Annotated in this window: 47 protein-coding genes and 4 tRNA genes; 28 read left to right on the top strand and 23 right to left on the bottom strand. The window is 72.4% G+C overall.

What is annotated here, in order from left to right; genetic code table 11:
* Positions 1 to 227: 227 nt before the first annotated feature.
* Positions 228 to 650, bottom strand: coding sequence for a hypothetical protein (locus ACWDYJ_RS25025; protein WP_451567825.1), 423 nt, complete (start codon positions 648 to 650; stop codon positions 228 to 230).
* Positions 651 to 810: 160 nt separating this feature from the next.
* Between ACWDYJ_RS25025 and ACWDYJ_RS25020 the strand changes: the two genes are divergently transcribed.
* On the top strand, positions 811 to 1,410 hold the full coding sequence (locus tag ACWDYJ_RS25020; protein ID WP_451567824.1) for a superoxide dismutase family protein: 600 nt from the start codon (positions 811 to 813) through the stop codon (positions 1,408 to 1,410).
* Here ACWDYJ_RS25020 and ACWDYJ_RS25015 read toward each other — a convergent pair.
* Entirely contained in the window at positions 1,377 to 2,969 is a 1,593-nt protein-coding gene (locus tag ACWDYJ_RS25015) for a beta-N-acetylhexosaminidase (RefSeq protein WP_451567823.1), read from the bottom strand. The two genes, ACWDYJ_RS25020 and ACWDYJ_RS25015, sit on opposite strands and share 34 nt — an antisense overlap.
* Before the next feature lie 53 nt (positions 2,970 to 3,022).
* Between ACWDYJ_RS25015 and ACWDYJ_RS25010 the strand changes: the two genes are divergently transcribed.
* The 3 genes from ACWDYJ_RS25010 (at position 3,023) to glmS (ending at position 6,150) form a co-directional block, all read left to right on the top strand.
* On the top strand, positions 3,023 to 3,895 hold the full coding sequence (locus ACWDYJ_RS25010) for a DUF4429 domain-containing protein (protein WP_451567822.1): 873 nt from the start codon (positions 3,023 to 3,025) through the stop codon (positions 3,893 to 3,895).
* Positions 3,896 to 4,002: 107 nt separating this feature from the next.
* Positions 4,003 to 4,278 (top strand): hypothetical protein, encoded by a 276-nt coding sequence (locus ACWDYJ_RS25005; RefSeq protein WP_329101771.1) that lies wholly within the window; start codon positions 4,003 to 4,005, stop codon positions 4,276 to 4,278.
* A 54-nt stretch (positions 4,279 to 4,332) separates the two neighbouring features.
* The gene (glmS, locus tag ACWDYJ_RS25000) at positions 4,333 to 6,150 is read left to right on the top strand and encodes a glutamine--fructose-6-phosphate transaminase (isomerizing) (protein ID WP_451567821.1); all 1,818 of its coding nucleotides are present in this window, start codon (positions 4,333 to 4,335) and stop codon (positions 6,148 to 6,150) included.
* A gap of 75 nt (positions 6,151 to 6,225) precedes the next feature.
* On the opposite strand, the gene ACWDYJ_RS24995 is transcribed toward glmS, so the two are convergent.
* Positions 6,226 to 6,795: a GPR1/FUN34/YaaH family transporter gene (locus ACWDYJ_RS24995; protein WP_451567820.1), complete on the bottom strand. Its 570-nt coding sequence runs from the start codon at positions 6,793 to 6,795 to the stop codon at positions 6,226 to 6,228.
* Positions 6,796 to 6,894: 99 nt separating this feature from the next.
* Complete coding sequence (locus ACWDYJ_RS24990; protein WP_451567819.1) at positions 6,895 to 7,425, bottom strand: universal stress protein; 531 nt, start codon at positions 7,423 to 7,425, stop codon at positions 6,895 to 6,897.
* A gap of 533 nt (positions 7,426 to 7,958) precedes the next feature.
* Between ACWDYJ_RS24990 and ACWDYJ_RS24985 the strand changes: the two genes are divergently transcribed.
* The 4 genes from ACWDYJ_RS24985 to ACWDYJ_RS24970 all read left to right on the top strand — a co-directional run bounded on the left by ACWDYJ_RS24985 (position 7,959) and on the right by ACWDYJ_RS24970 (position 10,651).
* Positions 7,959 to 8,234: a hypothetical protein gene (locus ACWDYJ_RS24985; RefSeq protein WP_451567818.1), complete on the top strand. Its 276-nt coding sequence runs from the start codon at positions 7,959 to 7,961 to the stop codon at positions 8,232 to 8,234.
* Between the two features lie 376 nt (positions 8,235 to 8,610).
* Complete coding sequence (locus tag ACWDYJ_RS24980; protein WP_451567817.1) at positions 8,611 to 9,783, top strand: helix-turn-helix domain-containing protein; 1,173 nt, start codon at positions 8,611 to 8,613, stop codon at positions 9,781 to 9,783.
* Positions 9,784 to 9,867: 84 nt separating this feature from the next.
* Positions 9,868 to 10,470 (top strand): oligoribonuclease, encoded by a 603-nt coding sequence (orn, locus tag ACWDYJ_RS24975; protein WP_451567816.1) that lies wholly within the window; start codon positions 9,868 to 9,870, stop codon positions 10,468 to 10,470.
* A gap of 108 nt (positions 10,471 to 10,578) precedes the next feature.
* Positions 10,579 to 10,651: transfer RNA gene (locus ACWDYJ_RS24970), tRNA-His, on the top strand.
* Positions 10,652 to 10,718: 67 nt separating this feature from the next.
* On the opposite strand, the gene ACWDYJ_RS24965 is transcribed toward ACWDYJ_RS24970, so the two are convergent.
* Complete coding sequence (locus tag ACWDYJ_RS24965) at positions 10,719 to 11,747, bottom strand: LacI family DNA-binding transcriptional regulator (RefSeq protein WP_451567815.1); 1,029 nt, start codon at positions 11,745 to 11,747, stop codon at positions 10,719 to 10,721.
* A gap of 102 nt (positions 11,748 to 11,849) precedes the next feature.
* On the opposite strand from ACWDYJ_RS24965, the gene ACWDYJ_RS24960 reads away from it, so the two are divergent.
* Genes ACWDYJ_RS24960 through ACWDYJ_RS24940 form a run of 5 tightly spaced genes read left to right on the top strand, consistent with a single transcriptional unit; the run spans position 11,850 to position 17,348 of the window.
* Positions 11,850 to 13,181 carry an ABC transporter substrate-binding protein gene (locus ACWDYJ_RS24960; protein WP_451567814.1) on the top strand — a complete coding sequence of 444 codons (1,332 nt, stop codon included), beginning with the start codon at positions 11,850 to 11,852 and terminating at the stop codon, positions 13,179 to 13,181.
* Positions 13,182 to 13,236: 55 nt separating this feature from the next.
* A complete protein-coding gene (locus ACWDYJ_RS24955) occupies positions 13,237 to 14,196 on the top strand; it encodes a carbohydrate ABC transporter permease (protein ID WP_451567827.1) in 960 nt (319 codons plus the stop codon).
* Positions 14,193 to 15,017: a carbohydrate ABC transporter permease gene (locus tag ACWDYJ_RS24950; RefSeq protein WP_451567813.1), complete on the top strand. Its 825-nt coding sequence runs from the start codon at positions 14,193 to 14,195 to the stop codon at positions 15,015 to 15,017. The genes ACWDYJ_RS24955 and ACWDYJ_RS24950 overlap by 4 nt, the downstream gene beginning before the upstream one ends.
* On the top strand, positions 15,014 to 16,420 hold the full coding sequence (locus ACWDYJ_RS24945) for a GH1 family beta-glucosidase (RefSeq protein WP_451567812.1): 1,407 nt from the start codon (positions 15,014 to 15,016) through the stop codon (positions 16,418 to 16,420). The genes ACWDYJ_RS24950 and ACWDYJ_RS24945 overlap by 4 nt, the downstream gene beginning before the upstream one ends.
* A 31-nt stretch (positions 16,421 to 16,451) precedes the next feature.
* Positions 16,452 to 17,348, top strand: coding sequence for a hypothetical protein (locus ACWDYJ_RS24940; RefSeq protein WP_451567811.1), 897 nt, complete (start codon positions 16,452 to 16,454; stop codon positions 17,346 to 17,348).
* Here the strand turns inward: ACWDYJ_RS24940 and ACWDYJ_RS24935 are convergent.
* Positions 17,335 to 18,174 (bottom strand): NAD(P)H-binding protein, encoded by an 840-nt coding sequence (locus ACWDYJ_RS24935; protein WP_451567810.1) that lies wholly within the window; start codon positions 18,172 to 18,174, stop codon positions 17,335 to 17,337. The genes ACWDYJ_RS24940 and ACWDYJ_RS24935 overlap by 14 nt on opposite strands.
* A 115-nt stretch (positions 18,175 to 18,289) precedes the next feature.
* Here ACWDYJ_RS24935 and ACWDYJ_RS24930 point away from each other — a divergent pair, with 115 nt between their 5' ends.
* Both ACWDYJ_RS24930 and ACWDYJ_RS24925 read left to right on the top strand, forming a co-directional pair.
* Entirely contained in the window at positions 18,290 to 18,799 is a 510-nt protein-coding gene (locus ACWDYJ_RS24930; protein WP_451567809.1) for a MarR family winged helix-turn-helix transcriptional regulator, read from the top strand.
* Positions 18,800 to 18,916: 117 nt separating this feature from the next.
* Entirely contained in the window at positions 18,917 to 20,218 is a 1,302-nt protein-coding gene (locus ACWDYJ_RS24925; protein ID WP_451567808.1) for an MFS transporter, read from the top strand.
* Here ACWDYJ_RS24925 and ACWDYJ_RS24920 read toward each other — a convergent pair.
* The 5 genes from ACWDYJ_RS24920 to ACWDYJ_RS24900 all read right to left on the bottom strand — a co-directional run bounded on the left by ACWDYJ_RS24920 (position 20,166) and on the right by ACWDYJ_RS24900 (position 23,573).
* The gene (locus ACWDYJ_RS24920) at positions 20,166 to 20,462 is read right to left on the bottom strand and encodes a hypothetical protein (protein WP_451567807.1); all 297 of its coding nucleotides are present in this window, start codon (positions 20,460 to 20,462) and stop codon (positions 20,166 to 20,168) included. The genes ACWDYJ_RS24925 and ACWDYJ_RS24920 overlap by 53 nt on opposite strands.
* Before the next feature lie 88 nt (positions 20,463 to 20,550).
* The gene (locus ACWDYJ_RS24915; RefSeq protein WP_451567806.1) at positions 20,551 to 21,192 is read right to left on the bottom strand and encodes a disulfide bond formation protein B; all 642 of its coding nucleotides are present in this window, start codon (positions 21,190 to 21,192) and stop codon (positions 20,551 to 20,553) included.
* A 13-nt stretch (positions 21,193 to 21,205) separates the two neighbouring features.
* On the bottom strand, positions 21,206 to 21,370 hold the full coding sequence (locus ACWDYJ_RS24910) for a DUF5993 family protein (protein WP_451567805.1): 165 nt from the start codon (positions 21,368 to 21,370) through the stop codon (positions 21,206 to 21,208).
* 119 nt (positions 21,371 to 21,489) lie between these two features.
* Positions 21,490 to 22,890, bottom strand: coding sequence for a sensor histidine kinase (locus tag ACWDYJ_RS24905; RefSeq protein WP_451567804.1), 1,401 nt, complete (start codon positions 22,888 to 22,890; stop codon positions 21,490 to 21,492).
* Positions 22,887 to 23,573, bottom strand: a complete 687-nt coding sequence (locus tag ACWDYJ_RS24900) for a response regulator transcription factor (protein WP_451567803.1) — start codon at positions 23,571 to 23,573, stop codon at positions 22,887 to 22,889. Before ACWDYJ_RS24900 ends, ACWDYJ_RS24905 begins: the two co-directional genes overlap by 4 nt.
* 78 nt (positions 23,574 to 23,651) lie before the next feature.
* On the opposite strand from ACWDYJ_RS24900, the gene ACWDYJ_RS24895 reads away from it, so the two are divergent.
* Positions 23,652 to 24,197 (top strand): hypothetical protein, encoded by a 546-nt coding sequence (locus ACWDYJ_RS24895; RefSeq protein ID WP_451567802.1) that lies wholly within the window; start codon positions 23,652 to 23,654, stop codon positions 24,195 to 24,197.
* A gap of 41 nt (positions 24,198 to 24,238) precedes the next feature.
* Here the strand turns inward: ACWDYJ_RS24895 and ACWDYJ_RS24890 are convergent, their stop codons facing one another.
* Entirely contained in the window at positions 24,239 to 25,126 is an 888-nt protein-coding gene (locus tag ACWDYJ_RS24890; RefSeq protein ID WP_451567801.1) for a spermidine synthase, read from the bottom strand.
* A 25-nt stretch (positions 25,127 to 25,151) separates the two neighbouring features.
* On the bottom strand, positions 25,152 to 25,556 hold the full coding sequence (locus ACWDYJ_RS24885; RefSeq protein WP_451567800.1) for a hypothetical protein: 405 nt from the start codon (positions 25,554 to 25,556) through the stop codon (positions 25,152 to 25,154).
* 604 nt (positions 25,557 to 26,160) lie between these two features.
* On the opposite strand from ACWDYJ_RS24885, the gene iscB reads away from it, so the two are divergent.
* Together iscB and ACWDYJ_RS24875 are read left to right on the top strand one after the other, a co-directional pair.
* A complete protein-coding gene (gene iscB, locus ACWDYJ_RS24880; protein ID WP_451567799.1) occupies positions 26,161 to 26,940 on the top strand; it encodes an RNA-guided endonuclease IscB in 780 nt (259 codons plus the stop codon).
* A gap of 26 nt (positions 26,941 to 26,966) precedes the next feature.
* Positions 26,967 to 28,289, top strand: a complete 1,323-nt coding sequence (locus tag ACWDYJ_RS24875) for a tetratricopeptide repeat protein (RefSeq protein ID WP_451567798.1) — start codon at positions 26,967 to 26,969, stop codon at positions 28,287 to 28,289.
* Between the two features lie 68 nt (positions 28,290 to 28,357).
* Here ACWDYJ_RS24875 and ACWDYJ_RS24870 read toward each other — a convergent pair whose 3' ends face one another.
* The gene (locus ACWDYJ_RS24870; protein WP_451567797.1) at positions 28,358 to 28,954 is read right to left on the bottom strand and encodes a histidine phosphatase family protein; all 597 of its coding nucleotides are present in this window, start codon (positions 28,952 to 28,954) and stop codon (positions 28,358 to 28,360) included.
* Positions 28,955 to 29,151: 197 nt separating this feature from the next.
* On the opposite strand from ACWDYJ_RS24870, the gene ACWDYJ_RS24865 reads away from it, so the two are divergent.
* From ACWDYJ_RS24865 to ACWDYJ_RS24855, 3 genes are read left to right on the top strand one after another with little or no spacing between them, the layout of a single operon-like run.
* Complete coding sequence (locus ACWDYJ_RS24865; RefSeq protein WP_451567796.1) at positions 29,152 to 30,348, top strand: hypothetical protein; 1,197 nt, start codon at positions 29,152 to 29,154, stop codon at positions 30,346 to 30,348.
* Positions 30,336 to 31,910 carry a hypothetical protein gene (locus ACWDYJ_RS24860; protein WP_451567795.1) on the top strand — a complete coding sequence of 525 codons (1,575 nt, stop codon included), beginning with the start codon at positions 30,336 to 30,338 and terminating at the stop codon, positions 31,908 to 31,910. The genes ACWDYJ_RS24865 and ACWDYJ_RS24860 overlap by 13 nt, the downstream gene beginning before the upstream one ends.
* Positions 31,907 to 33,238, top strand: a complete 1,332-nt coding sequence (locus ACWDYJ_RS24855) for an AAA domain-containing protein (protein ID WP_451567794.1) — start codon at positions 31,907 to 31,909, stop codon at positions 33,236 to 33,238. The genes ACWDYJ_RS24860 and ACWDYJ_RS24855 overlap by 4 nt, the downstream gene beginning before the upstream one ends.
* A 125-nt stretch (positions 33,239 to 33,363) precedes the next feature.
* On the opposite strand, the gene ACWDYJ_RS24850 is transcribed toward ACWDYJ_RS24855, so the two are convergent.
* Positions 33,364 to 33,846 (bottom strand): MarR family winged helix-turn-helix transcriptional regulator, encoded by a 483-nt coding sequence (locus ACWDYJ_RS24850; protein ID WP_451567793.1) that lies wholly within the window; start codon positions 33,844 to 33,846, stop codon positions 33,364 to 33,366.
* Positions 33,847 to 33,977: 131 nt separating this feature from the next.
* Between ACWDYJ_RS24850 and ACWDYJ_RS24845 the strand changes: the two genes are divergently transcribed.
* From ACWDYJ_RS24845 to ACWDYJ_RS24830, 4 genes are all read left to right on the top strand, one after another.
* On the top strand, positions 33,978 to 34,535 hold the full coding sequence (locus ACWDYJ_RS24845) for an NADPH-dependent FMN reductase (RefSeq protein ID WP_451567792.1): 558 nt from the start codon (positions 33,978 to 33,980) through the stop codon (positions 34,533 to 34,535).
* A 77-nt stretch (positions 34,536 to 34,612) separates the two neighbouring features.
* On the top strand, positions 34,613 to 34,960 hold the full coding sequence (locus tag ACWDYJ_RS24840) for a hypothetical protein (RefSeq protein ID WP_451567791.1): 348 nt from the start codon (positions 34,613 to 34,615) through the stop codon (positions 34,958 to 34,960).
* Positions 34,961 to 35,140: 180 nt separating this feature from the next.
* Positions 35,141 to 35,734: a bifunctional DNA primase/polymerase gene (locus ACWDYJ_RS24835; protein WP_451567790.1), complete on the top strand. Its 594-nt coding sequence runs from the start codon at positions 35,141 to 35,143 to the stop codon at positions 35,732 to 35,734.
* Positions 35,725 to 35,798, top strand: a tRNA-Lys gene (locus tag ACWDYJ_RS24830). Before ACWDYJ_RS24835 ends, ACWDYJ_RS24830 begins: the two co-directional genes overlap by 10 nt.
* A 56-nt stretch (positions 35,799 to 35,854) precedes the next feature.
* Here the strand turns inward: ACWDYJ_RS24830 and ACWDYJ_RS24825 are convergent.
* A complete protein-coding gene (locus tag ACWDYJ_RS24825) occupies positions 35,855 to 37,048 on the bottom strand; it encodes a M6 family metalloprotease domain-containing protein (RefSeq protein WP_451567789.1) in 1,194 nt (397 codons plus the stop codon).
* A 409-nt stretch (positions 37,049 to 37,457) separates the two neighbouring features.
* Between ACWDYJ_RS24825 and ACWDYJ_RS24820 the strand changes: the two genes are divergently transcribed.
* Entirely contained in the window at positions 37,458 to 39,320 is a 1,863-nt protein-coding gene (locus tag ACWDYJ_RS24820; protein WP_451567788.1) for a putative bifunctional diguanylate cyclase/phosphodiesterase, read from the top strand.
* A 68-nt stretch (positions 39,321 to 39,388) separates the two neighbouring features.
* On the opposite strand, the gene ACWDYJ_RS24815 is transcribed toward ACWDYJ_RS24820, so the two are convergent.
* Together ACWDYJ_RS24815 and ACWDYJ_RS24810 are read right to left on the bottom strand one after the other, a co-directional pair.
* Entirely contained in the window at positions 39,389 to 41,071 is a 1,683-nt protein-coding gene (locus ACWDYJ_RS24815; RefSeq protein WP_451567787.1) for a glycosyl hydrolase family 18 protein, read from the bottom strand.
* 253 nt (positions 41,072 to 41,324) lie between these two features.
* The gene (locus ACWDYJ_RS24810) at positions 41,325 to 42,452 is read right to left on the bottom strand and encodes an LLM class flavin-dependent oxidoreductase (RefSeq protein ID WP_451567786.1); all 1,128 of its coding nucleotides are present in this window, start codon (positions 42,450 to 42,452) and stop codon (positions 41,325 to 41,327) included.
* 236 nt (positions 42,453 to 42,688) lie between these two features.
* On the opposite strand from ACWDYJ_RS24810, the gene ACWDYJ_RS24805 reads away from it, so the two are divergent.
* Positions 42,689 to 43,447 (top strand): IclR family transcriptional regulator, encoded by a 759-nt coding sequence (locus ACWDYJ_RS24805; RefSeq protein WP_451567785.1) that lies wholly within the window; start codon positions 42,689 to 42,691, stop codon positions 43,445 to 43,447.
* 88 nt (positions 43,448 to 43,535) lie between these two features.
* Here ACWDYJ_RS24805 and ACWDYJ_RS24800 read toward each other — a convergent pair.
* From ACWDYJ_RS24800 to ACWDYJ_RS24780, 5 genes are all read right to left on the bottom strand, one after another.
* A tRNA-Lys gene (locus tag ACWDYJ_RS24800) sits at positions 43,536 to 43,609 on the bottom strand.
* A gap of 73 nt (positions 43,610 to 43,682) precedes the next feature.
* Positions 43,683 to 45,362, bottom strand: coding sequence for an AMP-binding protein (locus ACWDYJ_RS24795; protein ID WP_451567784.1), 1,680 nt, complete (start codon positions 45,360 to 45,362; stop codon positions 43,683 to 43,685).
* Between the two features lie 26 nt (positions 45,363 to 45,388).
* On the bottom strand, positions 45,389 to 46,027 hold the full coding sequence (locus ACWDYJ_RS24790) for a lytic polysaccharide monooxygenase auxiliary activity family 9 protein (RefSeq protein WP_451567783.1): 639 nt from the start codon (positions 46,025 to 46,027) through the stop codon (positions 45,389 to 45,391).
* Between the two features lie 179 nt (positions 46,028 to 46,206).
* Positions 46,207 to 48,048, bottom strand: coding sequence for an SPFH domain-containing protein (locus ACWDYJ_RS24785; RefSeq protein WP_451567782.1), 1,842 nt, complete (start codon positions 48,046 to 48,048; stop codon positions 46,207 to 46,209).
* A gap of 11 nt (positions 48,049 to 48,059) precedes the next feature.
* Positions 48,060 to 49,535 (bottom strand): peptidoglycan-binding protein, encoded by a 1,476-nt coding sequence (locus ACWDYJ_RS24780; RefSeq protein ID WP_451567826.1) that lies wholly within the window; start codon positions 49,533 to 49,535, stop codon positions 48,060 to 48,062.
* A 228-nt stretch (positions 49,536 to 49,763) separates the two neighbouring features.
* Between ACWDYJ_RS24780 and ACWDYJ_RS24775 the strand changes: the two genes are divergently transcribed.
* A tRNA-Lys gene (locus tag ACWDYJ_RS24775) sits at positions 49,764 to 49,837 on the top strand.
* Positions 49,838 to 49,860 lie beyond the last annotated feature (23 nt).

Below are 49,860 nucleotides of genomic sequence, written 5' to 3'. Positions count from 1 at the left end.
CACCAACTGCCGGATCAACGTCCCCAGATCAGTACTCGAATTCCTCGACCCCGACATCAGGTTCGTCAGAACCGTCGTCCCCATGTCGAACTTCACGCCACTCCCCCGCCCACTCTTCCAACGATCGTAAGTATGACTGTTTCTATCAACTTACGTCGCGCCTGCAACCAGCAACCAGCGCACTGTGACAAGGGCCTGACAAACCGCCAGCCTCCTTCACGCACCCTTCAGATGCCGCACCAGCCCTGACTTGGCCGAACGTGGCCGGAATCTTCGCATGCGAGAAGGCTGGAATCTAACTGTCCCGCCGGCTGCGTCAGCTCGAGTTCCCGCTCGGCCAGCCCGTAGACGAACTGCTGATTGAACCCCCTGCCCGCAGTCTCCCCGGACGGTGTGCTGTGTCGGCGCACGCCGTCCGGCTCGCGGGTGAGGATGGCGAGCAGCGCCGGGTCTGCGTAGATCTCAGCGCTGTGCCGCCACTGCGTGAGCAGGAGCGCGATCGGGGCGAGGTTGTCCAGGGCTACCGCGCCCCGCGCCGTGTCCACCAGCTCGGACAACAGGGTGTCGATGTCCTCTGCGGGCAGAAACGTGGTCCACGGCAGGGCCTCGGGTAGCGCCTGGCGCAGCGCGGCGACGTTCTCGGTCCGCACCAGCCCGGCCAGTCAATGTCGGATGCGGCCGCCTGCGACCTGGCTCACCGACACGGTTGGGCTGTACGGGTGCGTTCCGTGTGCGAGGGGCGGGCCCTCGGGCCAGGGTGGTTCCGTACCGGGCCCGACGGGAGGGCCGGGCAATCACAGGAAATGGCACATGATGTCAGTCGCAGACGTACTGGCCGGGGCCGCGGCTCTGGCAATGCTGACGGCGGGACCGTTCACGGACACGGGCCGGGGCAGCGGACCCGCAACCGTCACCGGAGGCCGAGTGGCCGATGAGAGCCTGTTGGTCAGGGCGAACGGGCGGTTCTCGCCGCCCACCGCCCTCGTCCCCTCGGCTGCGGTCACCTACGACCTGACGCTCGTCCCGGCCGGGGCGCGGATCGAGATCGTGCAGAAGTCGGACCGCTCGGGCACCAGCGTGCGGACGCGGCTGACCGGTCTGAAGCCGGGGTTCGCGTACGGCATGCACGTACACACCCTGCCCTGCGGCGCCGATCCGAAGGCTGCCGGCCCGCACTACCAGCACGTTCCCGCTCCCACCGCGGATCCGGTCAACGAGGTCTGGCTCGACTTCGTGGCCGACCCGCGCGGTCGGGCCACCGCCGAGACCACGCACACCTGGGGCTTCCGGCGCGGCGCCGCGAACTCGGTGGTGCTGCACGGGGAGCAGGGCGGCGCGGGCGACCGGATCGCCTGCTTCACCGTGCCGTTCGGCGGCTACGGCCCCCAGGGGACGTCCGGTGCGCGGTAGAAGTTGACGTCCTGGGAGTCCAGCCGCGGGCCCTGCGCCGCCAGTCGCTCCCGGTACGACGCCCAGTCCAGGGACGAGGCCGGGGACCAGCCCAGTTCCGCCAGGCCCAGGAGCCGGGGAAAGGCCATCAGCTCCCAGTCCCCGCGCGTCGCGATCGTCTCCGTCCACAGCGGGGCCTCCACCCCCAGGACGGAGGCTTCCGGGACACCCGCCAGGTAGCTCCCCGGATCCCAGGAGTACGCCCGCCGCACGGGGACGAAGCCGGCCCACGTCAGCCCGGGTTTCGTCGTCACGTCGTACTTCATGTCCAGGTACGCCCGGTCCGCCGGCGACAGGATCACCGGGTGTCCCGCCTTCGCCGCCGCCACCACGGCCGCCTTCTCGGCGGCGGCCGTCCTGTCGTGGCCCCAGTACTGGAGCACCGCGCCCGGCGCCGGGCGCGCCGTCGCGAGCTGGTGCCAGGCCACGACCGTCTTGCCGTGGCGGGCCACCACCGCCTGGGCTCGGTCCATGAAGGCCGCGTAGTCCGCCGCCGGCGTCGAGTGCGCCTCGTCTCCCCCGATGTGCAGGTACTTGCCCGGGGTCAGCTCCGCGAGTTCCTCCAGCACGTCGTCGATGAACTCGTACGTACGCTCCTTGCCGACGCACAGCGAGCTGAAGCCGACCTTGGTCCCGGTGTAGCGCTCGCGCGCCTTCCCGTCGCAGTTCAGCTCCGCGTACGAGGCCTGCGCCGCGTTGACGTGCCCCGGCATGTCGATCTCCGGGACCACGTCCACGTACCGCTCGGCGGCGTACGCGACCAGTTCCCGGTACTCGTCCTTCGTCCAGTACCCGCCCGGGCCGCCGCCGACCTCGCTGCCGCCCCCGTACTCCGCGAGCCGTGGCCAGGAGGCGATCTCCAGCCGCCAGCCCTGGTCGTCGGTCAGATGCACGTGCAGCGTATTGATCTTGTACTGGGCGAGCTGGTCGACGTACCGCTTGGCCTGCTCCACCGGGAAGAAGTGCCGGGCGATGTCGATCATCGCGCCCCGGTACGCGAAGCGCGGCGCGTCCGTGACCGTCCCGCCGGGCACGGTCCCCGTCCCGCGCACCGGCACCAGCTGCCGCAGCGTCTGCCCCGCGTGGAACAGCCCCGCCGGGGTCCGGGCGGTCAGCGTGACCCCGGACGCGGTGGTGCGCAGCCGGTAGCCCTCCGCCCCCAGCTCTTCGGCCCCGGCGTCGAGCAGCAGCCGGATACCGTCCCCCTCCTCCCCGTCGACCACCGGCAGCGGCAGCCCGCTCGGCCCGCGCAGCTGCTGCGCGAGGAGTTCCCCGATCCTGCGGACCTCGTCCGGGGATCCGGGGGCGGTACGGATGACCGTGCCCGCCCCGAGGAGGTACCCGGCGCCTTCGGCCCGGGCGGAAGCGGGTGCCGGCACGAGCCGCTCGTAGGGCGCCAAGGCGGCGGGGCGCTCCGCCCCCGGCTTCACGTCGGCCCCGTGGGCGGTGGTGCAGGAGACGGCCGCGCCGAGGACGAGGAGGGTGCTGAGGGATCCGAGGGTGCGTCGCAGGACTCTCATCCGCCCAGGTATAGGCCAGCCGGGCCCGCTCGCGGCGATGGAAGAATCGCGGGATGGCGGAAATCATCCAGAAGGACGGCACGTGGACCTTCGACGGGGACACGGTGCGCATCGTGCCGGGCCGCGACAAGGGCGTGGGGCTGCTGCGGCAGCATCTCGGCGAGGTGGCCGTACCCCTGCACGCGATAGCCGGGGTCAGTCACGAACCGGGGCGCAAGGCGGGCCGGCTGCGACTGCGGCTGCGTGACGGCGCGGACCCGCTGCTCCAGGTGACGGGCGGGCGGCTGCCGGAGGCCTCGGACCCGTACCGGCTGACGGTGGAGCCGGACCGGACGGGCGTCGCGGAGTACTTCGTCGACGAGGTCCGGCGCGCGCTGCTGCTGGACCAGGTGGACTCGGGTCCGTCGGACACGTACCTGCTGCCCGGGCCCGCCGTGCCGATCTCGGTGGGCGCGGGGGACGGGACGGCGGCCTTCGACGGGGACCAGGTCTCTCTGAACTGGAGCTGGACGGCGGAGGAGGCGAAAACCTCCGGCGGGCCGCGCGTCTTCCGGGTGGCGGACCTGCGGACGGTGGAGTGGTTCCCGGCGCGGGGGCTGGAGAACGGCTGGCTCCGTTTCTCCCTGGCGAGCGCGCCGCAGGCGGGCCCGCCCAAGTACGACCCCTACACGGTGGAGCTCTTCGGCCTGAAGAAGGACCCGCTCATGGCCCTGGTCGCGGCGGCCGTGGCCGTACGGATGCCTCACCCGGCGGCGGCCACGCCCCCGCCGGCTCTCACGGTCGCCGCTTCTGCCCCGGCGGGCGGGGCCGCGGACCACGACGCCCTGCTGCGGCGGCTGCGCGAGCTGGGCGAACTGCAGCAGGCGGGCATTGTCACCGCCGAGGAGTTCACGACGGCAAAAGCGGCCATTCTGGGTCGTTTCTGACCATCCCTGACCGGAATAACCCATTCCTCTGGTCCAGACCAGCGAGATCCTGCCCGAATCCGGGCAGGATCTTTGCGTTCCGCCCCGCTGCCCGTCAGTATCTACGAGTGCTCGACCGCCGCCCGTCGCATGACGACCTCGTCGACCACCTGGTGCGCAGCACCGCGCTCCAGCGCGGTGAGGCAGCCCGGGTGGTGCTCGACGTACTCGCCTACTTCGACGAGACGACCGAGGAGTTCGTCCGCCGCCGCCACCGTGAACTGCAGTCCGGTGGCGCGGTCAACACGGAGATCTTCGAGCGGATCGCGGCCGAACTGCCGCACCGCGCCGTGGCGCCCCCGGAGCTCTCGCTCCGGCAGCTGCGCCGCATCGTCTACGGCTGATCGCCGACAGCGGCTTCGAGCACTCGTACCGGACTTCAGGAGGGGCACTACCGTATGTGCGGAATCGTGGGTTACATCGGCAAGCGTGACGTGGCACCGCTGCTGCTGGAGGGTCTCCAGCGGCTCGAGTACCGCGGCTACGACTCGGCGGGCATCGTGGTCAACAGCCCGAAGTCCACGGCCCTGAAGGTCGTCAAGGCCAAGGGCCGGGTCCGCGAGCTGGAGGCCCGCGTCCCCAAGCGCTTCGCCGGCACCACCGGCATCGCCCACACCCGCTGGGCCACCCACGGCGCCCCGAGCGACCTCAACTCCCACCCGCACCTCGACGCCGAGAACAAGGTGGCGGTCGTCCACAACGGCATCGTCGACAACGCCTCCGAGCTGCGCGCCAAGCTGGAGGCCGACGGCGTGGTCTTCGTGTCCGAGACCGACACCGAGGTGCTCGTCCACCTGATCGCCCGCTCCCAGGCCACCACCCTGGAGGAGAAGGTCCGCGAGGCGCTCAAGGTCGTCGAGGGCACGTACGGCATCGCCGTCATGCACGCCGACTTCGCCGACCGCATCGTCGTCGCCCGCAACGGCTCCCCGGTCGTCCTCGGCATCGGCGAGAAGGAGATGTTCGTCGCCTCGGACGTCGCCGCGCTCGTCGCCCACACCCGTCAGGTCGTCACCCTCGGCGACGGCGAGATGGCCACCCTCAAGGCCGACGACTTCCGCACCTATACGACGAGCGGTACGAAGACCACCGCCACGCCCGAGACCGTGGAGTGGGAGGCCGCCTCCTACGACATGGGCGGCCACGACACGTACATGCACAAGGAGATCTCCGAGCAGCCCGACGCGGTCGACCGCGTGCTGCGCGGCCGGATCGACGACCGCTTCTCCACCGTGCACCTGGGCGGCCTGAACCTGGACCCGCGCGACGCGCGCGGCATCCGTCGCGTCAAGATCCTCGGCTGCGGCACCTCGTACCACGCGGGTCTCATCGGCGCGGGCCTGATCGAGGGCCTGGCCCGGATCCCCGCCGACGCCGAGCCGGCCTCCGAGTTCCGCTACCGCAACCCGGTCGTCGACCCCGACACCCTCTACATCGCCGTCTCCCAGTCCGGTGAGACGTACGACGTCCTCGCGGCCGTCCAGGAACTCAAGCGCAAGGGCGCCCGCGTCCTCGGCGTGGTCAACGTGGTCGGTTCCGCCATCGCCCGCGAGGCCGACGGCGGCGTGTACGTGCACGCCGGCCCCGAGGTCTGCGTCGTGTCCACCAAGTGCTTCACCAACACGGTCGTCGCCTTCGCGCTGCTCGCCGTGCACCTGGGCCGGATCCGGGACCTGTCGGTCACCGACGGCAAGCGGATCATCGAGGGCCTGCGCAAGCTGCCCGCGCAGATCCAGGAGATCCTCGAAGGCGAAGAGGACATCAAGACGCTGGCGGCCGAGTACGCCGAGGCCAAGTCGATGATGTTCATCGGCCGGGTCCGCGGGTACCCGGTGGCGCTGGAGGCCTCCCTCAAGCTGAAGGAGATCTCCTACATCCACGCCGAGGCCTACCCGGCCTCCGAGCTCAAGCACGGCCCGCTCGCGCTCATCGAGCCGGCGATGCCGACGGTCGCGATCGTCCCGGACGACTCCCTGCTGGAGAAGAACCGCGCGGCGCTGGAGGAGATCAAGGCCCGCAGCGGCCGCATCCTCGCCGTCGCGCACCGCGAGCAGGAGAAGGCCGACCACACCATCCTCGTCCCCAAGAACGAGGACGAGCTGGACCCGATCCTCATGGGCATCCCGCTCCAGCTCCTGGCGTACCACACCGCGCTGGCCCTGGGCCGCGACATCGACAAGCCCCGCAACCTGGCGAAGTCGGTCACCGTCGAGTAGCCACGACGGCGCGGCAGGCGAACGACATGGCGAACGGCCCCCGGATTTCCCGGGGGCCGTTCGCCATGTACGCGATCAGCTCGCGGCGACCGCGCCGCCGCGCGAGGCCTTGCCCAGCGCCATCGGCCAGTGGGCCAGGGCCGCGGTGGCCCCGTACCAGGCCAGCAGGCCCGAGACCGCCGCCACCCAGCCGCCGGCCTTGGCCAGCCCGCCGCTGTCGGCGAACGAGGCCACGGCCAGGAGGAGCAGGGACAGGGTCAGCAGGGCGTACACGCCCTGGCTGAACAGACCGCTCGCGGCGGCGACCGTGAGGGTCAGCGCGAGCAGCGCGAAGAGGACCAGAAACGTTCCGGCGGCTTCGCCGGAGACCGTGGCTCCGGCGCCCTTCGCCCAGGTGAACCAGAAGATGCCGAGGCCCGCGAACGCGGTGCCGTTGAATCCGTTGCCGCCGCGGTACTCGAGGAGCCCGAGGAGGAAGAGGGCGGCGCCGCCGACGTACATGGCGAGCGACACGGAGTCGGCGGCGGTCACGCCGGAGACGATCCCGGTGTGGCCGATTCCGAACGCGAGAAGGGTGAGCCCCAGGGCGATGTTCCCCAGGGTCGAAGTCGAGGCCGTGCTTCCCGCAGAGACACCATTGTCCACGGCGGGCTCCCTTCGTGCTGCAGTTGTTTGCTGCGTCCCAGCAGCATTTATCTACCCTTTATGTAGGGGTGCACAACCGCACAATCGAAGTACAGCGGGTTACGGAATGACAACAACCGGTCGCTGCGCCCGCTTCGCCAGGCGGCCGGCGACCGAGCCGAAGATCCGGCCGACGATCCCGTGAGTGGAACCGACCACGATGGCGTCCGCCGAGTACTCCCGGCCGACCTCCTCCAGCTCGTGGCAGATGTCCCCGCCCCGCTCGACCAGGATCCACGGCACCTCGGCCAGGTAGTCCGCGCAGGCCAGCTCCAGTCCCAGCACCTCGGTGCGGTGGTCCGGCACGTCCACGAAGACGGGCGGCTCGCAGCCGGCCCACACGGTGGTGGGCAGCCGGTTGGCCACATGGACGATGATCAGACCGGAGCCGGAGCGCCGGGCCATCCCGATGGCGTACGCGAGGGCGCGCTCACTGGAAGTGGAGCCGTCGAAGCCCACGACCACCCCGTGCCGGAAGGCCGGATCGCAAGGAAGGCGTGTCTGTTCCACCGCGCGCAGGTCGGCCGACGCGGAGTCGGCGAGGGGTTTGCGCTTGCGGTCCGCGGGTTCGGAGAATTCGTGACCGGCCATGGATGTCTCGGCGAAGGGTCCTCGGGGGAAGCGACAGGGGCATATCGGCGACGCAGTGTGACGGAGCTCTGTCCGGGAAGCATCTTCCCAAGCCCATACCCTCCAGGGTACGGCGACACTCCTGTACTGCACAGGGCATGCCGCCCTTGGAGAGCGTCCCAGGGAGCATGCCGGAGGGACGGCGCCTTGGCAATGGCCGCTGGTCCCTACAGCCAGTGACGAGAGACCCTGGTGCCACCCGTGCGCGCAGTGACCGAGCCCGGCCGCCGGACGTTGGACAGGAGTCCGACCGTCCAGGAAGAGCCCGCAGGGAGTACGCCGTGCCCGGCCATCCGGTTCACCCCGTCCCGCCCGTCCAGCCCGCTCCGCCGACGCAGTCCGCCCAGCGCTCCCCGTCCTCCTCGCACCGCCTGTCCCCTCACCACCCGTCCCCTCACCCCATGTCGCCTCACCACGCGTCCCCTCACCGCCCGCCGCTTCACCCGTCCGTGCGGCCCGCCGGACGTCCTCATGACGACCCCGCGGGTGACGTGGTGCGCTGGGCCGCGTTCAGCTGCCTCCTCGTGCCCGTGGTGCTGGTCGTCTACGGGACCTCGTACGGGGGCGCGGCCGTCGCGACCCTGGGGCTGGCCGCCGTCACCGCCGCCTGCCGGGTGCTGCTGCGGCAATCCGAGAAGGCGCAGCGGGCCGCCGTCCGGGTGCTCGCGGAGGATGCGCCCGCGTCCGGTCATCGCGGCCGGCACTCGCGCACCGGGGGTGGTTCTCACCGGGGTTGTCATGGTTCCGGCGCCATGTCCCCGCAGGACTGACCGATTCGCACGTACACACCCGCTTGTTTTCAGCCAACTTCCGGAGTGGGTACCCTCCTTGCCGGAATGTCGCCCCAACCCCCCTACCACCAGCGACGACAGACCCCGGGGGGCGTCGTCACCGTATGGGTACTGGCCATGGCCGGACAGCGAGCTTCCCACTCGGGTAGCGGAGTGGAACGCTTGCTGATCGAATGCTTTTCGCCAAGTTGCCAAGTCGACATAGCGCTGCGTGCTGAACTTGTCACGCCGACACCACGGGACGCAGTAGATTCGATCATGTATTTACGGCGGGGGATCCACGTGCAAGGCCGAGGGGAAACGTGCAGGTGCGACCAGACCAAGGAGTCGCGACACCCAAGGGGGGCTTAGCGCCATGAGCCAGGATTCCACCGCCGTCGTCGCGGACGCGGGCCGGAAACTCGCGGGGCGTCGCCGCAGGGAGATCGTCGCGGTGCTGCTGTTCAGCGGCGGGCCGATCTTCGAGAGTTCCATTCCACTTTCCGTGTTCGGCATCGACCGGCAGGACGCGGGAGTTCCACGCTATCGATTGCTCGTGTGCGCCGGGGAGGACGGTCCCCTGCGGACCACCGGCGGACTCGAACTGACCGCGCCGTACGGGTTGGAGGCGATCGCCCGGGCAGGCACGGTCGTCGTTCCCGCCTGGCGCTCCATCACCTCACCGCCGCCGCCGGAGGCGCTCGACGCACTGCGTCTGGCGCACGAGGAGGGGGCCCGAATCGTCGGCCTGTGCACGGGAGCCTTCGTGCTCGCCGCCGCCGGCCTGCTGGACGGGCGGCCCGCGACGACGCACTGGATGTACGCGCCGACGCTGGCCAAGCGCTACCCGTCCGTCCACGTCGATCCGCGCGAGCTGTTCGTCGACGACGGCGACGTGCTCACGTCCGCGGGCACCGCCGCCGGAATCGACCTGTGCCTGCACATCGTGCGTACGGACCACGGCAGTGAGGCGGCCGGGGCACTCGCCCGCCGGCTCGTCGTCCCACCGCGCCGCACGGGCGGCCAGGAGCGCTACCTCGACCGGTCACTGCCCGAGGAGATCGGCGCCGACCCGCTCGCCGAGGTCGTCGCCTGGGCACTGGAGCACCTCCACGAGCAGTTCGACGTGGAGACGCTCGCCGCCCGCGCCTACATGAGCAGGCGGACCTTCGACCGGCGGTTCCGCTCGCTCACCGGCAGTGCGCCGCTCCAGTGGCTGATCACCCAGCGGGTGCTCCAGGCACAGCGGCTGCTGGAGACCTCCGACTACTCGGTCGACGAGGTCGCCGGGCGCTGCGGGTTCCGTTCCCCCGTCGCGCTGCGCGGTCACTTCCGACGGCAGCTGGGGTCCTCCCCCGCCGCCTACCGCTCCGCCTACCGGGCACGCAGGCCGCAGGCCGACGTGTCCCCGGTGTCCCAGCTCTCGGAGGCACCGGTTCCGCACCAGCGCACTCCGCAGCCCCATCGGGCGGCGGCGGCCCTGGCCGCCTCAGGTCCGAGCGTGACGGAGCTGTACGCCCCGGGCCGGGTGCTGCGCGAGCACGCGTAGCGATCAGTACCGGCATCGCCTGACCAAGGTCCCCCACATCGGCCGATCACCAATGTGGGGGACCTTCGGCATAAGGTGGGGCGCATGAACGATCGCATGGTGTGGATCGACTGCGAGATGACCGGGCTCTCGTTGACGGACGACGCACTTATCGAGGTGGCCGCACTGGTCACCGACTCGGAGCTCAACGTGCTCGGCGAAGGCGTGGACATCGTCATCCGCCCGCCGGACGCGGCACTGGAAACCATGCCGGACGTGGTGCGCGAGATGCACACCGCCTCCGGACTGCTCGACGAACTCGCCGCCGGCACCACCCTGGCGGACGCCGAGGCGCAGGTCCTGGCGTACGTGCGCAAGCACGTCAAGGAACCGCGCAAGGCGCCGCTGTGCGGCAATTCGGTCGGCACCGACCGCGGCTTCCTGCTGCGCGACATGTCCGCGCTGGAGAGCTACCTCCACTACCGGATCGTGGACGTGTCCTCGATCAAGGAGCTGGCGCGCCGCTGGTACCCGCGGGCCTACTTCAACAGTCCGCCGAAGAACGGCAACCACAGGGCGCTCGCGGACATCAAGGAGTCCATCGCCGAGCTGCGCTACTACCGCGAGGCGGTCTTCGTCCCGCAGCCCGGGCCCGACTCGGAGACGGCCCGCACCATCGCCGCCAAGTACACGGTGGCCGACGTGTAGCTCCCGGCCCGGCACCTTCCGGGGGCGGGGCACGGGATAAGCGGGGAGCGAGCACCCTCCCGGACCCTGTACCCTTTTCTTCGGCCGGTCGTTCAGCGACCGGGCATGGTGGGTGTAGCTCAGTTGGTAGAGCACCTGGTTGTGGTCCAGGTGGCCGCGGGTTCAAGTCCCGTCACTCACCCTGTGGGAAGGCCCCGGTACGCGAAAGCGGACCGGGGCCTTCTGCGTACCGCCCGCCCGCCCGCTTCCTACGAGGACTCCCGGACGATCAGCTCCGTCGGCAGGACCACCGCCCGCTCCCCGGGCTCCTCGCCCGCGATCGTGGCCAGCAGGACCTGCGCCATGGTCCGGCCCATCTCCTCGATCGGCTGCCGCACGCTGGTCAGCGGCGGGTCCATGTGGCGGGCCACGACGGAGTCGTCGAAGCCGACCAGGGCCACGTCCTGCGGTATCCGGCGGCCGGCCGCGCGCAGCTCCCGCCGGGCGCCCGCCGCCATCACGTCGGAGGCGGCGAAGACCGCGTCCAGTGCGGGGCAGCGCTCCAGCAGCTCGCGCATGGCCCGGCGGCCGCCGTCCTCGGTGAAGTCCCCGGCCGCGATCAGCAGCTCGTCGACGGGGTGGCCGGCTTCGGCCAGGGCCTGCCGGTAGCCGTCGAGGCGACACTGGGCCCCGTACACGTCGAGCGGCCCGGTGATCGTGGCGATGCTGCGCCGGCCGCGCCCGAGGAGGTGGCGTACGGCCTCGGCCGCGCCCCCGAGGTTGTCGGAGTCCACGCTCGGCAGCGGCTCGTCCGCCGAGCGGCGGCCGCTGATCACGGCCGGGATGCCCAGCTCGGCCAGCAGCTCCGGCAGCGGGTCCCCGGCGTGCACCGACACCAGCAGCACCCCGTCGACCCGGTGCCCGGACAGGTACTGGGCGAGGCGGCGGCGTTCCCGGTCGCTGCCCGCCAGGGTGAGCACCAGCTGTACGTCGGTCTCGGAGAGGGTGGCGCCGACTCCGCGCACCACGTCGGAGAAGTAGGGCTCGGAGAAGAAGCGCGACTCCGGCTCGGGGATGACGAGGGCGATGGCGTCGGTGCGGTTGGCGGCGAGGGCGCGGGCGGCGCGGTTCGGCACGTACCCGAGTTCGGCGACGGCGGCCTCGACGGCCGCCCGGGTGCTGTCGCTGACCTTGGACGATCCGTTGATGACCCGGGAGGCGGTGCCCCGCCCGACCCCGGCCCGGACCGCGACCTCTTCCAAGGTCGGCCGTCCCCCACTGCGCCCGTGCCCGTTCATGGCTTCCTCCCGGTTGTGAATCTACCCCTTGACGGCGGTGGGAGCGCTCCCACAGTGTGGCACACGACACTCGGCACGTCCCGTCCTTCAGGGAGGACCCAGATGCGAGCCCGAAGAAACCTTGTCACCGCGGTCGGTGTGATCGGCGCGACCGCCCTGCTTCTCGCAGGGTGCGCGTCGGACCCGGAGCAGAGCCCCAAGGGTGGCGGCGCCACGTCCGCGGCCGGCGCGGGCAAGACGACCCTCACCGTCGGAGTCTTCGGGGCCTTCGGGCTCAAGGAGGCCGGCCTCTACGACGAGTACATGGCGCAGAATCCCGGCATCCGGATCGAGCAGACCTCGATCGAGCGCAACGAGAACTACTACCCGCAGCTCCTCACCCACCTCGGCACCGGCAGCGGGCTCGCCGACATCCAGGCGGTCGAGGTCAACAACATCGCGGAGATCACCGCGACCCAGGCCGACAAGCTCGTCGACCTCGGCAAGACCGCGGGCGTGGACAAGGCCGCGTACCTGCCGTGGAAGTGGGCGCAGGGCACGGCGAGCGCGGCCAAGGGCGGCGCCACCGTCGGCCTCGGCACCGACATAGGTCCGCAGGGCATCTGCTACCGCAAGGACCTCTTCGAGGCGGCCGGGCTGCCCACCGACCGGGCAGCGGTCGGCGCGATGTGGGCGGGCGACTGGAACAAGTACCTGGAGGCGGGCAAGACCTACCAGGCGAAGGCCGGCGACGGGAAGGCCTTCGTGGACTCGGCGTCGGGCGTGATGGCGGCGGTCACCGGGAGCAGCGGCCAGCGGTTCTACGACGAACAGGGCAAGGTCGTCTACAAGACCAACCCGGCGGTGCGCGGCGCCTTCGACCTGGCGGCGCGGTTCGCGACCGAGGGACTGAGCGCCAAACTCCAGCAGTTCACCCCGACGTGGGACCAGGGCTTCTCCAACGGGTCCTTCGCCACCATCTCCTGCCCGGCCTGGATGCTCGGCTACATCCAGGACAAGGCGGGACCGGCGGCCAAGGACAAGTGGGACGTGGCGGCGGCGCCGAAGGCCGGCAACTGGGGCGGCTCCTTCCTCGTCGTGCCGAAGGCGGGCAAGCACGCCGAGGAGGCGGCCAAGCTGGCCGCGTGGCTGACGGCTCCGGCGCAGCAGGTCCGGCTGTTCGAGAAGCGGGGCAGTTTCCCGAGCGCGAGCGCCACGTACAAGCTGCCGGCGGTGTCGGGCGCGCAGCACCCGTACTTCGGCGGAGCCCCGATCGGTGAGATCTTCTCGCAGGCGGCGGAGGGCGTGCCGGTGACGGTGCTCGGCCCGAAGGACCTGGTCATCGCGCAGAACCTGGCGGACATCGGGATGCTCCAGGTCGACCAGAAGGGCCGCAGCGCGCAGGAGGGCTGGGAAGCCGCGGTGAAGGCCATCGACAACGCCCTGGACCAGTGAGGTTCCTGTGACGGACAAGTCTGCCGTCGCCCTGTCCCCCTCCTCCTCCCGCCCCGTGCGGAAGGGGGAGGGGGCCGGGGCCGGGGGCACAGGCTCCGGGCGGGGCCAGGTGTGGCGCTCACGCCGCTACCGGTGGGACCTGCGCGGGAGCCCGTACGCCTTCGTGGCGCCCTTCTTCCTCTTCTTCGCCGCCTTCGGGCTCTTCCCGCTCCTGTACACGGGGTGGGCGGCGCTGCACCAGGTGGAGCTGACCGATCCGGACAGCATGACGTGGGTGGGGCTGAAGAACTTCACCCGGCTGTGGGGCGACGAGTTCTTCTGGAACGCGCTGCGCAACACCGTCACCATCGGGCTGCTGTCCACGGTGCCGCAGCTGCTGATCGCGCTGGGGCTCGCGCACCTGCTCAACTACAAGATGCGCGCCTCGGCCTTCTTCCGGGTGGCGGTGCTCACCCCGTACGCGACCTCCGTGGCCGCGGCCACGCTCGTCTTCGTGCTGCTCTTCGGCCGGGACTACGGGATGGTCAACTGGGCGCTGTCGGCCGTCGGCTTCCACCCGGTGGACTGGCAGAACGGCACCTTCGCCTCCCAGCTGGCGGTCTCCACGATCGTGGTGTGGCGGTGGACCGGCTACAACGCGCTGATCTACCTGGCGGCCATGCAGGCCATACCGGGCGAGCTGTACGAGTCCGCCGCGCTGGACGGGGCCTCGCGGTGGCAGCAGTTCGTCCATGTGACGGTGCCCTCGCTGAAGCCGACGATCTTCTTCACCTGTGTCGTGTCGACCATCGGGGCCACCCAGCTGTTCGGCGAGCCGCTGCTGTTCAACGGAGGGGCGGGCGCCACGGGCGGCTCGGACCACCAGTTCCAGACCCTGGGGCTGTACCTGTACGAGCAGGGCTGGGTGAATCTGCACCTCGGGCGGGCCTCGGCCATCGCCTGGGCGATGTTCCTGATCCTGCTGCTGATCGCGGGCGCCGCCCGGCTGCTGCGCGGACGGGGGGCTTCACGATGAAATCCCTGCGCGCGGGCCGGCTGACGTACGTCGTCCTCGGCATCTTCACCGTCGGATCCCTCTTCCCGCTGGTGTGGACGGCGATCGCGGCCTCCCGGAGCAATACCCGGCTGGCGCAGACCCCGCCGCCGTTCTGGTTCGGCGGGAACCTGGGCCGCAACCTGTCGGCCGCCTGGACCGACGCCAACATGGGCACGGCCCTGCTGAACACGGTCGTGGTCGCCGGTACGGTCGCCGCCGGCACGGTGGTGTTCTCCACGCTGGCGGGCTTCGCCTTCGCCAAGCTGCGCTTCCGGGGACGGGGCGTGCTGCTGTCGCTGGTCATCGGGACGATGCTGATCCCGCCGCAGCTGAGCGTGGTCCCGCTGTACATGCTGATCGCGGAGCTGTCCTGGACCGACCGGCTCCAGGCCGTGATCCTGCCGTCCCTGGTCTCCGCCTTCGGGGTCTTCTTCATGCGGCAGTACCTGGAGCAGGCGCTGCCGATGGAGCTGGTGGAGGCGGCCCGGACGGACGGGGCGAGTTCGCTGCGGATCGTCTGGCACGTGGTCTTCCCGGTGGCCCGCCCGGCGATGGCGGTGCTCGGGATGCTGACCTTCGTGATGGCGTGGAACGACTTCTTCTGGCCGATCGTCGCGCTGACCCAGAACGGCAGCCCGACGGTGCAGGTGGCCCTGACGGGGCTGGGCCGGGGCTACATCCCCGACCAGTCCGTGATCATGGCGGGCGCGCTGCTGGGCACGCTCCCGCTGCTGCTGGTTTTCGTCATCTTCGGCCGCCAGATCGTGGGCGGCATCATGCAGGGCGCGGTGAAGGGATGAGGGACGTGACGAGTTCGGCCAATGCAACCCGTACCACCCATGCGACGAGCACGACGAGCGCGGCGAGCACGACGACGGACGGCACGCGCTTCCCCGAGGGCTTCCTCTGGGGCGCGGCCACGGCCGCCTTCCAGATCGAGGGCGGGGCGGAGCTGCGGGAGCCGTCGATCTGGGACACCTTCTGCCGTACGCCGGGCAAGGTGCACGGCGGTGACACGGGCGACGTGGCCGTGGACCACCTGCGGCTGTGGCGGGAGGACGTCCGGCTGATGGCGGAACTCGGGCTCGGGGCCTACCGGTTCTCGGTGTCCTGGCCCCGGGTGCTGTCCGGCGGGATCGGCTTCTACGACGCGCTCGTGGACGAGCTGCTCGCGCACGGGATCCAGCCCTGCGCGACCCTCTACCACTGGGACCTGCCGCAGAAGCTGGAGACCGCCGGAGGCTGGCCCGAGCGGGAGACGGCGTACGCCTTCGCCGACTACACCTCGCGGGTCGCCGACACCCTGGGCGACCGGGTGGGGCTCTGGACCACGCTCAACGAGCCGTGGTGCAGCGCCTTCCTCGGCTACGGCTCCGGGGTCCATGCCCCCGGCCGCACCTCCCCGGCCGACTCCCTGCGCGCCGCCCACCACCTGAACCTGGCCCACGGCCTGGCGGCGGCGGCCCTGCCCTCCTCGGCCAAGGTCGGCATCGCGCTCAACCCGAGCGCGGTTCGGCCACTGACCGACTCGGCGGCCGACCTGGACGCCCAGCGCCGTGTCGACGCCCTGGCGAACCGGGTCTTCACCGGCCCTCTGCTGCACGGCGCCTATCCCGAAGACCTCCTCTCGGACACCGCGTCCCTCACCGACTGGTCCTTCGTCCGCCCGGGTGACGAGGCACTGATCCACCAGCCGCTCGGCTACCTGGGGGTGAACTACTACACCCCGGCGCTCGTCTCGGTCTCCCCCGGCGGCCCCCGTGCCGACGGGCACGGTTCCTCCGGCCACTCCCCCTGGCCGGCGGCGGACGACATCGCCTTCCACCAGCCGCCGGGCGAACGGACCGACATGGACTGGTCGATCGACCCGACCGGCCTCTACGACCTGCTGACCCGCTTCAGCCGCGAGGCACCGGGCCTGCCCCTGATGGTCACCGAGAACGGAGCCGCGTACGCCCCCGACCTGGACGACCCGCAGCGCATCGACTACCTGCGCGAGCACCTGTCGGCCATCCACCGCGCGATCGCGGACGGCGCCCCGGTGGAGGGCTACTTCCTCTGGTCGCTCATGGACAACTTCGAGTGGGCCTACGGCTACAGCAAGCGCTTCGGCATCGTGCACGTCGACTACGCGACCCAGACCCGCACCCCCCGCTCCAGCGCCCACTGGTATGCCCAGCTGGCCCGGACGGGGGCTTTCTGACGCTCTGAACACCCCCTTGTAGATTCGCCCCATGCCCCGCACCACACCCCCGCGCCCGCTGGACGTCGAGTCCCTCTTCCCCGAACTGGCCGCCCACCGGCGCACGGCGACCCGGCTGCATCCCCGCACCGGGTCGCCCGGGGTCCGCGACAGCCACATCGGCGGTCCGCTGCTGTGGCCGGCCGACGAACCCTGGCCGGTGTGCGAGGCACCGCACACCTCCGCCCCCCAAACCGACGCCCCGCACGGCACCGGCCCGGTGCCGCTCCTCGCCGTGGCACAGCTCCGCCGCCGGGACGTCCCCGACCTGCCCGCCGGCCCGGACGGCTGTGATCTGCTCCAGATGCTCTGGTGCCCCTTCGACGCCCACGGGCCCACGGGGTACGGCATGTACGTGCACCTGAGGTGGCGCAGCGCGGCCGAGGTCCGTGAGGTCCTGACGGTTCAGCCGGCACCCCGGACGGTCGGCTTCGACGGATACGTGTCCTCCCCGTGTGTGCTCCACCCGGAGCGGGTCTCCGAGTACCCGTACATCGAACTGCTGCCGGGGTCTCTCGGTGAACGCGTCGAGGAGTGGGAGGACGCCCAGGAGGAGGCGGCGTACGAGGCCGAGCAGGCGGGCGGGGACGGCCATGCCCTGCCGAGCTATCAGAGTGACCTGTCTCTCGCCCCGGGCTGGAAGGCCGGCGGCCACCCCGCGTGGAACGTCACCGGACCGGGAACGGTGGACTGCCGCGTCTGCGGCCGTGCGATGGAGCTGTTCCTGACGGTCGACTCGCGCGAGTGGCGGGCCGACAGCAGGAGCTGGATCCCGCTGGAGGACGGTCCGGACACTCCCACGGGGGTGGTCGTCGGCAACCACGGCAAGCTGAACATCTTCGCCTGCCCCGAAGACCCGGCCCACCCGCACGAGTTCAGCGTGCAGTGACCTCGGCACGGGCGAAATCGGCGGCGTGGTCCTCGGCCCAGGTTTCGAAGGAGCGGGCCGGATGGCCGGTGAGCTGCTCGACGGCGTCGGTGATCTCGACGGGCAGCCCCTCGGAGGCGGCCCAGTAGTCGAGGAGCGCGTCGGCGTACGGGCCGGGTATGTAGCCGTCCACCTCGGCCTTCCACTGCTCGGCGGTGACTCTCTCGCAGCGTATCGGCCGGCCGAGGAGGGAGCCGAGTATCGCGAGCTGTGTCGCGAAGGTCAGCGACTGCGGGCCGGTCAGGGTGTACGCGCGGCCGGCGAGGGAGGGCTCCGTCAGGACGGCGAGGGCGGCCTCGGCGACATCGGTCTCGTGCACCGGGTCGCAGAAGGAGCCGGGGAAGGGCAGGCGGACCGGGCGACCGGACTTCAGGGACCAGGCCCAGCCCAGGGCGTTGCTCGCGAAGGAGCCGGGCCGCAGAAGGGTGCTGCGCAGCGGGGAGGTCAACAGGGCCTCTTCCACGGCGAGGTGACCGGCCGACAGCGGGTTCGCGGCGGGGTCGGGGCCGAGCACCGAGGAGGAGGACAGGAGCACCACGTGCTCCACCCCGGCGGTGACGGCCTCCTTGACGAAGGTGTCCACGGCGGCGGCCTCGGCATAGAGGAAGACGGAGCGGACTCCGGCCAAGGCCTCGGGAAAGGTGGCGGGGTCGGTGAGGTCGCAGTGGACGGTGCCGGGACTGTCCGGGGACCTGGAAGCCTGCCGGTGCGGGATACCGCGGGCCGTCAGGAGGGCAGACAGGCTGCGGGCGACGGCGCCGCGGGCGCCGGTGACAAGGATCGACATGGTGGTGCTCCTCTTCTACGCATTCGGCTACTACGAGTAGGATGGACACTCGACGCAGATTCTGTGCCATACATTCTCTGCGTTACACAGATAAATCTGGAGCATGGAGAAGCCGATGTCAACCGATTCCCCTCGTTCGGGTGAGTGGAGCCGCGCCGAGCTGCTCGCGCGCATCGTCACCGAGAGCCAGCGGCACTACGCCGGCTACTCCCTCTTCAACCAGGCCCTGGCCGATCACGTCGGCCTGCACCCCACCGACATGCAGTGCGTCGCGCTCCTCGACCTGGAGCCCGCACCCGTCACCACCGGGGAGATCGCCCGACTCACCGGCCTGACCTCGGGCTCCGCCACCCGCCTCGTCGACCGTCTGGTCAAGGCCGGCATCGTCGAGCGGCAGTCCGACCCGCACGACCGCCGCCGCTCCCTCGTCGCCCTCGCGCCCTCGGCCCGCGAGCGGCTCAACACCGCCTGGGACACGCCCGGCCGGGCCTTCGGCGCCGTGCTGGACCGCTATTCCGACGCCGAGCTGGCCGTCATCACCGACTACCTGCACCGCGCAGCCGAGGTCGGCCGGGCCCAGGCCGAGCGGCTGAACTCCGGCGCCGACTCCACGAAACCCGCGTGACCACCTCCTGATCAGGGACTTCCGAGCCGGTCATTCCTCCGCTAGCGTCCCGCGCCAAAGGGCAACGACGCGCGCCGGAGACACGGGAGGGGCGGCGTGCGGCTGGAGGTTGCCCGCATGCCCAGTTCCACCGCCGGACCCACCGCCGGACCCACCGCCGGCTTCCGCGGAGTCTTCGCCCTCGGCGGCGCCGCCCTGCCCGTCTACGCGTTCCTCGCCCGGCTGCCCGCCGCGCTCTGCCCCATCGGAACGCTCCTGCTCATCAACCAGCGCGACGGCATCGGTGACGCCGGCACCGTCGCCGCCGCGCTATGGCTGGGCCAGGCCCTCGGCGGCCCGGTCATCGGCCGGCTCGCCGACCGTCGCGGCCACCGCCCGGTCCTGCTCGCCGCCTGCGCCGCGAACGCCGCGGTGCTGTTCGCCCTCGTGGCCGCCGTCCTCGGCGGGCTGCCACTGGCCGCCCGGATGGTCCTCGCCGTCGCGGCCGGGCTCACCGTCCCGCAGGTCGGTCCGCTGGCGCGGGCCCGCTGGGCGCGCCTCGCCGGGGACGACAAGGCCCTGCTGGGCTCCGCCCTGTCCTTCGACACCACCCTGGACGAGGTGGGGTTCATGGTCGGCCCCGCGCTGGCCGGAATCCTGGCGGTGACCGTGCACCCCGCCTCGGCGCTGGTCCTCGCGGGCGGCCTGATCCTGGTGTTCGGGACCCTGTTCGCCCTCCACCCCACCGCTCCCGCGCCGGTCGGGGCGGCGAAGGGCGCGCGGGTCGGCGTACGGCGGCCCGCCGTACGGCTGTGGTCGCCCGGACTGGCCCTGCTGTTCGCCATGGCCGTGCTCCAGGGCGCGGCGTGGAGCGGAGCCAATACGGGCGTCAACGCACTCGCCGATTCCCTGGGCGAGCCCGGCGCGGCCGGGCTGGTCTGGGCGGCCATGGCCGTGACCAGCTCCCTCGCGGGTTTCGTGACCGTGGCCCGGCCCGGATCGGCGGACCTGACGGTGCGGCTGCGGTGGACGATCGCCGCCCAGGCGGTGCTGACGCTGCCCCTGCTGGCGGTGTCGGGGCTGTGGGGCGCCGCCCTCGCCGTCGCCGGGATCGGGCTGGCCGTCGCCCCGCACCTGATCGCGCTGTTCGGGCTGGTGGAACGGGCCGGCCCGGCGGAGCGGATGGGCGAGGCCATGACCGTACTGGGCAGCGGCCTGATCCTCGGTCAGGCGGCCGCAGCGGCGGTCGCGGGGCCGCTGGCGGCGGCGTACGGGTACCGGGCGGCGTTCGTCGTGTCGTGCGCGGCCGCCGTCGCTTCCGCCGTCCTGGCGGTGGCGGCTTCCGGCCGGATCCGGTTCGCCGCCGCCACCCTGTCCACCGTCGCCGCTACGCGGACTTCAGCGCCGCCAGCCCCTTCGCCAGGTCCTCGGCGTTCATGACCGGGCTGATGTCGACCTCGGCGTTGAACTGCATGAACAGGTCCTCCAGCAGCGGCGGCATCTGCGAACTGTCCTGCATGTCGAAGACCATCCAGCAGGACCGCACACCCGCGTCCGGCGCGAAGTAGGCCGCCTCCGGCTTGACCGTGTCCATCAGCTTCTTGATCGCCTGGGGCAGAGCCCCGGACTTTTGGCCCTCGTTGGCGGCGGGGGTGTCCAGGTGGGCGCGGAGCATGACTCTCATGCGTGACTCCTTCCGTCAGAGCCACCCTCCGGGCGGGGCGGGGACGCTGCAACATCTGCGCCCCCGTCCGTGCCGACCCTGACAGGGCCTAGTCCAGGATCCCCAGGTCGTACAGGAGCTGATAGCGGGTCGGATCGTCCGGCAGGAAGAAGTGGAAGCCCTCCTCGAAGAAGACGGCCACGAGGTTGACGGCGAGGACCAGGCCGAGGAAGCCCAGCGTGATCGTGCCGACCGTGCGCAGCGGCCCCGGTCCGGTCGCCGGAACCGAGCGGTCCGCAGTCGAGTGGGCGAAGGCCAGGACGACACCGACGGCGACGACCGAGGCCTGGAAGAGGATCCACGCCCATACGTACAGGTGCAGTCCGAACACCTCGCTCCCGTACCCCTTGTCCCCCGGCAGGATGTGCAGCGTCGTCTGCCGCCACGACGCGAAGGAGCCCGCGATCACCGCGACCAGGGCCAGCCCCCAGCCCGTCATGTAGTCGCGGCCGGTCACCACGCCGCGCACCAGCGCCGTACGGACGATGTACGCCGCGCCCATCGCGGCCAGCAGCATGCACATCCGCTGCACGATGCAGAGCGGGCAGGGGTACTCCCACAGCCCGAACTGGTAGAAGAGGCCCCCGCAGACGACACCCGTCCAGCCGATGGCGAAGAAGCAGGCGAACCAGTACTGGACCCGCCCGAGCAGCCCGCCCGTCGGCGGGGCGTCCGGGAGGAGGCTGCTCATCGCGGCCACGGCGTCAGTAGTTCAGGGTGAGGGCGAGACTGCTGGTGACGTGGTGCGCCATCAGCAGGATCACGGCGACGAGCATGATCCACCAGGCGCCGAGCACCACGGTCCGGGACGTGTCCCGGTACATGGCGATCAGGGTGGCGAGGAGGCCGCCGAAGATGAGGGTGTCCATGGGCCGGACCGTACCGACCTGCGGACATCCCCCCCGCGAGGCGCGCCCCCCGAGTACATCGGTTGCCCGCCCCGGCCGTACGTCAGTCTCCCGGCCGCTTGCGCCGGCCACGCCGTACGTCAGTCGCCCCGCCGCTTGCGCCGGCCACGCCGGGCGCCCGTCCCGCGCTCGCCGCCCCGGGCCCGGTCGTCCAGCGCGATCCACACCCGTACCTCGGTCCCGCCGAGTACCGAGCGCCCCAGGCGTACGTCACCGCCGGTCGACTCCGCGACCCGCCGCACGATGTCCAGGCCGAGCCCCGTCGAGCCGTCCCGGCCGCCGTCGTTGCCGCGCCGCAGCGCCGCGTCCGGGTCGGCGATGCCCGGGCCCGCGTCCGAGACGAGGACGATGACGGCGCCCCCGGCGTCGTGCACGTCCACCGCGAAGGGGGTGCCCTCGGGGGTGTGCCGGAAGACGTTGCCGAGCATGGCGTCGAGGGCCGCCGCCAGCTCGGGGCGGGCCACGGGGATGCGTACGGTGCGCTCCACGCCCGCGAGCCGGACCTCGCGGCCCTCGTCCTCGGCGAGCGCCGCCCAGAAGGCCATCCGGTCGCGGATCACCTCGGAGGCGTCACAGCCCGCGCCCGGGCCCGGACCGGCACCCGCGCCGACCGGGCCGGTGGCCGGTCGCTGTTCGCGGGCGGTACGGATGATCGTGTCGACCTCCCGTTCCAGCTGTTCCACCGCCGCCCGCGTGTGCTCGGCGGCCGGACCGTCCCCGAGCGAGGCCGCGTTGAGCCGCAGCACCGTCAGCGGCGTCCGCAGCCGGTGCGAGAGGTCGGCGGCCAGTTCCCGCTCGTTGGCGAGGAGTTCCACGACCTGGTCGGCCATCGAGTTGAACGCGACGGCCGCCGAGCGGAGTTCCTTCGGGCCCTCCTCGGGCACCCGCGCCCCGAGCCGCCCCTCCCCCAGCTGGTGCGCGGCTTCCGCGAGCCGCTCGGCGGGCCGTACGAGGCGTGCGCCGAGCCGGTCCGCGACCGCCACCGAGCCGACGATCAGGGCGAGCCCGACGCCGGCGAGGACCACCCAGGCGGTGGCGACGCCGTTGCTGACCTCGCTCTCCGGTACGAGGATCTCCACCACCGCGATGTCCCCGGACCCGAGCGCGGTGGGCTGGAGCAGCGCCGAGCCTCCGCCCGCCACCTCGGCGGTCGTCGCCCGACCGAGGCTGCGGGTCTCGGCCACCGCGTGCGCGCCCGCCCAGCCCTCGCCGATGTCCACGGCGGCGGCTCCGCCGATGGCGGGCACGTGGACGGCCATCCGCCGGGCGGCGCCCATCGCGGTCGACTCCACGGCCTTGCGCAGCTGCACCGGATCGGTGGTGATGGACAGGGTCGGCCCCATGGTGGCGGCCTGCCGTTCGGCGTTGGAGAAGGCGCGGTCGCTGGCCATCTCCTGCACCACCAGCCCCAGCGGCACGGCGAAGGCCACGACGACCATGACGGTGACCGCGAGGCACACCTTGACCAGCGCCCATCTCACGCGGGGGGCTCCAGCTTGACTCCCACTCCCCGCAACGTGTGGAGGTAGCGCGGGCTGGCGGCGGTCTCGCCGAGCTTGCGGCGCAGCCAGGACAGGTGCACGTCGATGGTCTGGTCGTCGCCGTACGACTGCTGCCAGACCTCGGCCAGCAGCTCGCGCCGGGCCACGACCACGCCGGGGCGCCCGGCGAGGAAGGCCAGGAGGTCGAACTCCCGCCGGGTGAGGTCCAGGACGGCCCCGTCCAGCTCGGCCTGGCGGCGCAGCGGGTCGATGGCCAGTCCGCCGACCCGCAGCACGCGCGAGGGCGGTTCGGCCCCGGCGGCCTGGGAACGGCGCAGGACGGCGGCCATCCGGGCGGAGAGGTGCTCCACGGAGAACGGTTTCGTCAGGTAGTCGTCGGCGCCGTCGTTGAGCAGCCGGACGATCTCGGCCTCGTCGTCGCGCGCGGTGGCGATGATGACCGGCACGTCGGTGATGCCGCGCAGCATCTTCAGCGCCTCCGACCCGTCGAGGTCGGGCAGGCCGAGGTCCAGGATCACCACGTCGAAGCGGTGGTGGGCGACTTCGCGCAGGGCCTCCAGGGCCGTGCCGACGCTCCGCACGGTGTGGGAGGCCTCGCTCAGGTGCCGGATGAGGGCGGAACGTACGAACTGGTCGTCCTCGACCACGAGCACACTAGCCATGGCCGCACGGTAGTCCATTGGGGGGACCCCGGGAGGTGCCGGGGCGGCTCTGTGACCGGTGGTGCAGTATGTGCCCTGATGCGACGAGGACTGGTACATGCCCTGGCCTGGCTCCTGGCGACCGCCGCGGCCGTGACACTGTCGTGGTGGGGCGTGCACACCGTCATGTCCGGGACGGCCTACGATCCTCCGCTCGCCGTTCCGCTCACCACCGTGCCGCTGGCCTCCTCGACGCAGCACCCGGATCCGCCGCCGCCTTCCCCCGACCCCGGCCCGTCCGCCTCCGCGTCCCCGTCCGCATCGCCGTCAGCGACCCCGTCCCCGTCGGCCCCGGCCGCGAAACCGAAGTCCGCGTCACCGCCCACCCCTCCCCCGCCCCCGGAGCCGGGCGAGAGCGCGGCGGGGAACGTGAAGGGGTACTCGGTCTCGGGCGGCCGGGTCGTCCTCGACCTCGGTCCCTCCTCGGCCGAGCTGGTCTCGGCGACCCCGGAGGCCGGCTGGCGGATGCAGGTGTGGAAGCAGGACTTCTGGATCCGGGTCACCTTCACCCGCGACGGCCGCGAGGTATCGGTCTTCTGCACCTGGCACGACCACCCGCCGCTGGTCCAGGTGGATGAAAGATAGCGGCCTGAGCTGCGCGCTTTCACTACTGATCCATACCGGACCTAGCAGAACACCGACGGCGGCGGCGCCGGTGAAGCCACCGCCGAGGCGTCCGCGACGGCGGGGGCTCCGCCCGTGAAGTCCGCCAGCGCCCGACCGTGTTCCACGCGCCCGGGATGCGGGTCGCTCGCCACCCGCCGGGTGAACTCCGCGACCGGCAGGTCCCGGTCGGCGGCGACGAGCACCGCGTTGCCGAAGCGCTTCCCCCGCCACACCACCGGGTCGGCCGCCAGCGCCAGCTCCGTGAACCGCGACGCGGCGGTGGCGATCTGGCTCCGCAGGTGGGTCAGCGGCGGACCGTCCGCGAGGTTGGCCACGTACCAGCCGGTGGGCGCGAGGGCACGGCGTACGTCGTCCAGGAACTCGGTGCTGGTCAGGTGCGCCGGGGTGCGCGCGCCGCTGAACACGTCCGCGACGATCAGGTCCGCCCAGCCGTCCGGCACCTTGGCCAGGCCCTCCCGCGCGTCCACGGCGCGTACGCGGATCCGCGCCTGGGGGTCGAGCGGCAGGTGTTCGCGTACGAAGGCCACGAGCGCGGCGTCGATCTCCACGATCTGCTGCGTGGAGCGGGGGCGGGAGGCGGCCGTGTAGCGGGCGAGGGTGAAGGCGCCGCCGCCCAGGTGCACCACGTTCAGCGGCTGGCGGGCGGGTGCGATCAGGTCGATCAGGTGGCCGATCCGGCGCTGGTAGGCGAAGTCCAGGTGTCCGGGGTCGTCCAGGTCCACGTGCGACTGGGGCGCGCCGTCGATCAGCAGGGTCCAGGCACGCGAGCGTTCGCGGTCCGGGGTCAGCTCCGCCTGGCCGCCGCCCACCTGCCCGACGACGGGCTCGGCGCCGCCGCCCCGGCCGCCGCCACCGCTGCCGCCCTTGCCCTTACGTTTACCTGCCACGCCACCATTATGGCTGGTCAGCGCATCAGCGGCAGTTGTCGGCCGCCTCGATCAGCCGGGCTGCCTCGCCGAGCGCCGCGCGCAGCACCTCGGGATCGGTGACCGGCCCCACGGCCTCGGGCGGCAGCAGCCAGCTGGTGGGTCCCGCGGTGGGGGAGGCCGCGTCGCCGAAGCGCATGCCGCGTCCGTCGGTGTGCGTACAGGCGCTGCCGGGCAGGTCCCAGGCGTCGGCGGTGCCGGGCGGGACGAGGAATCCGAGGGTGCCGCCGGAGCCGTCGTGCAGCACCGGGCCGACGCCTGGGGTGGCGTGGCCGGCTCCGCGGCGGATGATGTCCACCGCCTCCAGGCCCTGCCGGGCGGGCACGGTCACCAGATCCAGGTCCGGGGTCCCGCCGGGCTCGGGGGCAGTGTTCGTTGCAGTACTGTCCATGCCGGCCTCCACCAAGGGAACCCCTCCTCGATCCGTATCCGCATGGGTTCAACGCACGGGAACGTCAACAGGTGCGGCGGCAAGACGCCGCAAAGGATGGCAGTTCATGGCGGATCGCGGGTGAGATATCCCTTTTGTAGCCAAACACCGCGTGAACCGGCCGTCTCCGGCGGTACGTTCATGCGCGCCGGAGCCCCGCACGTTCATGCGCGCCGGAGCCCCGCTCCGGCCGATGCGACTGTCCAGAGAGGCCACGTCCGTCACACGCTCCCCGGCCTGGAAGGCCGGAGCCTGCCCTCGGTCGAGGGTCGAGCTTTGTGTGTCCAGCACCAGCCAACAACAAGAAGGAGGTGACCAGTTGGCTACGTTTCACGTACGACAGAAGACCGACCGAGCTGTGCTTCCTCAGCAGCTTGCTCTCGAATTCGAGTCAGCAGACAACCCTGGGAGCAGGGACGAAACGGGGCTCGAAGGCCGTAAGGCGCCGGGCGTGGAACATGTGCGAGAGGAGACCACTACCGCTTCACCTGGCGGTGGTGGCGTCACCCCCGCGCCCCCGTCTGGGGCAGGGGAGGAGCCGCGTGAGCGGCACCCCAGCGTGTTCGTGCTCGACAAGCACGGGCACCCGCTCCAGCCCACCACGCCCGCGAGGGCGCGCAAGCTCCTCAAGAAGGGCCGGGCAGTCGTTGCCCGGCGTACACCGTTCGTGATCCGGTTGAAGGACCGCACGGTCTCCGAGTCGGAGGTGGATGGTGTGGAAGTCGGGATCGATCCCGGCAGCAAGTACACCGGGATCGCCGTGTTCACCGCGCGGGCTGGTGAGCGGCGGGCCAGGTTCGCGGTCCAGCTCGACCACCGGGGCGCGACCATCCGTAAGAAGATGGAGCAGCGTGCCGCCTACCGCAGGGGCCGCCGCTCGCGGAACCTGCGCTACCGGGCCCCTCGCTTCTCCAACCGCACCCGGCCGGGGGGCTGGCTCGCCCCATCCCTGGCGCACCGGGTCGTGACCACCACGAGCTGGGTGGACCGGCTCGCAGGCTGGGCTCCGGTGCGGGCGGTGCATGTGGAGCGGGTCGCGTTCGACACCCACGCCATCTCCGCAGGGAAGCCACTGGAGGCCGCGGAGTACCAGCACGGCACCTTGCACGGTATGGAGGCCCGCGAATACCTCCTCGCGAAGTGGGGACGGGCCTGCGCCTACTGCGGCACCACGGGCGTGCCCCTCAACATCGACCACATCCAACCCCGCAGACGGCTACGCCTACACCACCCGCCCAGAAGGCGAGATCACACGTTGACCGCACGTGTAACGGCGATCCGCCTGGCGGCGAATCGCCGCACCCTGCCCTGCTCCGCAGGAGCTTCGTTCACCTCCGCCCCATAGGACGGAGTACCCACGAAGGGAACCCGATGGCGGCGTCCCCCCACTCACCCAACTCCTCCTTCCGCCGGCTGCGCGGACAGCACTCGCCGGCCGAGTTCGCGGCCCTGGTACGCCGGGCCGCACGGGAGATCGGCGAAACGGTTTCCTGCGACGCCCGTTACATCGGCCGGGTCGAGTCGGGGGAGATCCGCTGCCCCAACTACGCCTACGAGCGGGTCTTCCTCCACATGTTCCCCGGCCTGGCCCTGGCCGACCTCGGTTTCTCCCCCCGCGAGGCGGTGCGCGGGAGGTCCGCGCAGCGCGCCGTCCCGGCGCAGCCCGTCTTCGCCCACCTCGTCCACCGTTCCAAGGAGAGCGACGTGCTGCGTCGCGCGTTCATGGCGGGCGGCTCCGCGACCGTGGCGGCCGCGACGCTCGGCCTCACCCTGCTCGGCGACACGCGCCGGCTCCCGTCCCGCGCCGGCGAGGCCGAGGCCGCCGCCGTCGAGGACGCCGTACGCCAGATCCGGCTGCTGGACGACCGGCACGGCGCCGACGCCCTCTACCGGCGGGCGGCGGAACCCCTGCGCACCGCCTACGCGTTGCTCGACGCGGGCGCCACCCGGCAGTCCACCGAGGACCGGCTGCACGCGGGCGCCGGGGAACTGGCCGTCTCCGTGGGCTGGCTGGCCCACGACTCGGGCCGCTTCGACGACGCCCGCTCCCACTACGGGGAGGCGCTGGCCACCGCCCGGGTGTCGGGGGACGCGGCCCTGGAGGCGCACGCCTTCAGCAACATGGCCTTCCTGGCCCGGGACTGCGGTCGCCCGCGCGAGTCCGTACGGGCGGCCCAGGCGGGCCGGCGCGCGGCCCGCTCGCTCGGCTCCCCGCGGCTGCTGGCCCTGCTGGCGCTGCGGGAGGCGGGCGGCTGGTCGGGGCTCGCCGACCGCAAGGCCTGCGAGGAGGCGCTGACCCGCGCGCACACGGAGTTCGCCCGGGGTGCGTCGGGAGCCGACCCCGAGTGGATGTCCTTCTTCGGCGAGGCCGAGCTGGAGTACCTGGAGGCACGGTGCTGGTCGGCGCTCGGCGAGCACGCCCGCGCGGCCCGGCACGCCCGGCGCGCGGCGGACCTCCAGGACCCGCACTTCGCGCGGAACGTCGCCCTCTACACGGCCGAGCTCGCCGACGACCTGGCCCACGCGGGAGCGCCCGACGAGGCCGCCTGGGCGGGCGGGCGGGTGCTGGACCTGCTCGGCGAGGTCCAGTCGACCCGGATCCGGTCGGTGCTCGCCGGGACGGCCCGCACCCTGGTCCCGCATCAGCGTTCCCCGCGCGTGGGCGCCTTCCTGACCCGGCACGCGACGGTCTGAACCGCGGCGCGGGCCGGCTCCGGCGCTCCGCCTCCCCTAGCCGTCTATCCGTCTATCCGTCTATCCGTCTATCCGTCCAGGTGTCCCGTGTCGTTCCAGCGCTCCAGCGCGGGGGCCCCATAGGCCCAGCCCAGCACCGACAGCGAGGTGGGGTCCAGCCGGATGCGGGCGCCGAAGGAGGCCTCGAAGCCGAGCCAGCGGGCGGCGAGCGTACGCAGGATGTGGCCGTGGGCGAAGACCAGGACGTCGCGCTCGGCCGAGCGGGCCCAGGTGACGACCTCGTCCGCGCGGGCCGCGACATCGGCGACGGATTCGCCGCCGGGAACCCCGTCGCGCCAGATCAGCCAGCCCGGCCGGACCGCCTGGATCTCGGCCGGGGTCATGCCCTCGTAGTCGCCGTAGTCCCACTCCATGAGGGTGTCCCAGGGCTCGGCCTGGACCCCGAAGCCCGCCAGGGCGCAGCTCTCGCTCGCGCGGACCAGGGGGCTGGTGCGCACCTCCAGGCCGCGCAGGTTCGCCCAGGGTTCGCGGGCCAGCCGCTCGCCGAGCTGCTTCGCACCCCGCTTGCCCTCCTCCAGCAGCGGCACGTCCGTGCGTCCGGTGTGCTTGCCGAGCTGGGACCACGCCGTCTGGCCGTGGCGGGCCAGCAGGATGCGGGGGGCCATGTGAATTTCTCCCGGTCCATGAGGGTTCGTCGGCGATTCCGTCGTCCGTCCATCATCCACGACGTGAACACGGGCCCGCGGAGCACCCGGTGCGCAGCAGTCGGCAACCAGTCCGCAGCCGTCGGCAACCGGCCCGCAACCGGCCCGTTTCCGCGGTAAGTCCACGATTGTCAGTGGCGGATGGGACACTTCCGCCCGTGAGCTCCTACCCGCCCAGCGGCCACCCGCAGACCACACCGCAGACGACGACACTGCGGCAGCGGCTCGCCGACCTGCGCGGCCCCGCCGTGCCGCCCCGCCCGCTCGACGCCCGGGCCCTCGCCGCGCTCGCCGCCAACCCCGGCTGCGGCAGACGGGCCCTGCTCGACGGCGCCGGTGTGGACAAGACCGCTCTGGCGGCGGCCCTCGGCTCGCCCGCCCCCTTCGGGCAGTCGCAGTTCGCGATCATCCGCGGCAACTCCTTCGAGGCCCGGGCCAAGGGCGACGGCGGAGCCGAACTGCTGCGCCTGGTCCACGGCCGTCTCGGCGGCGCGGCCGAGCCGCCCGGCCCGGACGCCCGCGTCCCCGATCTCACCGCCGCCGGGCCCGAGGGGCGCGCCGCCCGCACCGCGCTGGCCCTGCGCGAGGCCACCGCCGCGCGGGCCTGGACGCTGCTCGACCATCCGATGCTGGCCCTGGAGGTGGCGGGCACTCCCGCGTACCTGGAGCCGGACGCCGTCGTGGTGCATCCCGACGGCCGCTGGACCGTGGTGGAGATCAAGTCGTTCCCGATGATCGACGGGGCCGCCGACGCCGCGAAGGTGGGGGCCGCCGCGCGCCAGGCCGCCGTCTACGTGCTGGCCCTGGAGCAGACCGCCGAGAAGCTGGCGGGGGCCGAGGTGGGCCACCAGGTCGTGCTCGTCTGCCCGAAGGACTTCTCCAACCTGCCCACCGCCGCGCTCGTCGACGTCCGCCGCGAGCGCTCCGTGACCCGCCGCCAGCTGGAGCGGCTGACCCGGGTCGAGGAACTGGCCGCGGCGCTGCCCGAGGGGCTCAGCTTTGATCCCGCCCGGCCCGCCGGGGAGCTGACCGAGGCGGTGTCCGCCGTCTCCGCCGCCTACGCCCCCGAGTGCCTGGCCGCCTGCGAGCTGGCCTTCCACTGCCGTGAGCGGTCCCGCGCCGCCGGCGAGCCGACCGCGCTGGGCCGTTCCGTACGGGGTGAGCTGGGCGGGCTGACCACGGTCGAGGCGGCCCTCGCGGCGGCCACCGGTGCGGGCCCGGCCGACGATCGGACCGCCGACGACCCCACCGCCGCCGCCCTGCGCCACGCGGCCCGGCTGCGCGCCGAGGCGCTGGAGTGGGCCGCCGCCCGACCGCCGCACCACGTACCGGAGACGTCCGCATGTCCCTGCTGAGCACCCTGGCCCGGCTGGAGGCGGTCCGCGCGGGCCGCGCCCAGCCGCTCGCGACCGTACGGCACCGCCATCTGAGCGAGCGCCCGCTGGTCTTCGTACCGCTGACCACGGCCGGTGAGGCGGGGGCTCCGCTCGGCGCGATGGTGGGCACCGACCGGGACGATCCGCGGGTCCTCGTGATACCGCAGCCGCGTGACCGGGACCTGCGCTGGGAGTTCCTGGCCGCTCTGGCGCAGAGCGTGATGCCCTACCTCGACGCCTACGCGGACGTCGTGGAGCCGGCCGAGCGGACCGAGACCGATCCGGAGAGCGGCAAGAAGGTCAAGGTCGAGGCCGAGCTGTGCGTGGACGCGCCGCAGATCATCGTGCCGAGCCGGGCGGGCATCGAGTACGTACGGCTGCTGGGCCGCTCGATGCGGTTCCGGCGGACGGCCGAGGAGGACCCGGACAATCCGTATCCGGCGCCCACCCAGGTGCCGCTGCTGGGCCGCTGGTTCACGCACCTCGCCGAGCGTGCCCGGGTGCCGGGCTCCTCGATGCTGCTGTCGGCCACGGACCTGCTCGGGCGGCACTGGGCGACCGGCCAGAGCAACCTGGAGGACCAGCACCTCGGCTCACTGCTGGGCTGGATGGCTCCGCCGGAGGGCGTCTCGGGGGCCGAGTGGGCGCTGCGCGCGGAGCTGGCGCGGGACAAGGACGGCCAGTTGCTGGTCCCCCCGGCGGGCCCGGCCACCGACCCGGCCTTCGACAACAAGCTGCTCGCCCCGGCGATCGCCCGGTTCGACGCCGCCCGGGCAGGCCGCGCGGGGGACACGGAGGCCGCAGGGCCAGCCGAGCGGGCGGTCCGGCGGCTGGTCGCGGAGCAGATGGAGAGCACCTGGCGCAAGACGTGGGAGGCGATCGACCTGCTGCGCACGCTGCCGCCGGGCGAGCGGGCCGAGGAGCGCTGGACCCGCGACCGCTGGTCCTTCACCGGCCACCGGGACCGCGTCCGCGCGGGCGAACCGCCGCAGCCGCGCCGCGACGACGCGGTGACGGCCGCCCAGAAGCTGGCCACGCGGGAGACCGAGCAGGTACGGCTCGACGCCCAGGAGGCCCTGGACGACCCGCTCGTCATGGCGGGCCGGCGGCTCGCGGGCGAGGCCTTCGCCGGTGAGGTCACCGAAGTGCTGATGGAATGGACGGAAGGGAAGCGGCCGCGCCCCCGCCCGCTGGTCACGATGGCCACGGCCGACCGGCCACAGCTCGCGGACGGAGGCGGCGGGAAGGTGTTCCGCTCGCTGGAGGGACGCCAGCAGGCCGCCGAATTCGTACGGCGCGAGGAGGACGGGCATCTGGTGCTGCGGCTGCTCGACAAGATGGGCGCGGGCCGGGAGCCCGTGCCGGGTTCGGTGCCGGAGAAGGGCGACCGGGTGTGCTGGACGCTGTTCGAGCACGACGCGCGCGGCGGCCCCAAGCTCCCCGACCCGGAGAACACCCCGTGGACGCACGGCGGACCGCCGGGATCCATGGCCGCCGCCGTTCCCCAGCCCGACGCCGTGACCGACGAGGACGTCCTGTGACCGCCTTCGACCCGGGCGCTGCCGCCGCCCAGGCGACCGCCGCCATCCTGCGCGACACCCTGTACGGCACCGAGCGGGGCGTGGTGGTGGATTCCCCGCCCGGGGCCGGCAAATCGACGCTCGTGGTGCGCGCCGCGCGGGAGCTGGCCGCCGCCGGACGCCGGCTGATGGTGGTCGCGCAGACCAACGCCCAGGTCGACGACCTGGTGATGCGGCTCCACGAGAAGGATCCGGACCTGCCGGTCGGCCGGCTGCACAGCAGCGACGGGGACGCGTACGATCCGGCGCTGCGCGAGCTGTCCTCGGTGACCCTGTCCGCGAAGGCGGGTGATTTCGCGGAGCTGCCGATCACCCTGTCGACGGCGGCGAAGTGGGCGTACGTCAAGGACACCGAGCCCTGGCAGCACGCCATCGTGGACGAGGCGTACCAGATGCGCTCGGACGCGCTGCTGGCCGTGGCCGGGCTGTTCGAGCGGGCGCTGTTCGTGGGCGACCCGGGGCAGCTGGACCCGTTCAGCGTGGTCGGCGCCGAGCAGTGGGCCGGCCTGTCCTACGACCCTTCGGCGTCGGCGGTGTCCACGCTGCTGGCGCACAATCCGCAGCTGCCGCAGCACCGGCTGCCGGTGTCCTGGCGGCTCCCGGCGACGGCCGCGCCGCTGGTCTCGCGCGCCTTCTACCCGTACAGCCAGTTCCGCAGCGGTACGGGCCACGGCGACCGGCGGCTCTCGTACGGGGTCGCGGGCGACGGCTCGGGCCCCGACCGGGTGCTCGACGAGGCCGCCGAGTCGGGCTGGGGCCTGCTGGAGCTGCCCGCGCGGCACACCCCGCGCACCGACCCGGAGGCGGTACGGGCGGCCGCGCTGGTGGTCCGCCGGGCCCTGGACCGCGGGGCGGTCACCAGCGACGAGCACTCCCCGGCCCCGACGCCGCTCACCCCGGACCGGATCGCCGTCGGCACCGCCCACCGCGACCAGGCGGCGGCCATCCGCGCGGCCCTGGCGTCGCTCGGCGTCACCGGCGTCACGGTGGACACGGCGAACCGGCTCCAGGGGCGCGAGTACGACCTCACGGTGGTGCTCCACCCGCTGTCGGGCCGCCCCGACGCGACGGCGTTCCACCTGGAGACGGGCCGCCTGTGCGTCCTGGCCTCGCGGCACCGGCACGCCTGCGTGGTGGTGGCCCGCGCGGGCATAGCGGAACTGCTGGACGACCACCCGTCGACGGAGCCCGTGCAGCTGGGGGTGACGGTGAAGTTCCCGGATGGGTGGGAGGCGAACCACTCGGTCCTGGCTCACTTGTCGGAGCACCGGATCGCCTGGCGGCCCTGACGCCGGACGGAGTCCGGCACGCCGCCGGAGGCGGCCGGTGAACACAGCCCCGATGGGTGGGAGGCGAACCACTCGGTCCTGGCCCACTTGTCGGAGCACCGCGTCGCCTGGCGGCCCTGAAGGCGCTACTCCTTGCGGGCGATGCCGAACCGTACGCGGAGCGCCTCGCCCACCTCGGCGAAGGTGCGCAGTTGCTCCGGGGTCAGGACGTCGATCAGGTGCCGCCGTACGGATTCCACGTGCAGCGGGGCTGCCGCCGTGATCGCGTCCACCCCGGAGGGGGTCAGCACCACCTCCGCCCCGCGCGCGTCCGAGGCCACCTCCTCGCGGCGGACGAGGCCGCGCTGCTCCATCCGGGTGAGCTGGTGGGACAGCCGGCTGCGCGACCACTGCATCAGCACCGCGAGCGCACTGATCCGCATGCCGTGGCCCTCGGTGGAGCCGAGCACCGACAGGACGTCGTAGTCGGCCTCGGAGAGCGCACTGTCCTGGCTGAGGTCGCGCGCGATACCGGCGTTGACCAGCGGAAACATGCGCCGCCACGCGTACCAGGCCTGCTGCTCGGACTCGGTGAGCCAGCGAGGCTCGGGCTCGGGGGCTTCCGTCATGGGGCAACCCTAGTACTGAAGTCGGTGATACGTCACCTACCTAGTTGACATATCACCGATCACCGGTTTTGCTAGGTGACACGTCAACAACCAGACTGGCGCCACCACCGACCACCTGAGGGAGTTCCCGCATGACGCGCCTGCACGTCATCTCCGCCGCCACCCGCCCCACCTCCTCCGGCCGCCCCCTGGCCCGCTGGGTCACCGACCGGGCCCGCGAGCACGGCGGCTTCGAGGTCACCCCCGTGGACCTCGGCGAGATCGCGCTGCCCTTCCTCGACGAGCCCGAGTACGCCTCCAGCGGCATCTACACCCACCAGCACACCCTCGACTGGAGCGCCCTCGTCGACTCCGCCGACGCGTTCGTCTTCGTCCTGCCGATGTACAACGGCGGTTTCACCGCGCCGTTCAAGAACGCCATCGACTTCCTGTACCGCGAGTGGCAGGGCAAGCCGGTCGGCCTGGTCAGCTACAGCGCCGGCCCCACCGGCGGCGCGCCGGCCGCCGAGATGCTGCTGCCGGTGCTCACCCGGCTCGGCATGCTGCCCGCCGAGCGGTCGGTGGCCATCCCCGGCATCAACGCCCTGATCGGGGACGAGGGCTTCGAGGCCCCGGCGGACCTCGCGGCCGAGCTGGCCGGCGTACTCGACGAGGTCGCGGCGCTGGCGAAGGAACCCGCCACCGCCTGACATCGGGCACCCTTGCGCGACGCTGGACAATGGAGGGTGGCCCGGAAGGATTCCGTACGCGCAGCAGGAGGACACGCATGGCAGAGCCCGAGCGGACCGAGCGGAGGCTGCGGCCCGCGCCGCTGCTCTTCGAGCCCTCGGAAGCCGCCACGGACCCGGAGCACTTCTTCGACCTGGAGTCGATCGAAGACCCGCGCGAGCTGCTCGTCCGCGCGACCGAGCTGACGCTGGCCTTCCGGGCGGCGCAGGACCGGGCGGTTGAGTTCCAGGCCCTGGCGGCGGCCCAGCTGGCGGATCCCCGGCGTTTCGACCGGCTCTCGCCGGAGGCGATCGCGGCGGTCGCGGAGTGGACCCCGGACTATGCGCGCAAGATGATCGAATTCGGCGAGGACCTCCAGCGCGACTCGGGACCCGACGCCCCTTAGGCCTCTCGGGCCCGGCCCGGCCCGGCCCCGCCGCGGCGGGGCCGGGCGAGGGCGCGCACCCGGAAACCGGCGCAGTGCGGTGGCATATGCGGGGCGGAACATACCGCAGCCCCTCCTACCCTGTCCCGGTTTTCGGTAACTCAAGGCAGCCGCGGCGCTACGCGCGGTAGACCTTGGCGTATGACGACCCTGACGACGGCCGCCCGCTGCTCCGCCTCCGACGGCCTCCACGCACGCACCGCGCCCGCCACCCACGTCACCCCGCAGGGCGCCGCCTGGCTGACCTCCGCCTCGGCCCATCCGCGCAGCACCCTCGCCGCCTGGCAGGACCGGCCGGCCGCGCCCGCCGTACTGCCCTGCGGGACCGTGTTCGACGTCGTCAACGTCCCCCTCGTCCTGGGCCGCCGGATGCTCGACCTGCTCTGGGAGCAGGGCCCGGGCTCCGGGCCCGCCGCCGTGCACCGGGGCCGGATGCTGCTCTTCGCCGCGCCCGGTACGGCCCACCGGCTCCCGGCCCTGCTGGCCTGGGAGGAATGGAGCCCGGACGCCGCGGCCCCGCTCTGCCACGGCCTCGGAGACGCCGTCACCGTGCCCCCGCTGGCCTCCGGGCCGGGCCCGTCCCGCTGGCTGGTGGCCCCGGACGCCCGGCTGCCGTGGCTGCCCGGCCCGGACTCCCTGCTCTGGGCTTTTCTGCACGCGGCCCGGGTCTCCGTATCGATTTTTCCTTCCGCCGATCGGGGTGCTAATGTCTACGACGTCAGCAAGCGCCGCTAGCTCAGTTGGTTAGAGCAGCTGACTCTTAATCAGCGGGTCCGGGGTTCGAGTCCCTGGCGGCGCACAGACGGAAAAAGGCCCCCACGCGAGTGGGGGCCTTTTTCGTGTCCGCTCTCCGCGCTACGTCGTGATCTTCACGGTGTAAGCGCCCGACGGGGTCCGGTCCGCCACCTCGATCGTGATCCGCTCCCCCGGCACGGTGAACGTCTCCCCCACCTCCAGCGGCGCGTCCGCCAGCGGCGGGTAGACCGAGCGGTCCCAGCACGCCTCCGTCCGCGGATGCGCGTCCAGCACCTCGATCGGCCCGCCGCCCGAAGCCGCCTCGTTGCTGACCCGGTAGACCAGTACGCCCTCCGTGCAGGTGTCCCCGTCGTTGCCGGAGGAGCCCCGCGCCTCGATCGCGATCGCGCTGCCGGGGCCCGTACGGACGACCGCGAGCCGGGTCCCGCCCGTGCCGCCGACCGGCGGGGCCTCGGCGAGCGGCTGGAGGGTGTGCAGTGAGGAGCCCGACCGCACGCAGTCCACCTGCGCCGGGTCCAGCCAGCCCAGCTTCCACTTGTGCCAGGCGAAGAGGTCCGGGGCCATGCCGAACTGGCTGCCCATGACGTCCCAGTCGCCGACGTAGGTGTCCCAGTCGCCCTTGCCGTCCGTCGGCCGGTGGTAGAGGTCGGGCAGGTCGAAGACGTGGCCCGTCTCGTGCGCCAGCACGTTGCGGTCCGGCGGGTGCTGCTCGAAGACGGTGACGATCCGCCGCAGCTGCGTGCCGTCGGCGCTGATGGGGCGCTCGAAGTTCACGACCTTGGTGGCGTCGGAGTCCACCCCGGGCGCCTCGGGGTCGGCGACGAAGTACACGACGTCGTACGCGCCGAAGTCCACCTCGGCGTCGGCGGCGGTGACCGCGTCCCGCAGGTAGGCCGCCCGGTCCTCGGGGGCCCAGTCGCGCCGTATGCCGTACGCGGTGGACGGGCGGGGCATCCGGATCCAGTGCTTCTGCGGGTGCGGGACCAGCTGGAACCGCCCGTAGGAGGCCCGCTCGAAGAAGTCGCTGGTGGCCGGGAAGTAGTCGGAGGTCAGCTCGTCGGGGGTGAGGGTGGTGCGGTGGTCGGGGAAGGAGAGGAAGACCATGACCGCGTTGAGGGTCCGCTCGGGCTTGGGGTAGGCGCGGTTCCAGGTGTCCAGGCCGAGGGAGTGGTGCGCCGCCGTACGGGAGAGCGCGCAGGGGCCCGCCCCTGGATCGGCCACCGCGGGGCCGGCGACGAGCGACATGGCGGCCAGCGCCGTCATGGAGGTGAGGACGGCCGCCGCACTGCGCATGTGGGAGCGGTCCACTCCCCCGGGTGTCTGCTGTCGCGGCACATGGACCTCCGGTGGTGGTTTCGTACCCTCCTGTCCACCTTGAGGCGATTGTCTTACTAATGCCCTGTTCCGCTGCCCCACATGAGTGAGTGGTGCGGCAAGTCGGTGACCCTCGGACTTCACGCACTCACCTACAGAACGTCACGACCGATCACGGGAGATCAGCCATGAGCCCCGGATGCTCACACGCGCGCAGAAACGATCGGGCGGGGGAGGGCCGACGGTCCGTCAGCACGGCGCCCGCGCGGCGTCAGCACGCCGAACGACCCTGCTCCGCACGGCGGCGCCGCTGGATAGGCCTCCCGGCAGCCTCTATGATCGGCACACTTTCCTGCACGGACACTCACGAACACTGCGGGAGCCAACGGTGAGCGGAACCTCAGAGGGAACCGGTTCGGCGGCCGACAGCATCCGATCGGCCCTTACGGAGCGTCACCCAGCAGTGCCGGCCGTGCCGGGCATGTCGCCGGCGCCGTCCGGAGCGTCGTCCGGCCTCACGGCCGAACCGCGCGACTACCGGGCCGCCTTCGACGCGGCCCATCTGGCGATGGCCCTCGTCGGCCGGGACGGCGACGTCATCGCCGCCAACCAGGCCCTCGCCGGCCTGCTGGGCACCGCGCCGCACGCGCTCGCCGGGCAGGCCGCCGCCGACCTGGTGGACCTGGCGGCGGAGGCCCGTACCTGGCAGGCCTACCAGGAGGTGCTGCGCGGACGGCAGGCCCGGCTGCGCTGCACGCGCCGCCTCAAGCACCCCGACGGGCATTCGCTGTGGACCGAGGTCACCCTCGGCCCCGTACCCGGCACCAGGGACGTCCTGCTGTCCGTCGCCGACATCAGCGACCGGCGCGACCTCCAGGCCCGCCTGCGCCACCTCCAGATGCACGACCCCGTGACCCGGCTGCCCAACCGGGCGCTGTTCTTCGAGCGGCTCTCCGCCGCCCTGGAGGCGTCCTCGTACGGGCAGGGCGGCGGCACGGGCCGGATCGGCCTGTGTTACCTGGACCTCGACGGGTTCAAGGCGGTCAACGACACCCTGGGCCACCGGGTCGGCGACCGGCTGCTGACCGCCGTCGCGGCCCGGCTGACCCAGTGCGCCGACCAGTGCGGGTACGGGCGCACGGGCGGGCACCTGGTGGCCCGGCTCGGCGGCGACGAGTTCGCGCTGCTGGTCGAGGACTCCACCGGGACCGAGCAGCTCGCGGACCTGGCGCGCAGCGTACTGGCCGCCGTACAGGAGCCCTTCGACCTGGCCGGACAGCGGTTGTCGGTGTCCGCGTCGATCGGGGTCGTGGAGCGGGCCTCGGCCGGGACGTCGGCGACCGGGCTGATGCAGGCCGCGGACACGACCCTGTACTGGGCGAAGGCGGACGGCAAGGCCCGCTGGACCCTCTTCGACCCCGAGCGCAACGCCCACCGGATGACGCGGCAGGCGCTCTCCTCCACCCTGCGCCCGGCGGTGGAGCGCGGCGAGTTCGTGCTGGAGTACCAGCCGCTGGTGGACCTGGAGAGCGGGGTGGTGCGCGGGGTGGAGGCCCTGGTGCGCTGGAAGCACCCGCAGTTCGGCACTCTGACGCCGAATCGGTTCATCGGCATCGCCGAAGAGGACGGCTCCATCGTGCAGTTGGGGCAGTGGGTGCTGCGTACGGCGTGCCGGCAGGCGCGGCGCTGGCAGATCGAGCAGCCCAGCGACTCGCCGGTGTTCGTCTCCGTGAACGTGGCCGTGCGGCAGGTGTGGGACTCGGACCTGGTGGGCGATGTCGCGGAGATCCTCGCCGAGACGGGCCTGGCCCCGCAGCTGCTCCAGCTGGAGCTGACGGAGTCCGCGGTGATGGGCTCGGCGGGCCGGCCGCTGCAGGCCCTCCAGTCGCTGAGCGACATGGGCGTACGGATCGCCATCGACGACTTCGGCACGGGCTACTCGAACCTGGCCTACCTGAGCCGGCTGCCGGTGTCGGTGCTGAAGCTGGACGGCTCCTTCGTACGCGGCTTCCGCTACGAGGAGGGCACGCACCCGAACCCGGCCGACGAGACCATCGTGGAGGCCTTGGTCCAGCTCGCCCACCGCCTCGGCCTGACGGTCACGGCGGAATGCGTGGAGACCGCCGGCCAGGCGGCCCGGCTGCGCCGCGTCGGCTGCGACACCGGCCAGGGCTGGCTCTACTCCCGCGCGGTGGCCCCGGAACGGATCGCCGAGATGATCGGCGCCCGCCCGGACAGTCCCAGTCCTTAGACGCGACCGCCCCGGCCCTCTGGGAAGAGGACCGGGGCGGTCACCGCTCGGCGCGGGGTGGGGGGAGATCAGCAGGCGCCGAGGTCCTTCCAGACACCCCATTCACCGGTGGTGCCCGGCGTCTCGTTCTGCGTCCACCACTGGGCCTTCCACTTGCGGCCGTTGTGGGAGACCTCGCTGCCGCCGGTGTAGACGGTGCCCGCGACGTAGGCCGGGGTCGCACCGCATCCGGTGGTCGGCGGCGGAGTCGTCGGCGGGGTCGTGGTGGGCGGCGGAGTCGTCGGAGGCGTGGTGACCGGCGGCTGCGTGGTACCGCCGAGGGCGTCCGAGATCTGGTTCAGCAGGGTGGTGTTGGTGTCCAGGCCGAGCAGCGAGTACATCATCGCGCCGGCCAGGCCGCGCTGCTTGCCGTACTCGACGCGGGCCTGGATGGACTTCTGGTTCAGGCCGGTGAAGAACTCGCCGTCCTTGTAGAAGTACGAGGCCTTGGCCTGGTCGTCCCAGAAGGTGCTCGCCGGGTTGTCGACGATCCCGCCGAGTTCCTTGTAGTTGGCGATGCCGGCCTGCTGGCTGGTGGGCCGGGCGGCGGAGGCGCCGGTCGCGCTCTGGGCGAGGCCGTTGGTGGTCCCGGCGGGGACGCCCTTCCAGCCGCGGTAGTAGAACTCGTAGCCCAGCGTCAGCTTGTTCGCGGGGAAGCCGCCCGCGATGCCGTAGGCCGGGTTGCCGTCGATCCAGGAGTCGATCGCGTTGTCGATGCTGTACTTCTGGGTGCCCGGAGCGATCGGGTCGGTCGGGTCGGCGGCCGACGGGTACAGCGGGGACTGGTGGTACGTCGGTCCGTCGCCGTCCCAGGAGCCGTGCATGTCGTAGGTCATGATGTTCGCGTAGTCGAGGTACGCGCCGATCTTGTCCGTCTCGATGTGCTTGATCTTGTCCTGGCCGGCCGGGAGCGCCGAGGTCAGCAGGTACTTCTTGCCGCCGTTGGCCTGGCCGTGGGCGTCGAGCTGCGTACGGAACTCCTTGAGCAGGAGCGTGAAGTTCTGCTTGTCCTCGGGGGCGTAGTGGTTGCCGAGGTGGCCGCCGGCCGAGCCCGGGTACTCCCAGTCGATGTCGATGCCGTCGAAGATCCCGGCCGCGCTGCCCGCGCCACCGAAGCCGCCCTCGACCGGCAGGTTGCCCTTGATGTACTGGTCGACGCAGGAGGACACGAGCTTCTTGCGGGAGGCGTCGGTCTTCGCCGCGTCGCTGAAGTACTTCGAGTAGGTCCAGCCGCCCAGCGAGATGTTGATCTTCAGGTGGGGGTATTTCGCCTTCAGCTGCTTGAACTGGTTGAAGACGCCCACGATCGGCTGGTCCCACTTGTCGGCGACGCCGCTGACGCTGTCCGCCGCGCTGAAGGTCTTCTGGTAGTCGGCGTACGAGTCACCGGCGCCGTCACCGGCGTTGGGGTTGGCGTCGTCACCCGCCGCCTTGTTCGCCTCGAAGCAGGTGAGCTCGGTGGGGTGGATGTTGCCGAACGAGTAGTTGATGACGTCCAGCTTGCCCGCTATGCCGCGGGTGTCGAGGTGCTTGGGGTAGAAGGCGTTCCCGTACACGCTCCACTGGTCGTAGTAGGCGATGCGGACGCCGCCTGTGCTCGCGGTGGTGGTGTCCGCGGCCTGCGCGGTGCCGGGTCCCGCGAAGGAGGCCAGCGCTCCGGCTGCCAGCGCGGCCGTGGCGGCGGCCGCGATGAGGGGTTTACGGATGTGCATGAACTGACTCCGGGGGTGGGAGGGGGGAGCATCAGCTTCAGGTGAGAGAAGTGATAGCGATCTCCGACCTTCCCAGTCAATGGTTTGGACCAAAGAAGGACTAGACCACTGGGTTACCAAATGCCCTCGTCAGAGACCTGAGCACGCATCAGAAACCGCTCGCCACCCCGGATGACGAGCGGTTTAAGGGTGCCTTAGGCCACGCTCCCGCAAGGTTTCGGCAACAAACCAGCCAAACCCCGTTCGCCTGCCCTCAAGACGGAATCGAGCCTTCCGTCGGCATCTCGTACGCATCTGCGACGAGCCGGTACGAGTGCGACCGGGCAGCGCCGCTGTGGGCGTTGGCCGTCAGCATCAGCTCGTCGGCGCCCGTCCGCTTCACCAGCCCGTCGAGCCCGGCCCGGACCTCGTCCGGCGTGCCGTGGACGATGTTCGCGAGCCAGCCCTCGACGAACTCCCGCTCCAGCGGGGAGAAGGGGTACGCGGCCGCCTCCTCGGGCGTCGGGACCAGCCCCGGCCGGCCGCTGCGCAGCCGGAGCATCGACAGCGCGCCGGTGAGCACCTGAGCCCGCGCCTCGCCCTCGGTGTCGGCGGCGAGCGCCGAGACCCCGATGAGCGCGTACGGGGCGTCCAGCACCGCCGAGGGCCGGAAGCTCTGCCGGTAGAGGTCGAGCGCGGGCAGGGTGCCGGCCGCCGAGAAGTGGTGGGCGTACGCGAAGGGCAGGCCGAGCTCGCCCGCGAGGCGGGCACTGAACCCGGAGGACCCGAGCAGCCACAGCGGTGGCCGCCCGGCGGGGCCCTGCACCGGCCCGGGTACGGCGTGCACCCGGGCGTACGGGTGCCCGTCGGGGAAGTCGTCGTCGAGGAAGCGGGTGAGCTCCATGAGCCGGCGGGGGAAGTCCTCCGCGGCCTCGTCCAGCCGCCCGGATCCGCGCAGCGCGGCGGCGGTCCGCGGGTCGGTGCCGGGCGCCCGGCCGAGCCCGAGGTCCACCCGGCCGGGCGCCAGGGCCTCCAGGGTGCCGAACTGCTCGGCCACGGCCAGCGGGGCGTGGTTGGGCAGCATGACCCCGCCCGAGCCGAGCCGGATCCGGGAGGTGTGGGCGGCGAGGTGCGCCAGGATCACGGCCGGGGAGGAACTGGCGACCCCGGGCATCGAGTGGTGCTCGGCGACCCAGTGGCGGTGGTAGCCCCGGGACTCGGCGAGCCGGGAGATCTCCACGCTAGTGCGCAGCGACGCGTGGGCGGTGCTGCCGCTGCCCACGGTGACGAGGTCGAGCACCGACAGCGGCACCGGCGCCCCGCCCCGGACGGTCCCGCGGACCGGATCCGCGCCGCCCGCCCCCTCGCCCGTATGCCTGCCGGCGTCCCCGGTGTCGCTCATCGTCGCTCCGTCCCGTTCAGCTCGTCACGTCCGTACGAAGAAGTCGAACCGTGAGCGCTTCGCGGGCATTCCCGGCGGACCGGGAGACGTGAGCATGCCGAGGGCATATGCCAGGCGAGTAGATCCTGGCCGGGGGCCTCGATTAAGCCACCAATCTCATCAACACACGTCCCACGCAGGCCTCTTGATGGCTATCGTGGTAGAGCAAGCGGTAACAACCTGGTAGGGGGAAAACCGTGGCGCTGAAGCCCGAGCCGACCGCGCCGTTCCACTCGGTGCAGTACGCCCTGCGCGTACTCGAAACGATCGCACGGCACACCGGAGGTGTGACCGACGCGCAGATCGCGCGTGAGACCGGCCTGCCCGCGGCCCATCTCGCCCCGATGCTGCTCATGCTGCGCCGAGAGGGGTACGTACTCCAGGTGTCGGACGGCGCCTATGCCATAGGGGATTCTCTCGTCCTGCTCGGCTCCGGCACCAACCGGCAGCAGGCTCTGCAGGAGAAGCTCCAGGAGACCCTGGACCGGCTGCGGGACTCCGTCGGCGCGGCGGTCTACATCAGCCGGTACGTGGACGGCGAGGTGCGCATCACCCAGTTCGCGGACAGCCCGCGCACCCCGAAGGTGCACGAGTGGGTCGACTTCCGCTCGGCCGCGCACGCCAGCGCGGTCGGGAAGTGCCTGCTGACCCAGCTCGACCTGAACGGGCGGCGTGACCACCTGTCCCGGCACAAGATCGCCCGGCTCACGTCGAAGACGATCGTGAACGAGCGGATCCTCTTCTCCAAGCTGGACAGCCAGCCGGCCACCGTGCCCGTGCTGGACCTCCAGGAATACGCGGTGGGCACCGTCTGCGCCGCCGTACCGATCACGGCGGGTGCCGCGGTCGGCTGCCTGGCCCTGTCCCTGCCGGTCGAGCACGCCCACCGGCTGCGGGCCGCCGCGGACACACTGAACCGGAAGGCCGCGCCGCTGCTGCTGTCACTCACCTTGTAAGAGCGTTGTAAGAGCGGGCGACGTCGGAGGGTACGGCGGAAACACTTCGGGCGGTTCCCGGTGAACCGGAAACCGCCCGAAGTACAGGTGCGCCGCCAGGGACTCGAACCCCGGACCCGCTGATTAAGAGTCAGCTGCTCTAACCAACTGAGCTAGCGGCGCCTGACAGAGAAAATACTACCTGCTCCTCAAGGGTGCTCAAAGCCAGGGGGCAGGGGCAGCGGCGCCGTACGCGTCAGCGGTCCAGGAGGGCCGCCCGGCCGTGGGACTCGTACGCGGCCAGGAGCCCGGCACGGTCGGCCTCCGTCAACCGGCGGTAGCCCCCGGCACGGGAGCGGTGCCAGACCGGGTCCGGGCACCGGAAGCCGGCTCGGCGCAGGGCGACGCGGTGGATCTTGTTCGTCGCCGTGACCGGCATGGCGTCGAGGAGCCGCACGTAGCGCGGGGCCGTCTTCGTGCCCAGGTCCGGCTGCGCGGCCAGGAACGCGGCGAACGCCTCCGGGTCGAAGGTCACGCCCTCCCGCAGGGCGACCGCGGCCATCACCTGGTCCCCCGCCGCCTCGTCGGGAACGGCGTACACGGCGACGGCGGCCACCGCCTCCCACCGGGCCAGGATGTTCTCGATCACCGCGGCGGCCAGGTTCTCGCTGTCGACCCGCAGCCGGTCGTCCGTACGGCCCGCGAAGTAGAGGAAGCCGTCCGGGTCACGGAAGAAGAGGTCCCCGGTCCAGTACCAGCCGTCCCGCGTCCGCGCGGCCTCGGCGGCGGGATTGCGCCAGTAGCCCTCGAAGAGGCTGCGCCCCCGGTTGACCAGCTCGCCGATGGCTTCGGCGTCGTTGAGCAGCCGACCCTCCCCGTCGAGCACCGCGGCCGGGCATTCCAGGCCCGTCCCGGGGTCGACGACCGCCAGGTCGTCCCCGGCGCCCGCCCGGCCCAGCGCGCCCGGCGGGGTGTCCGGGGTGCTCTGGACGGAGGCGCCGCCCTCGGTGGCCCCGTAGCCCTCGACCAGCCGGACCCCGAACCGCTCGGCGAAGCGGGCCGCGTCGACCGCTCCGGCCTCGGTGCCGAAGCCGAGGCGCAGGGTGTGCTCGCGGTCGTCGGGGCGGGGCTCGGTGGCGAGGAGGTACTGGACGGCCCTGCCGACGTAGGTGAAGTACGTGGCCCCGTACGCCCGCACGTCGCCCAGGAAGGCGGAGGCCGAGAAGCGCGGCCGCAGCGCCACCGAGGCCCCGGCGGCGAGGGCGGGCAGCCAGTCGGCGATGACGGCGTTGCCGTGGAAGAGCGGCATGCAGATGTAGTGGACGTCGTCCGGGGTGACCGAGAAGCGGCGGGCCAGGGAGCGGCCGGCGGTGGCGAGGCGGCCCTGGGTGCAGATGGCGGCCTTGGGGGCGCCGGTGGAGCCGGAGGTGAAGTACAGGAGCAGCCGGGTGTCGGTGCCGGGCGCTCGCACGACGGCTTCGCCGGGTTTCGCGGCGGCGTACGGGGCGAGCAGCGCCTCGTACGCCTCGGTGCCGGTCACCAGCATCCGGACGCCGGGGAGGTCGAGGCCGCGCAGCAGCGGGAGGTGGGCGCGCTCGGTGACCAGGATCCGGCAGTCGGTGTGCAGGATGTCGCGGGCCAGCTCGGGGCCGCGCCGGGTGGGGTTGATCCCGGCGACGGCGGCCCCGGCGAGGGCCGCCGCGCCGAGCCAGAAGGGAAACTCGGGGGTGTTGTCGAGCAGCACGCCCACGTGCGGCTCGGCCCCCGGCGGCAGCAGGTCGACGAGCAGCGCGGCGCGGGCGGCGGCCTCCTGGGCGGTCCGGTGGTGGCTGAGGACGGTGGCGCCGTGCTTCAGGCCGGGCCGGTGGTCGCCCCATCGGCGCGCCACGAGCTCCGCGACGGTTCGGGGTGCATCGGATGAAGTCGTCGTCCGCATGCCGCCGGAGGTTAGCTGACGTTACGTCAGAACTGAACGTCGGAGCAGACGTAGAAGGCCATCGGGGTGTCGTGCACGGTCCAGACGGCCAGGATCAGGTGCCGGCCCGTCTTACCGCTCGGCATGGCGCCCTGGTGGACGGTGGTCATGGCGGGGCGGGCGCCGTTGTAGGCGACCGTGAGGAAGGGCTGGGGGTCGAGGGAGGCCCGGGTGAGCGGCTTGGTCGGGTCCCAGCCGTTGTGGGTGACGTAGTACCTGAAGTCGGTGGTGGCGTGGTTGGCGGTGAACTGCCAGCGGAAGCCGTAGCTCTGACCCGTGGTGACGCGGGTCGCGGGCCAGGCGCCGCCGCGCGGGTCGTCGAGCTGGGCGAACTCGCCGTGACCGGCGGCGCATATGCGGCCGTCGGCGGGTCCGGCCGCCGGGAAGCCCTTGGGGCCCTCGACGCTCTGGGGCTCCCACTGGATGGGGCCGCAGTCGGAGACGGTCTTGTTGGCACAGAGCTTCTGGCGGCTGACGGGGGTGTCGGTGTAGCCGTGGCTGCTCGCGCTGGGCGCGCCGAGGAGGGCGACACCCGCGAAGAGGCCGAGACCGAGCGCGGCGGCGCCGGCCGCCCGGGCGGGGCGCGAGGGCCCTGCGGGCCGTGCGGGCATGCGGAAGGGACGCATGATGCTCCTTGTGACGTGGGGGGAGTCGGGCAAGGGCGTGCGCACGCGTGGGGATGGTTTCAGGTCTAGACCAAGTCCCAGAGTATTGACGAGAGTTGGCCACGTCCATACCAAAAGACGAACGGGTGGTCCGCTCATTACCGGCCACCCGTTCGCCTTTGGTACTGCGTCGCCTCCTGTTACTGCTCGGACCTGCCGGTGTAGAACGCCACGGTGAGGTCCTTCACCAGCGCCTTGCGCTCGTAGTCGTCGAGTTCGACGATCCCGCGCGAGGTGAGCCGGTGGACGGTGTCGTCCACGGCGTCGACGACCGAGGTCAGCACCGTGTCCCGGTGCTTGGCGTCGATCGCCGCGACCCGGCGCCGGCGCATGGCCTCGGCCACCTCCGGCGCGTACTCGATCCGGGTGGGCTGGGCGGAGAACACCTCGACACCCACGGCCTCGGTTTCGGCCGCCAGCATCCGGGTCAGCGCGTCACCGACGGCCTCGGCGTCGCGCAGGGTCGGGGCGTCCTCGTGGAAGGCGTCGGCGGGGAGCTGGGACAGCACGCGGGCCATCGCCGACTCGACCTGTTCGGCGAGGTACTCCGTGTGGTCCTCGACGGCGAGGGTGGCGCGGGCGGTGTCCTTGACCTGCCAGACGACCTGGACGACCACTTGGAGGGCGAGCCCGCCGGAGTCGACGGCGGGCATCGGCTCGCTGCGCCAGTGCCGCAGGCGTACGTCGACCCGCCGGCGCAGGAGGAGCGGACTGATCCAGGTCAGGCCGGTACGGCGGACCGTGCCGCGGTAGCTCCCGAAGAGGGTGAGCACCCAGGCGTGGCCGGCCTTGGCGCGGCCGAGTCCGCCGAGGGCGAGGAGCGCCACGATGCCGAGGAAGGCGAGCGGGGGCCAGTGCGTGGCGCGCAGCCCGTGGTAGGCGCGGGGGGTCGCCCCGAATGCGGCGCCGAGGGCGTCGGGGACGGCCCCGGCCCGCCACAGGACGGCCCCGCAGCCCGCGAGGGCGAGCCCGCCGAGGGACACGGCGATCCAGCCGGGGAGCACCGGGCCGCGGTGCTCCCGGAGCCGGTCGTCGCCCCGGGGGACGCGGCGGCCGGCCGGCGGCTTTTCGGCCGGCCGCCGGGTGGGGGCGGGAGCCGGGGGCTGCTGGGCGGGTCGGGGCTGCGGCTGCGCGAACGGGAGGTGCACCGGGATGTCGGTGACCGCCGTGCCGCGCGGCGGGCGCACCAACGGGATGTCCTGCGTGTCGCCGTCCTGCGCCTCGACGCCGCGGGCGACGGCCTGAGCGACGATCTCGGGTACGGCGGGGCCGGGGATACCGCTCCCCGCCGGATGCGGAATGTCCACCGCCCCTGCCCGGGCGGCCGGTACGTCGCTCCGCCCGGCGGGGACCGAGGTGTCGACCCACCGCCCGGGTCGCGGCGCGGGCTCGGGGCGCGGCTCCGGCTCCGGCTCCGGCTCCGGCGCGGCCGGATGCGCCGCCCGGGCGGGGCGATCCGGGACAGCGGCCAAGGGGCGGTGCGACGTCGCGGGGACCTCGCCCGTGGACACCGGCTCCAGCGGCGCGGGGATGCCGGCCACCCAGGCCGGGCGAGCCGGGGACTCGGGGTGCGGCCACGACTCCGGCGTGGGCGGGTACGTGGTCCGGGCGGGGCGGTCCGGCGCAGCCGCCGGGCGAGCAGGGGGCTCCAGGTGCGACCGCGGCTCCGGCGCCGCCGGGTACGTGGCCCGGGCCGGCTCCGGCCGGGGCGCCGGGGGTGTCGGCGCCCACAGCGGGCGGTCCCCCGCAACGCCCAGGGGGGCGGGGGCCTCGGCGGCGGCCACCGGCACCGGCTCCGCCGAACCCCAGGCCTGGCGGTTCTGCGGCTGCGGTTCCGGTGCGGCCGGATGCGCCGGCTCGGCGGGCTGCGGCTGCCGCTGCGGCAGCGCCGCGTACGCCGCCCGGACAGGGGGGCCGGCGGGCGGCGGGGTGGACGGGACGTGGAAGGTGCCCGTCGTGGACGTGGTGCGCGTGGGGTACATCGTTGCCTCCGTCATGCGAACAGCCGGCGCCAGGTTTCGGGGCCCGGGTAGCCGTTGGCCGAGGCGCCGCGCCAGCCCTGGGCGCGCTGGAAGGCCTCGACGTTGCGGCGGTCGGCCTCGCTCCAGCGGGGGCCCGGGCCGGACGTGTAGTACTTGCCGAAGCCCTTCCGCACCAGCCGGCGGCCAAGGGCGGTGATGGACGGGTGGGACACCCCCGGGCGGAAGACGGACGAGCCCGGGAACGCGGAAACCCCTCCCGGCCCCGGCTGACCCGTCACCGGCGGGATCGGCGGAGTCGGGGTCGGCGGAGTCGGCGGCTTCGGGGTCGGCGGCTTCGGCGGCTTGGGGGTCGGCGGCTTCGGCGGCTTGGGGGTCGGCGGCTTCGGCGGGTGCGGATTCGTCGTATTCGTCGGCGCGATGTCCTTGCCCCGGCGTTCGGCCAGCAGCCGCCAGGTGTGGGCGCCGGGAAGGCCGTCCGCCTCCGCGCCCGTCCAGCCCTGCGCGCGCTGGAAGGCCTGCGTGGCCAGCCGGTCCGAGTCGGTCCACCGCGTGCCCGCGCCCTGGGGGTAGAAGCGGGAGCCGCCGCGTCCGATGAGCATCCTGCCCAGTTCGGCGACGTGGCTGTTGTTCGCGCCCGGCCCGAACTTCGACGTGCCCGGGAAGGCCTTCGATCCCACGGGCGCGGGGCCCGGCGCGGGTTCCTCCGGAACGATCCCGCCCGTCACCCCGTTGAACCGGTACGGCAGGTATTTCGCCGCGTTGTTCCAGTACCCGTACGGCGTGGCCTGCTTCCGCGTCGTCGGCCGCGTCTGCTCGTAGGCGATGTAGTGCGTGCGCCTCCCGTCGACCCAGCCGCCGAAGAGGGTCACGTGCGAGCCCTTGTTGGGGTCCGCCGGGTTGTGGAAGAGCAGCATGTCCCCCGGCAGCAGCTCCTCCTTGGTGATCCGGGTGGCGAACGTGGCCAGGCTGCCGGTCCACTCGTTCGTGCCGAGGTTCCAGGCCATCGAGACGTAGCCGGAGCAGTCCTGCCGGTAGCCGTCCGTCCAGTACGCGGACATGCTGTAGGGGACCTTCGCGTCCAGCCACAGCTTCGCCCGGTTGATGATCGTCGTCCGGTCGGTGCGCCGTACGGCGGCCGGTGCGCCGGGCAGGCCGCCGGGAGATCCCGCCGGGGGCCGGTTGCCGGTGCCCGGCCGGCCGTGCAGCGGGGCCCGGTCGCCCTGCGGCGTGCCGGGGTCGTCCAGGGCCACCGGCCCGGGACCGGGCAGCGGCTTGTGCGCGGCGAGCGCGGTCGCGCCGCCACCGCTCAGGACGACGCCGGCCGCGGTGGCCAGTACCAGCGCGCGGCGGGCGCCGCGCGCGGCGGGGTGTCCGCCGTCGCGCAGAGGTATGGCCCGCCCGCGCGCGAGGGTGCGGCGTCGGTGCGCGCAGCCCAGGCACGCGCAGTCAGCCGCGGGGTCGTACTCCTCGAAGACCGGCATGGGCATAGACATAGACGTCTGTACATGCATCGGAGGCAGCATCGTCATGCGGTTTCCGTCCACTCCCCTGCTCGTCCACTGGTCGGCCGGGCACGCGTCTGTCGGGCCGTCAGTTGCGGCTCGGCCAGACATATCGTGCACGATAAACCCCACAAACGTGGGTTAATCGGACAACGCGGGCGCGGCTGGTCTCGAGCACCGGCGGAGGTGGGGTAGAGTTTTCCCTGTCACCAAGCGCCGCTAGCTCAGTTGGTTAGAGCAGCTGACTCTTAATCAGCGGGTCCGGGGTTCGAGTCCCTGGCGGCGCACAGACGAAAGAAGCCCCTCACAG

It is taken from the genome of Streptomyces sp. NPDC003042, assembly GCF_053591315.1.
This window is presented reverse-complemented; position numbering and strand designations above follow the sequence as displayed.

What these genes read in the sequence shown, in the direction of transcription:
- ACWDYJ_RS25020 (WP_451567824.1), top strand. Translation starts at nt 811, where the DNA reads ATGATGTCAGTCGCAGACGTACTGGCCGGGGCCGCGGCTCTGGCAATG.
- ACWDYJ_RS25015 (WP_451567823.1), bottom strand. Translation starts at nt 2,969, where the DNA reads ATGAGAGTCCTGCGACGCACCCTCGGATCCCTCAGCACCCTCCTCGTC.
- ACWDYJ_RS25010 (WP_451567822.1), top strand. Translation starts at nt 3,023, where the DNA reads ATGGCGGAAATCATCCAGAAGGACGGCACGTGGACCTTCGACGGGGAC.
- glmS (WP_451567821.1), top strand. Translation starts at nt 4,333, where the DNA reads ATGTGCGGAATCGTGGGTTACATCGGCAAGCGTGACGTGGCACCGCTG.
- ACWDYJ_RS24990 (WP_451567819.1), bottom strand. Translation starts at nt 7,425, where the DNA reads ATGGCCGGTCACGAATTCTCCGAACCCGCGGACCGCAAGCGCAAACCC.
- ACWDYJ_RS24980 (WP_451567817.1), top strand. Translation starts at nt 8,611, where the DNA reads ATGAGCCAGGATTCCACCGCCGTCGTCGCGGACGCGGGCCGGAAACTC.
- orn (WP_451567816.1), top strand. Translation starts at nt 9,868, where the DNA reads ATGAACGATCGCATGGTGTGGATCGACTGCGAGATGACCGGGCTCTCG.
- ACWDYJ_RS24965 (WP_451567815.1), bottom strand. Translation starts at nt 11,747, where the DNA reads ATGAACGGGCACGGGCGCAGTGGGGGACGGCCGACCTTGGAAGAGGTC.
- ACWDYJ_RS24960 (WP_451567814.1), top strand. Translation starts at nt 11,850, where the DNA reads ATGCGAGCCCGAAGAAACCTTGTCACCGCGGTCGGTGTGATCGGCGCG.
- ACWDYJ_RS24950 (WP_451567813.1), top strand. Translation starts at nt 14,193, where the DNA reads ATGAAATCCCTGCGCGCGGGCCGGCTGACGTACGTCGTCCTCGGCATC.
- ACWDYJ_RS24945 (WP_451567812.1), top strand. Translation starts at nt 15,014, where the DNA reads ATGAGGGACGTGACGAGTTCGGCCAATGCAACCCGTACCACCCATGCG.
- ACWDYJ_RS24940 (WP_451567811.1), top strand. Translation starts at nt 16,452, where the DNA reads ATGCCCCGCACCACACCCCCGCGCCCGCTGGACGTCGAGTCCCTCTTC.
- ACWDYJ_RS24935 (WP_451567810.1), bottom strand. Translation starts at nt 18,174, where the DNA reads ATGTCGATCCTTGTCACCGGCGCCCGCGGCGCCGTCGCCCGCAGCCTG.
- ACWDYJ_RS24930 (WP_451567809.1), top strand. Translation starts at nt 18,290, where the DNA reads ATGTCAACCGATTCCCCTCGTTCGGGTGAGTGGAGCCGCGCCGAGCTG.
- ACWDYJ_RS24925 (WP_451567808.1), top strand. Translation starts at nt 18,917, where the DNA reads ATGCCCAGTTCCACCGCCGGACCCACCGCCGGACCCACCGCCGGCTTC.
- ACWDYJ_RS24920 (WP_451567807.1), bottom strand. Translation starts at nt 20,462, where the DNA reads ATGAGAGTCATGCTCCGCGCCCACCTGGACACCCCCGCCGCCAACGAG.
- ACWDYJ_RS24915 (WP_451567806.1), bottom strand. Translation starts at nt 21,192, where the DNA reads ATGAGCAGCCTCCTCCCGGACGCCCCGCCGACGGGCGGGCTGCTCGGG.
- ACWDYJ_RS24910 (WP_451567805.1), bottom strand. Translation starts at nt 21,370, where the DNA reads ATGGACACCCTCATCTTCGGCGGCCTCCTCGCCACCCTGATCGCCATG.
- ACWDYJ_RS24900 (WP_451567803.1), bottom strand. Translation starts at nt 23,573, where the DNA reads ATGGCTAGTGTGCTCGTGGTCGAGGACGACCAGTTCGTACGTTCCGCC.
- ACWDYJ_RS24895 (WP_451567802.1), top strand. Translation starts at nt 23,652, where the DNA reads ATGCGACGAGGACTGGTACATGCCCTGGCCTGGCTCCTGGCGACCGCC.
- ACWDYJ_RS24885 (WP_451567800.1), bottom strand. Translation starts at nt 25,556, where the DNA reads ATGGACAGTACTGCAACGAACACTGCCCCCGAGCCCGGCGGGACCCCG.
- ACWDYJ_RS24875 (WP_451567798.1), top strand. Translation starts at nt 26,967, where the DNA reads ATGGCGGCGTCCCCCCACTCACCCAACTCCTCCTTCCGCCGGCTGCGC.
- ACWDYJ_RS24870 (WP_451567797.1), bottom strand. Translation starts at nt 28,954, where the DNA reads ATGGCCCCCCGCATCCTGCTGGCCCGCCACGGCCAGACGGCGTGGTCC.
- ACWDYJ_RS24860 (WP_451567795.1), top strand. Translation starts at nt 30,336, where the DNA reads ATGTCCCTGCTGAGCACCCTGGCCCGGCTGGAGGCGGTCCGCGCGGGC.
- ACWDYJ_RS24850 (WP_451567793.1), bottom strand. Translation starts at nt 33,846, where the DNA reads ATGACGGAAGCCCCCGAGCCCGAGCCTCGCTGGCTCACCGAGTCCGAG.
- ACWDYJ_RS24845 (WP_451567792.1), top strand. Translation starts at nt 33,978, where the DNA reads ATGACGCGCCTGCACGTCATCTCCGCCGCCACCCGCCCCACCTCCTCC.
- ACWDYJ_RS24840 (WP_451567791.1), top strand. Translation starts at nt 34,613, where the DNA reads ATGGCAGAGCCCGAGCGGACCGAGCGGAGGCTGCGGCCCGCGCCGCTG.
- ACWDYJ_RS24835 (WP_451567790.1), top strand. Translation starts at nt 35,141, where the DNA reads ATGACGACCCTGACGACGGCCGCCCGCTGCTCCGCCTCCGACGGCCTC.
- ACWDYJ_RS24825 (WP_451567789.1), bottom strand. Translation starts at nt 37,048, where the DNA reads ATGCGCAGTGCGGCGGCCGTCCTCACCTCCATGACGGCGCTGGCCGCC.
- ACWDYJ_RS24815 (WP_451567787.1), bottom strand. Translation starts at nt 41,071, where the DNA reads ATGCACATCCGTAAACCCCTCATCGCGGCCGCCGCCACGGCCGCGCTG.
- ACWDYJ_RS24810 (WP_451567786.1), bottom strand. Translation starts at nt 42,452, where the DNA reads ATGAGCGACACCGGGGACGCCGGCAGGCATACGGGCGAGGGGGCGGGC.
- ACWDYJ_RS24795 (WP_451567784.1), bottom strand. Translation starts at nt 45,362, where the DNA reads ATGCGGACGACGACTTCATCCGATGCACCCCGAACCGTCGCGGAGCTC.
- ACWDYJ_RS24790 (WP_451567783.1), bottom strand. Translation starts at nt 46,027, where the DNA reads ATGCGTCCCTTCCGCATGCCCGCACGGCCCGCAGGGCCCTCGCGCCCC.
- ACWDYJ_RS24785 (WP_451567782.1), bottom strand. Translation starts at nt 48,048, where the DNA reads ATGTACCCCACGCGCACCACGTCCACGACGGGCACCTTCCACGTCCCG.
- ACWDYJ_RS24780 (WP_451567826.1), bottom strand. Translation starts at nt 49,535, where the DNA reads ATGCCCATGCCGGTCTTCGAGGAGTACGACCCCGCGGCTGACTGCGCG.